Raw genomic sequence first — 57,671 nt, 5'->3', positions numbered from 1 at the left:
CGAGATGGACGAGAACAACGCCTACCTGGACATCCAGGCCGGCTCCGGCGGTACGGAAGCCCAGGACTGGGCCAACATGCTGCTGCGCATGTTCCTGCGCTGGGCCGAGCGCCGGGGGTTCAAGGCGGACATCGTCGAGCTGCAGGAAGGGGAAGTGGCCGGTATCAAGAGTGCCACCATCCACATCCAGGGCGAGTACGCGTACGGCTGGCTGCGGACGGAAACCGGCGTGCATCGCCTGGTGCGCAAGTCCCCGTTCGACTCCGGCAATCGCCGTCACACGTCGTTCTCCTCGGTCTTCGTATCGCCGGAAGTGGACGACAGCTTCGAGATCGAGATCAATCCGGCGGATCTGCGGGTCGACGTCTACCGCGCCTCCGGGGCCGGTGGTCAGCACGTTAACCGGACCGAGTCCGCGGTTCGTCTGACGCACTTGCCGACCAATACGGTGGTGGCCTGTCAGGCCGGCCGTTCCCAGCACCAGAACAAAGACCAGGCCATGAAACAGCTCAAGGCCAAACTGTTCGAGCTGGAAATGCAGAAGCGCAACGCCGAGAAGCAGAAGCAGGAAGACGCCAAGTCCGACATCGGCTGGGGCAGCCAGATTCGCTCCTACGTCCTCGACGACAGCCGGGTCAAGGACCTGCGCACCAAGGTGGAAACCAGCAACACCCAGGCCGTGCTGGACGGTGACATCGACAAATTCATCGAAGCCAGCCTGAAAATGGCCCTTTAAACTGCAAACCAACCGCGGTCCCGGCGGCGTCATCCGCCGGGCCTGAACACGCTAGCGAGAGATCATGACCGACCAGACCCCCAACGCCGTAACGCAGGACGACAACAAGCTCATTGCCGAGCGTCGTGCCAAGCTGGCCGAATTGCGCGAGCAGGGCAACGCCTTCCCCAACGATTTCCGACGTGACAGCACGGCGGCGGAATTGCAGAAGGCCTACGGCGATAAATCGAAGGAAGAGCTGGAAGAGCTGGGTCTGGAAGTGGCCATCGCAGGCCGCCTGATGCTTGATCGCAAGGCGTTCAAGGTGGTCCAGGATGTGAGTGGCCGGATTCAGGTCTACGCCTCCAAGGACGTGCAGAAGGACACCAAACACTGGGATCTGGGCGATGTCATCGGGGTTCGCGGCAAACTGTGCAAATCCGGCAAGGGCGATCTGTACGTGATGATGGATGAGTACAAGCTGCTCACCAAGTCCCTGCGCCCGCTGCCTGAAAAGCACAAGGGCCTGACCGACACCGAGATGCGCTATCGCCAGCGCTACGTCGACCTGATGGTCAACGAGGATTCGCGCCGCGTGTTCGAGGCCCGCTCGAAGATCATCAACAGCATCCGCAACTACTTCGCCGAGCGTGACTTCATCGAGGTGGAAACGCCGATGCTGCAGGCCATTCCCGGTGGTGCCACCGCGCGTCCGTTCATTACCCATCACAATGCGCTGGGCATGGATATGTACCTGCGCATTGCACCTGAACTCTATCTCAAGCGCCTGGTGGTGGGCGGTTTCGAGCGGGTGTTCGAGATCAATCGCAACTTCCGTAACGAGGGGCTCTCGACCCGGCACAACCCCGAGTTCACCATGCTGGAGTTCTACCAGGCGTACGCGGACTATAACGACCTGATGGATCACACCGAGGCCATGCTGCGGCAAGCGACTGAGAAAGTCCTCCAGACCACGACCGTCACCAACACCCGGCTGCTGGCCGACGGCGAGACCGAAACCGTGGAATACGATTTCGGCAAGCCTTTCGAGCGCCTGACCGTGTTCGATTCCATCCTGCGGTTTAATCCGGACATCAAGGCCGAAGACCTGGCGGATGCCGACGCGGCCCGGCGCATCGCGTCGGACATGGGTATTCCACTGAAGGAAGGTTGGGGGCTCGGCAAGGTCCAGATCGAGATCTTCGAGAAGACCGTCGAGCATCGCCTGATGCAGCCCACGTTCATCACCGAGTACCCGACGGAAGTGTCTCCACTGGCCCGCCGCAAGGATGCCAACCCGTTCGTCACCGAGCGTTTCGAGTTCTTCGTCGGTGGTCGCGAGATCGCCAACGGCTTCTCGGAGTTGAACGACGCCGAGGACCAGGCCGAGCGTTTCCGTGAACAGGTGGCGGAGAAAGAGGCTGGCGACGACGAAGCCATGTTCTACGACGAGGATTACGTCGCCGCCCTGGAATACGGCCTGCCGCCGACGGCGGGCGAAGGGATTGGCATCGACCGGCTGACCATGCTGCTGACCGATTCGCCGTCCATTCGGGACGTGATTCTGTTCCCGGCGATGCGTCCGGAAAAGGCCTGAGTCCATGCATCCGGCGGCCGAAGCCCTGCGGCAGCAGCTCAAGCCCGATCGCGGCTGGCTCGAACGTCTCGGTAACGAGTTCGAGCAGCCGTACCTGCAAACGCTGGCTGATTTCCTGGCCCAGGAAGAGCAGGCGGGCAAGACGCTGTTTCCAGCCCGTCAGCATTGTTTCAACGCACTGAATTCGACCCCTTTCGACAAGGTGTCGGTGGTCATTCTCGGGCAGGATCCCTATCACGGTCTGGGGCAGGCCCATGGTCTGTGCTTCAGTGTGCGACCGGGCGTCAAAACGCCGCCGTCACTGGTCAATATTTTCAAGGAAATCCAGGCGGAACTGGGCATCGATCCACCGGATCACGGCTGTTTGCAGCCCTGGGCCGATCAGGGGGTGTTGTTGCTCAATGCCGTACTGACCGTGGTGCAGGGCCAGGCGGGCGCCCATCAGGGCAAGGGCTGGGAGCACTTCACCGACCGCGTGATCGAGCACATCAATGCCGAGCGTGAAGGCGTGGTGTTTCTGCTTTGGGGCAGCTATGCCCAGAAGAAGGGGCGGATCATCGATCGGAACCGGCACCTCGTCCTGCAGGGGCCGCATCCGTCTCCACTGAGCGCGCATCGGGGCTTCTTTGGTTGCGGTCATTTCCGTCAGACCAACGAGTGGCTGGTGGAAAAGGGGCGGGCGCCCATCGACTGGGGCTTGCCCAATCAGGAAGAGCTGATCGCGCGATACAAAAAAGGCCGGTGAATCACCGGCCTTTTTTGCGTTTGGCGTCTGTACCCGTTTACTGGAGCAGCGCCATCGCCGCTTCCATTTCGGCGTTCAGGTCTTCTTCCTGGCTCATATCGATGTTCGGGTCCAGGCCCAGCCGCTCGAACGCGGGAATGGTGTTCCAGTCCAGCTCCGTGAACGGGTGCTCGGTGCCGGCGACCAGCTGCAGGTTGGCGATCATCACCAGATCGGCGTAATCGGCCTTGGGTACGACACGCTGGAAGTCGGTGAAATCGGCCGGGACGGTCTGGAGTTCCGTCGGGAAATCCCACTTCTTGAGAATGCGCTGGCCGATATCGGCGTGCAATTCTTCAATGACCTTGTCCAGCATGATGCTGCTGATCTGAACTTCGTTGTCTTCCACATAACGCAGGATCGGCAGCACGCCGATCAGGTGTACCAGGCCAGCCAGAGTCGCCTGGTCCGGCTTGAGGCGCGTGTAGTGCTGGGCCAGGACATGGCAGATGCCGGCCACTTCGGTACTGGTTTGCCAGGTGGCCCGCAGGCGCTTGTCGATCATGTCGGAAGTGGCCTGGAACATCTGTTCCATCGCCAGACCCATGGCCAGGTTGCTGGTGTAGGCCATGCCCAGACGGCTGACCGCCATGGTCAGGTTTTCGATCTGCCGGGAACCCCGGAACAGCGGGCTGTTGCAGACCCGGATCAGGCGGGCCGAGAGGGCGGTGTCGTTACTGATGACCTTGACCAGGTCCTGTATGGAAGAGTCCTCTGCCTCTGCGATTTCCCGGACCTGGAGGGCCACTTCGGGCAGGGTCGGCAGGACCAGCTTGTCGCTCTCGATCGCCGCGGTCAGATCGTCTTTAAGGGTTTCCGAAATCGTCGCCATAGTGAGATGTTCCATCCATCGGTGACTGGCATGAAAAACAGGGCTTAATGTGCAGTTATAGCAAATAAATCCAGCCGCAGCCGTCACAAAACGTATCTGCAAGGGCGACGCAACGGCCGGTTGTTGGTCCTCGGGTTTGCGTCAGGCCTTTTCCTGTTCCGGCACCGGGTAGGGCAGGTCCAGGCGTGAAACTTCGCCCTTCACCCCGTCAATTGTCCAGGGCTGCGCGTCCAGGGCGGCGTGCTTGATCACGGCGAGCGCTTCCTGCCGACCGTCGTCGAAGCTGACCACGTTGACCAGTTCGCCAACGGCCTTGTCACCGGCGATCACCGACATGCCCGGGTGCAAGATTTGGTCGGCAGAGACCGCCAGGCGGAACAGGCTCTTCTTGAGCTGCCCCAGGTAGTGCATGCGCGCGATAACTTCCTGGCCGGTGTAGCAGCCTTTCTTGAAGTGAATGCCATCGACGTGTTGCAGGTTCAGCATCTGGGGGACATAGGCCTCACTGCTGTCGCTGTCGAGTTCGGCCAGGCCGGCGCTGATCTCGGCAGCCGCCCAATCCGCCGGGGTGGCGGTCGGGGCCTCCGGCAGGCGGTCGCCACTGAGGCGCCAGAATTCGTAACGGGGGACGCCTTCGGTGGTGTCCTGAACCCGGATCAGTTTGCCGTCTTCCAGTGTCAGCGCGTCACCGGTCGTGTCGAGGGTATCGGCATCGGCCGACAGGCTACGTGCCGCCTCGAGGCCCCACAGGCCAAATACCCGGGCGCTGTCGAGACTGGTCATCTCCGTGCCGCGGAACAGCATCAGGAATTTTTTCAGTTGGCTGGTGATGCGCTCTTCAATGGCCTTGGGCAGACGCAACAGGATGGCGTCTTGCTCGCCGACCAGCAGTGATACGGCATAGGCCCGGCCTTTCGGGGTGCAGGCGGCCGCTCGGCGTGCGCGGGTTTCGGTGACCTCATCCATATGCTGGCTGAGCTGGCCGTGCAGGAATTTGCGGGGATCCTTGCCGCCCACCCGATAGAGCTGGACATTGTCCAGATTGGCAAACGCATGACTCGGGCGTTGGGCGGAAGCGACTTGCGGCGCGGCGGAATCGGACATGCGCTACTCCTGTCAGACCGGTTGATTCGAAGAGGGCGATGGACTGCCGGCAAAACGAAGCCACACTCGCAAACGCCGAAAGGCGTCCGGATCGACGTTCGTGCAGAACGGCAGATTCACCAGCAGGACTGTGTGTTCCTTCAAGGTGGAGGCCTCGGGCCGCAGTTTCAAGAGTGCAACACGGCTTGTTAATCGGCTGTTGGCAGCGACGGTGACGGGGATCTCTCCACCTTCGGCCGTGCGGACCGACAACTGCTGCCGTCTCAGGCTCAATCCCGTAACCGCCTGTTGGCTTTCCAGAAGGGCAAGACGCCGCACACTGCGCCAGCCAATCCCTGCGAACACCACCGATGCCATCAAGTGGCCGGCCGGCAGGCCGGTGGTCAGCGTCAGGGCAAGACCGGCGGGTAATGCCCAGCACAGTGCCAGCAGGGCTGCCAGCGGCAGGGAGCGTTGCAGCGGCAAGTCAATCCGGCTGTACACGATCCAGGATCATATCCACGATAACCTGCAGATCCGGGTCTTCCGGGCGTTCGCGCTGCATGAACCACTGGTAGATCTGGGTATCCTCGCAGTCGATCAGCTTCTGGTAGCGCGCCTTATCGGCTTGCGGGAGGTCTGGGTAGACCTGTTCCAGGAAAGGGATCAGCAGAACATCCAGCTCCAGCATGCCGCGTCGGCTGTGCCAGTAAAGACGCTTGAATTCGACATTACGATCCATACAAAACGACCTCAGGGTGAAAACAGGTTCCGGGCGCTAGGGCGCACGGGAACGAAAAGTGGTAGGCGTCAGGATAGTGTCCCGCGCTTCGTGCAGCACTCCGGGAAAATCGAGAGTGTAGTGCAGGCCGCGGCTTTCCCGGCGTTGCATGGCCGAACAGATGATCAGGTCGGACACAGTGACCAGGTTGCGCAGTTCCAGCAGGTCGTTGGAGACCCGGTAGTTGTTGTAGAACTCGCCGATCTCCCGGGACAGCAAATCGACCCGGTGCTTGGCCCGCTGCAGGCGCTTGGTGGTGCGCACGATGCCGACGTAGTCCCACATGAAATGACGCAGCTCATCCCAGTTGTGCGAGATCACGACGTCTTCATCCGAGTCGCGGACCTGGGACTCATCCCAGGCCGGTGCCTGCGGCGGATCGGGAATGTCGTTGTCCAGCCGGGCGATGTCTTCGGCGGCAGAACGGCCGTACACCAGGCATTCCAGCAGCGAGTTGCTGGCCATGCGATTGGCGCCGTGCAGGCCGGTAAAGGCGGCTTCGCCGACCACGTAGAGCTGGTTGACGTCGGTGCGTGCCCGGTGGTCGGTCATCACGCCGCCACACGTGTAGTGGGCCGCCGGTACCACCGGTATCGGCTCCCGGGTCATGTCGATCCCGAACGCCAGGCAGCGTTCGTAGATGGTCGGGAAGTGGGTCTTCACGAAATCAGCCGGCTTATGGCTGATGTCCAGGTAGAGATGATCGGCACCGATCCGCTTCATTTCATGGTCGATCGCCCGGGCCACGATGTCCCGCGGGGCCAGTTCGCCGCGCTCGTCGAAATGTTCCATGAAGCTGGATCCATCGGGCAGCAGCAGGCGGCCGCCCTCGCCACGCACCGCCTCGGTAATCAGGAACGACTTGGCGTGCGGGTGGTAAAGGCAGGTCGGGTGGAACTGGTTGAATTCCATGTTGGCCGTGCGGCAGCCGGCTCGCCAGGCCATGGCGATGCCGTCGCCGGAGGCCCCGTCGGGATTGCTGGTATAACGGTAGGCCTTGCTGGCGCCGCCGGTAGCGATCACCACAAAGCGTGCGCGGAACAACTCGACATGACTGTCGTCAAGATTGAGCACGTAGGCGCCCACACAGCGGTTACCGGGCAGGGACAGCTTACGATGGGTGATCAGGTCGACGGCGACCCGATTCTCCAGGATTTCCACGTTGGCACACTGGCGAACCCGGTCGCTGAGCGTGTGGGAAACGGCCTGACCGGTGGCATCGGCGGCATGGATAATACGGCGATGACTGTGACCGCCTTCACGGGTGAGGTGGTACTTCTGGTCGTCATCCCGTGTAAAATCAACACCCTTGTCGATCAGCCACTCGATGCTTTCGCGGCTGTGTTCGACCGTGAAGCGCACGGCGTCTTCATGGCACAGGCCGGCGCCGGCGTTCAGCGTGTCCCGGATGTGTGCCTCGACGCTGTCCTCTGAATCCAGGACGGCGGCGATACCGCCCTGGGCCCACAGCGTGGAGCCACTGGTCAGTTCGCCTTTGCTGATGACGGCGGCTTTCATATGGGCGGGCAGGTTGAGTGCGACACTCAAGCCGGCGGCACCACTGCCGATAATCAGCACATCATATTGGTGGGACTGTGGCATCTGTTCGGTATCGCGGGCCATAATGAGGGCGCTATTGAACTAAACTTTACGGCTGCTGTCTATTTGGCCACACGGGCTTACCTGCCACAAGTCAGGGTTGGCAGAGAGCCTTCAAGTCAAGTGCGAATGGGACTGCAGCATGACGTTATCCAGATTGCCAACTTCGGCCCTGCGGGACTGCCGTACGAGTTCGGGGGAGGGCACCCCGGAGAAAGCCACGGTAACCTCCCTGCCAGAGCGCCCGAATGCAGGCGGCCAAACGGCGAAGAAACCGGTGACAGAGAGCACGCCACAGTCTCCCTCTGAAAGTCAGACCGACAAACAGCTCATCCAGCGCGTCAAGCGGGGTGACCGGTCTGCGTTCGATCTTCTGGTGCTGAAGTACCAGTCCCGCGTGGCATCCATTATCAGCCGCTATACCAACGACTCCCAGGACATTCTGGATCTCACGCAGGAAACATTCGTCAAGGCCTACCGCGCGGTGGAACGCTTCCGCGGTGACAGCGCCTTCTATACCTGGCTTTACCGGATTGCGGTGAATACCGCCAAGAATTTCCTGGAATCCCGCGGGCGGCGCCCGCGTGGCAGCATGGAGGCCGAGGAAGCCGAACGGCTCGATTCCGGTGATTGGTTGCGCGATGTGGCCACCCCGGAGAAACTGATGCAGCGCGAGGAAATGTATGAAGCCATGCAGCGCGCGATCAGCGGTTTACCGGAAGAGTTGCGTTCGGCCCTGTTGTTGCGGGAATACGAGGGTCTGAGCTATGAAGACATCGCCCGGATCCTGGAATGCCCGATCGGAACGGTACGCTCGCGGATATTCAGAGCACGGGATGCCGTGGACCGCGAGCTGGCCCCGATGTTGAGTGCAGACTGAGTGTCTACAGAATTTAAAACGGTGTTGTTGATTTTGAGGTGCATGCGCAATGGATGATCGTCTGAGAGAGACGCTGTCAGCCATGATGGATGATCAGGCCGACGAACTGGCTGTGCATCGTCTGTTGTCTCGTGCCGGTGAACCGGAAATCCGGGAGCAGTGGCAGAGATGGCAGCAACTGCGCAATCTGATGCATGACGAGCGTCGTGACCTGGCCACGGTGGATGTCAGCAGCGCAGTTCGCGACGCTATCGATGCCAATGCCGAATTGCCTGAACGAGACGCCGATGCGAAGGCGACCAACCCGTCACGGCGCTCCCTGCGCTGGTCGGCGGTGGCCGCGGTGTCCATGGCCCTGCTGGTCGGCTTTGGCGCGGGGGCTCACTGGGGCATTTCCGATGAGACCGGTGCCGGTGCCCTGACAGCGGGTCTGGGTCTGGACGGCAATGACGACGATGACGCCCAGGATACGCCCCGCGTGCCTGAAATTGCCCTGCAGGGGTTGGATGACGAACAGCGGGAGCAAATGAGCCGCTATCTGCTTGAACACGCCCAGCATAACAGTGTGGGCATGGGGTACGGCTCGATGGGTTATGCCCGGGTGGCCAGCGTGTCGACCGGCCTGCGCTGATCCCATGGCCCATTCAGGAATCAACAGACGTCACACCTTCCTCACCCGGCTGGCCTGTGGTGTGAGTGCCTGGGTGCTTTCGGCTTCGGTCTGGGCCGGGGATATGCCCACCACCGCCGAAGGCTGGCTCGAACAGATGGGACCGGCGCTGAACACCACCAGCTACAAAGGGGTGTTCGTCTATAGTCGGGGGGATCAGGTCAGCTCCATGCGCATCGCCCACCGATTCAAGGATGGAGAGGTGCAGGAGCGCCTGGTGATCCAGGATGGCGACCAGGGCGAGATTATCCGCCGGGGTGGCCGCGTGTTCTGCATACTGCCTTCCCATGGCCGCATTCAACTGGATGCCATGCTGCCGTCCGGTCCCTTCTCCGAAGTCTTTTCCGACAAGATGGCGCCTGTCCGGCGCTGGTACGCGGCCAGGCTGCTTGACGACGATCGGGTGGCCGGACACAAGGCGGTGGTCGTCGCCCTTAATCCCAAGGACATTCATCGCTACCGCTATCGGCTGTGGCTCGAGAAAACCTCAGGACTGTTGGTCAAAAGCCAGGTGCTGAGCAACGACGACAAGGTGCTGGAGCGTTTCCAGTTCACCATGCTCGAGCTGACCAAGGACATTCCGGACAGTGAATTCCGTATCCCCTCGCAGGAGTCGACCCGCAAGCTGGCTGTCGGCGGGGCGCATCCGGCACCGCCTCCCTCTCCGCCACCGCCCATGCCAAACGTGACCTGGAAACTCAGCTGGCATCCGGAAGGGTTCCAGGCAACGCCGGCCCCGCATCCGCCAGGAGGGCAGGCAATCGCGTTCTCCGACGGACTGGCTTCCTTCTCGGTGTTCGTTGCACCCGTGGGGAACATGGATATGCCGACCGGTATTTCACGGATCGGCGCCACCACGATCTTCATGAGCAAGCTGATAGCAGGTGATCAACGTCATCTGGTGACGGTGGTTGGGGAAATTCCGCCGGAAACGGCTGTCAAAGTGGCTCAATCGATTCGGATTGAAAAGGAATCGGCACCGCAGGCGGAGGAAAAGTCGGCCGCCAAAGCGGACACCGCTGTGGTGCCCGGAGACGATCATGATTGAGGAAAGTGGGACCGTCGTTGCCGAGATTGACGACGCCGTCTGGGTGCAGACCATTCGCCAGAGTACTTGCGGCAGCTGCAGCGCCCGTAAAGGCTGCGGTCAGGGGGCGCTGGCCAGTATGACCGATGGCCGAGCCAATCAGGTTCGGGTGCACAACCCACTCGGCGCCCGCGTGGGTGACCAGGTCACGCTCGGTATCGAGGAATCGCAATTGTTGAAGGCGTCGCTGCTGGTATATGCCTGGCCCCTGGTGGCCCTGCTGCTGGGCGCCATGGTTGCGGCGGCTCTCTGGCCCGGCCAGGACGGGCCGGCCATTCTGGGGGGCGCCCTGGGATTGGCCGTCGGTTTTGGAGCGCTTCGAAAAAGTTCCCGTGATCGACGCAAGAACCCTGGGTTTGAACCGGTCCTGTTGCGTGTTGATCTGCATCATGTGGCGGTCGAGCCAGTCACTGTGCGGGATTCGGGCCCGTTGGGGGCGCCCTGACCGGGACCGGGCTCCGCATAACATTTCCTTAATTTGAAACGGCAGAGTCTGCCTAGAAAATAGACGTGTCCATTCTGTAAAACCCAACCAAATTCTGGAGTGAGGTATGCCCCAAAAGAACCTGAGAGTCTGGTTTGCGCCCATTCTGGCGTTCATGATGCTGCTGGCAAGCCGCGCCCATGCCGAGTTGCCTGATTTTACCGGGCTGGTGAAGGAGAACTCGTCGGCTGTGGTCAATATCAGCACGACGCAGAACCCCAAATCTCAGGCAGGGATGCCATTTGACCAGCGTCAGCTGGATCAGATGCCCGAATTCTTCCGCCGCTTCTTCGAAGGGCCCAATGGCCCGCAACAGCCCGGCCAACAGCAGCCGCTGCATTCCATGGGGTCCGGTTTCATTGTCTCCGAGGATGGCTACATCCTGACGAACAACCACGTGGTGGAAGGGGCCGACGAAATCATCGTGCGCCTGAGCGATCGTCGTGAACTCAATGCCAAGGTGATCGGCACGGACCCGCGCTCGGACATCGCCGTGCTGAAGATCAAGGCCGACCACTTGCCGGTGGTCAAGATGGGCCACTCCAGCGACCTGCAGCAGGGTGAGTGGGTTTTCGCGATCGGGTCGCCGTTCGGCTTCGATTACACCGTGACCGCGGGCATCGTCAGCGCCATCGGCCGTTCACTGCCTTCCGAGAACTATGTCCCGTTCATCCAGACGGATGTGGCCATCAATCCGGGTAACTCCGGCGGCCCGCTGTTTAACCTCGACGGTGAAGTGGTCGGCATCAACTCCCAGATTTATACCCGCTCTGGTGGCTTCATGGGTGTGTCCTTCTCGATTCCCATCGACGTGGCCATGAACGTATTCCATCAGATCAAGGACCAGGGCTTCGTTTCCCGTGGCTGGCTGGGCGTGCTGATCCAGGAGGTCAACCGGGATCTGGCCGAGTCGTTCGGCCTGAAGCGTCCACGCGGTGCGCTGGTGGCTGAAGTGCTGCCGGACTCGCCGGCGGAGGCTGCCGGTCTGCAACCGGGCGACATCATCCTGGAATACAACGGTGAGCCGATCAATCTGTCCTCCGATCTGCCACCGATGGTGGGGCGCACCAAGATCAACGAGTCGGCCGAGTTGACGGTGCTGCGCAACGGTGATGAAAAGGAGCTGGAAGTCACCATCGGCAAGCTGCCGGAAGACCGTCAGGCGAGCACCGGTGAGGAGCCGTCTCCCTCCGTGAGTAATGGCCCGCTGGGACTGTCCGTTGCCGACCTGACCGCCGACCAGCGTCAGCAGCTGGGTATCAAGGATGGTGTCCTGGTACAGAACGTTGGAACGGGTCCGGCTCTGGATGCGGGGATTCGTCCCGATGACGTGATCCGCAAGCTCAACAACGAGACCGTGAGCTCGGTGGACGACTTCCGCCGGATTGCCGGCGACCTGCCCAAGGGCAAGGCGATCCCGGTTCTGGTCATGCGCGAGGGGCAGTCGACGTTCCTCGTCATCAAGACCGAGAAGTAACCCTGTCGGCGCCGGCGTCCCGTCGGCGCTTTCTTCCTTTCCGTCATTTGAACCCGTCGTGGCACGATCCACGACGGGTTTTGCTATACTCCCCGGTTTAAAATTGATCAGGGCCCGGAGCCCCCCGACCCAGGGGCTGCGGGTGCATTTCTGACCGTGGGCGTCGTGCCCCGACTCAATGGATTGAAGTAATGGCGAAGGAAGTAACCCTGGGGCAACTGGCCCGACGCTCCTCTTCTCGCATAGCCTGGCTGGTCTTGCTGATTTCCCTGCTGTTGACCGCCGGTGCCTGGCAGTTTTCCATCCGTCTGGTCCAGGATCGGACCCAGGCGCGTTTTGAAAACCAGTCCATGCAGTTGAAGACGGCCATCGAGGAGCGGCTGCTCAACTATGAACAGGTGCTGGCCGGCAGTGCCGGCCTGTTTGCCGTCGCCGACCTGGTTGGGCATGACGACTGGCGCCTGTACGTCAACAAGCTGGACATCAACCGCTACTATCCGGGTATCCAGGGCATTGGCTACACCGCCCGGGTGGAAGGGGATGAAATCAAGGACTTCGTGCGCAGGATCCGGGACCAGGGGCTGCCGGATTACCTGATCAATCCCGCCGGTGTGCGCGCCGAGTATCACCCGATCGTGTTCCTGGAACCCAGTACCCAGCGCAACAAACGCGCCTACGGCTACGACGCGTTCGGTGATCCCACCCACCGCATTGCCATGGAAGAAGCCCGCGATACCGGTAAGGCCACCATGACCGGCAAGGTGGTCCTGGTGCAGGAGCAGGTGGACGACGAACAGGCCGGCTTCCTGATGTATTTCCCGGTCTACCAAGGCGACAAGGTGCCCAATATCCTGGAAGAGCGGCGCATGCGATTGCGCGGCTTCGTGTTCAGCGCCTTCCGCATGAACAACCTGATGGACGGGATCGTCGGCCTGATTGCGCCGTTCCTCGACGTGCGCATCTACGACAGCGACGTGCCGGTGAAGGAGGACCTGATGTACGCCTCCAACCTGGGCTCGCTGGACGACGACTACACCTTTGAGATGACCCAGAAGGTCGAGCACGGCGGGCGCACGTGGCTGCTGCAGACGCACACCACGCCGGCGTTTGATTTTCGCTCATCGGATCCGCGGCCGCTGATCGTGCTGGTAGCCGGCGTCATCATCAGTTTGTTGCTGTTCGCGTTCTCCCTGGCGATGATCCGTTCGCGACTATTGGCCCAGATCAACGCCGGTCGTTATCGGGCCATCACCGAGGGCGCCAGCAACATCACGCTGATTCTCGACCAGAAAGGGCAGACCCAGTACGTCAGCCCATCGTCCGAGACGATTCTCGGCTACGATCCGGGCAGCGTTCCCAACCTGCAGCTCGAAGACCAGGTGCATCCGGACGACTGGCCCCAGCTGCAGCATTGTTTCGATCAGGCGCTCACCGAGCCGGGCAAAGGGCTGCCGGTGGTGCATGCCCGTATCCGCGATGCCCAGGGTGAATGGCGTGACATGGAAGGCACCTACACCGCGATGACCGACGTACCCGGGGTCAACGGTGTGGTGGTCAGTCTGCGCGACCTGACTGAACTCAAGGCCGCCCAGACAGAGCTGCATCGCCTCGCGTTCTACGATCCGCTGACCGGGTTGGCCAACCGCCAGTTGTTCCGTGACCGTCTGGAGCACGTGATTCGCCGCTGTAAGCGCAGTGGCAATGCCGCCGCCCTGATGTTCCTGGACCTGGATGGCTTCAAACGGATCAACGACACCCTGGGCCACGATGTGGGCGATCACCTGTTGCAAACGGTGGCCGGCTGGCTCAGCGGCTGTGTGCGCGAGGAAGACTCGGTGGCCCGGTTGGGCGGCGACGAGTTTGTCGTATTGCTGTCGGAGGTGAGCGGTTCGGATGCGGCCCTGGCGGTGGCAGAAAGTATCCTGCGCCGGCTGTGCCAGCGGGTGCGTCTGGGTGAGCATGAGGTTGGCGTGACCGTGAGTATCGGTCTGGCCATGATCCCCGGTGACAGTGAAGACGCCACCTCGCTGATGAAGTACGCGGATCTGGCCATGTACCGGGCCAAGGAGCTGGGGCGCAACAACGTCCAGTTCTTCACCTCGGCGCTGAACATCCAGGCGGCCCGTCGCCTGCTGCAGCAGGAGGAGCTGAGCAACGCCCTGGATGCGGACCGCTTTGTGCTCCACTACCAGCCCAAGTTCGACCTGGAGAAGGATCACATCCTCGGCGTCGAAGCCTTCCTGCGCTGGCAACACCCGGATCGGGGGCTGGTGCCGGCCCAGCAGTTCATCAATCTGGCGGAAGAGTCGGGCCTGATTGTCCGTCTCGGTGAAATGGCGCTGCGCCAGGCCTGTATCCAGATCCAGGCGCTGGAGCGGGCCGGATTCGGTGAGCTGAAGATTTCCGTGAACCTGTCGTCGCGGCAGGTGACCGATCCCAACTTCCTCGATATGTTCCGGCGGGTCATCACCGAGACCGGTGTCAAACCGGAGCAGCTGGAACTCGAATTGCCGGCGGACCTGCTCAACGAAGAGCCGGACGTGGTGCATCCGCTGATGACGGCACTGCACGATATCGGCGTCTACCTGATTCTCGACAACTTCGGAGCCGGCAACTGCTCGCTGGCGGCGATGCAGCGCCTGCCGTTGCATGCGGTGAAGATCGACCAGGTCTTCATTCGCGACATTCCCTACAACGCCACCGCCACCGACGTCACCTCGGCCGTGATTGCGCTGGCTCACAAGCTGCACCTGGCGGTCATTGCCGAGGGCGTGGAAACGCCGCAGCAACTCGCCTTCCTGCGCGCCAACGGCTGCGCCCAGGGGCAGGGCAACCTGTTCAGCTACCCGCTGGATGAAGACGCCCTGATCGGATTCCTGGTGCGACAGCAGGAAAGAAACAGCTATTGAAAGGGGCGTCATGAGATCCTGTGACGACGGCGCCAAGTCCGGCGCCGTCGTTTTCACGGGCTCTTGTCGGGTCTGCATAAATCCTGATCGGCTTACATGGCAATAGCGCCGCTTAACCGGTAAAATCAGCCTTCCCAAATCTGCCGCCGGTCCAGCGCCGGCGCGCCGGACATTTTTCTGACGTGAGACACCCGATTCTGTGACTGACCTGAGCCACATCCGTAACTTTTCCATCATCGCCCATATCGATCACGGAAAATCCACGCTCGCTGACCGCTTTATCCAGGTCTGCGGCGGCCTGACCGACCGGGAAATGGCCGAACAGGTCCTGGACTCCATGGACCTGGAGCGTGAACGGGGGATCACCATCAAGGCGCAGAGTGTGACCCTGCGCTACAAGGCCCGGGACGGCATTGAATACGAACTCAACATGATCGACACCCCGGGCCACGTGGACTTTTCCTACGAGGTGTCCCGCTCGCTGTTTGCCTGCGAAGGCGCCTTGCTGGTGGTGGATGCCGGGCAGGGTGTCGAAGCCCAGTCCGTGGCCAACTGCTACACCGCCATCGAGCAGGGGCTGGAAGTGGTGCCGGTTCTCAACAAGATGGACCTGCCCCAGGCCGAGCCGGATCGCGTCGCCCAGGAGATCGAGGACATCATCGGCATCGAGGCCACCGAGGCGGTGCGCTGCAGCGCCAAGACCGGCCTGGGCGTCGAGGACGTGCTGGAAGAGCTGATCCGTCTGGTGCCGCCGCCCCAGGGGGATACGGAAGGCCCGTTGCAGGCGCTGATCATCGATTCCTGGTTCGACAACTACCTGGGCGTCGTCTCACTGGTTCGGGTACGCCAGGGCTCACTGCGCAAAGGCGACAAGATCCTGATCAAATCCACCGGCCGCGCCTGGCAGGTGGACAAGGTGGGGATTTTTACGCCCAAGCCCACCGATACCGGTGTGCTGGGTACCGGTGAGGTCGGCTTCGTGATCGCCGGCATCAAGGATATCAAGGGCGCCCCCGTGGGCGATACCATCACGCACCAGAATACGCCGGATACGGCCATGGTGCCGGGCTTCCAGAAGGTCAAGCCGCAGGTCTATGCCGGCCTGTTCCCGGTCAGTTCCGACGACTACGACGACTTCCGGGAAGCGCTGGACAAGCTGACCCTGAACGACGCGTCCCTCTTCTTCGAGCCGGAAAGCTCCGACGCCCTCGGTTTCGGTTTCCGTTGTGGTTTCCTGGGCATGCTGCACATGGAGATCATCCAGGAGCGGCTGGAACGGGAGTACGACCTGGACCTGATTACCACCGCGCCGACGGTGGTGTTCGAGGTCCTCACCAAGCAGAACGAAACGCTGTACGTCGACAACCCGTCGCGCCTGCCGGACATCGGCAGCATCGAGGAAATGCGCGAGCCGATTGTCGAGGCGAACATTCTGGTGCCGCAGGAGCACCTGGGTAACGTCATCGCCCTGTGCGAAGAAAAGCGCGGTGTGCAGAAGAACATGCTGTTCCTCGCCAGCCAGGTGCAGTTGACCTATGAGCTGCCGATGGGTGAAGTGGTTCTCGATTTCTTCGATCGGATCAAGTCCGCCAGTCGCGGTTTTGCCTCACTGGATTATCATTTCAAACGATTCCAGACCGCGGACCTGGTGCGCCTGGATATCCTGATCAACGGCGACCGGGTGGATGCGCTGGCGCTGATCGTCCATCGCAATCAGTCCCATCACCGTGGCCGGGCGGTCCTGGAAAAGATGAAGGAACTTATTCCGCGGCAGATGTTCGATATTGCCCTGCAGGCCGCAATCGGCAATCACGTCATCGCGCGTCAGACCGTCAAGGCACTGCGCAAGAACGTGACGGCGAAGTGCTACGGCGGTGACGTCAGCCGGAAGAAGAAGCTGTTGCAGAAACAGAAAGAAGGTAAAAAGCGCATGAAGCAGCTTGGTAATGTCGAGGTGCCCCAGGAAGCGTTTCTTGCCGTACTGCGCGTCGACAACTAGGACCCAAGCATGGATATCGATTTTCCCCTGATCCTCGTCACCCTGACGTTCGCCACCGGCCTGATCTGGCTGGCAGACCGGCTGTTCCTGCGGTCACGACGGGAGGCCCGTCTGTCAGAATCCTCCAGCGGCGGCACCGGCAGTGTCCCGCCCGGAGAACGCACCGGCGAGGAGCAGGAGGAGGCCAGCGAGCCCTACCTGGTCGAACTCAGCCGGTCCTTTTTCCCGGTCCTGGCGATCGTCCTGGTGCTGCGCTCCTTCCTGGTGGAGCCGTTCCAGATTCCCTCCGGTTCCATGTTGCCGACCCTGCAGGTGGGCGACTTCATCCTGGTCAACAAATTTGCCTACGGCTTGCGACTGCCAGTACTGAGAACCAAGATAGTACCGATCGGTGAGCCGGAGCGCGGGGACGTCATGGTCTTCAAATACCCCAAGGATGGCGAGACCAACTATATTAAACGGGTGATCGGCCTGCCGGGGGACAAGATCAGCTATCACGACAAGACCCTGGCGATTAACGGCAAGGTGATCGAATCCGATTTCGTCGCCAATCTGCCGCCGGTGGAGTTGCGTGAAGAGAACCTGGAAGGCGTGCATCACAACATTCTTCTCAACCACACCCGACGCGGGCTGGATGGGGAAGGGGACTGGGTCGTTCCCCAGGGGCACTACTTCATGATGGGGGACAACCGCGACAACAGTAACGACAGCCGGTACTGGGGCTTCGTTCCGGAAGATCTGGTGGTGGGCAAGGCCTTTGCCATCTGGATGCACCTGGAGTCCTGGATCCCGAGCTTTGATCGCGTCGGCCTGATCAAGTAGTCGGAATGCCCATGTTCGGCCATTCCGGAATCATGGAATAAAAAGAGAGAAATCAATGAAGACTCAACGTGGCGCTTCCACCCTGGGGATCCTCATCGCTGTCCTTTTTTTCGGCAGCCTGATCACCCTGGTGATCAAACTGGGGCCGATCTACCTGGACGACATTACCATTCAGGAGGCCATCGAGAGCCTGAATGACACCGACAACCTGGACAATCTGAGCGTCCGCGATGTCCAGACCCTGATCCGCAAGCGCCTGAGCGTCAACAACGTCGACGGGTTTGACGAGAAGCTCATCAAGGTCCACAAGGAAGATGGCAAGGTACACATCGACCTTGAGTACGAGGTGCGCACGGATCTGTTCCAGAATGTGGACGCCGTTGTCCACTTCAATCACGCCTACGAGATGACAGGTCAGTGAGGGTAAGCGAAATCGAATTGGGCCGCCTCCAGAAGCGTCTGGGTTACCAGTTCCGGGATCCGGAGCTGTTGACGCTGGCGCTGACCCACCGGAGCCATGGCAACCAGAATAACGAGCGCCTGGAATTCCTGGGTGACTCGATCGTGAATATGGTCATCGCCGAGCATCTGTACCGGCATTTCGAGAATGCCCGGGAAGGTCAACTCAGCCGTCTGCGCGCGCGCATGGTGAAAGGCGTGACGCTGGCGGAAATCGGCCGGGAATTCAGCCTTGGTGACTACCTGCGTATGGGCTCCGGGGAGCTCAAGAGCGGCGGTTTCCGGCGTGACTCGATCCTGGCGGATGCCGTGGAATCGGTGATCGGGGCCATGTATCTGGACAGCGATTTTCACACCTGCCGGGCGCGGGTGCTGGACTGGTTCAACGAGCGGCTGGAGCGACTCGACTTGCAGGATACCCAAAAGGATCCCAAGACGCGCCTGCAGGAATACCTGCAGTCCCGCCAGTATCCGCTGCCACGCTACGACGTCATTTCCATCGAAGGCGAGGCGCACGCCCAGACATTCCACGTGGAGTGCGCCTTACCGTCCCTGGACCGCAAGACCACCGGCGTCGGCGGCAGTCGTCGCGTCGCCGAACAGCAAGCCGCGCGCAACGCCCTGAAATCACTGGGTGTGGAGAATAATTGATGATCGACCCCACCCAACCCGACAACCCCGACAGCCGCTGTGGTTTTGTCGCCATCGTCGGCCGCCCCAATGTGGGCAAGTCCACGTTGCTCAACCATATCCTGGGCCAGAAGCTGAGCATCACCTCGCGCAAGCCCCAGACCACACGCCACCAGGTGCTGGGTATCCAGACCCGGGGTGACGTGCAGGCCATCTACGTCGATACGCCGGGCATGCACGAGGAAGAACCGCGGGCCCTGAATCGCTACATGAACCGCGCAGCGTCCTCGGCATTGAAGGATGTGGACGTCGTGGTGTTCGTGGTTGACCAGACCCACTGGACCACGGCGGACGACATGGTCCTCAAGAAGCTGGAAAACGTGAAGGCACCGGTGATCCTGGCCGTCAACAAGGTGGACAAGATCGAGAAGCGTGACGTCCTGCTGCCGCATCTGGCGGAGCTGGCCAAGAAATACGACTTTGCCGAGATCATTCCGCTGTCGGCTCTGCGTGAACAGAATCTGGAACCACTGGAAAAGGCCGTCGACCGCCTGTTGCCAGTCAGCATTCATTTCTATCCGGACGACCAGTTGACCGACCGCAGCCAGCGTTTCCTGGCCTCGGAAATCGTGCGCGAGAAAATTACCCGCCAACTGGGGGCCGAGTTGCCTTATTCGGTGGCTGTCGAGATTGAGGAATTCAAGCAGGACGGCAAGGTGCTGCACATCGCCGCGCTGATCCTGGTGGAGCGCGACGGCCAGAAGAAAATCCTCATCGGCGACAAGGGTGAGCGCATCCGTCGTATTGGCCAGGAAGCCCGCATCGATATGGAGAAGTTGTTCGACAGCAAAGTCATGCTGCGACTCTGGGTCAAGGTGAAGAAAGGTTGGGCCGACAGCGACCGGGCGCTCAAAAGCCTGGGCATGGATGACTTCTGAGGCGGCCGTTGGGCAACCATCCGGATGACGTCAGGAGACGACCTGAAGCATGACTGACAGGGTCGACCAGGAACCCGGCTATGTCCTGCATCGCCGGAACTACCGTGAAACCAGCCTGATGGTGGACCTGTTCTCCCTCAATCACGGTCGCCTGACGGTGGTGGCGCGCGGTGCCAACAGCCCGAAAAGCCCCCTCAAGGCCCAGTTGCAACCGTTTCAGCCCATGCTGCTGGCCTGGCAGGGACGCTCCGATCTTAAAACGCTGACCTCGGCCGAAAGCCGCATGGGTCCGGACCTGCGCCGGACCGAGCGGCTGTACTGTGGCCTCTATCTGAACGAATTGCTGCAGCGCCTGCTGCCCCCGGCAGAGCCCTTCCAGACCCTGTTCGCCCACTACATCGAAACCCTGGATGCCCTGGCTGAAACGGACGATTTCGAGCCCACCCTGCGGCGCTTCGAGTGGCGCCTGATCGAGGCGATGGGCTACGCCTTCGACTGGGCGATGACGATGGATACCGGCACGCCCGTGACGATCGGCGGTGACTACTACTATGATCCGGAGCAGGGACTGCAACGCGAGCCCGGCCCCGGCAGTCTGCTGCGGGGTTTGCGTGGCGAAGTGCTGCTGGAACTGGCGGATCACCGGCTGGAGTCTGTGGAAGCTCGGCGCACGGCCAAACGCGTGATACGGGTGCTGATCGATCATCTCTTGCAGGGGCGCCCGTTGCACAGCCGATCCCTGTTCACCCAATCGCGAGGAGACAAGCATGAATCCTAGAGTGTTGCTGGGCGTCAACGTGGACCACGTGGCGACGCTGCGCCAGGCCCGTGGAACCCGCTACCCGGATCCGGTCCAGGCTGCCCTGTTGGCGGAAGAAGCCGGTGCCGACGGAATTACCATTCATCCGCGGGAGGATCGGCGCCACATCCAGGATCGGGACGTGATGCTGATGCGGGACATGCTCAACAGCAAGATGAACCTGGAGATGGCGGTCACCGATGCCATGCTTGCGTTTGCCGAGCAGGTGCGTCCGCCGTGCGTGTGCCTGGTGCCGGAGAAGCGGGAGGAGCTGACCACCGAGGGCGGCCTGGACGTGGCCGGTCAGGAAGAGCGGGTGGCCCGGGCCTGCGAGCGGCTCGCGCGCATCGGCGCTGAAGTGTCCCTGTTTATCGACGCCGATCAGGACCAGATCGATGCCGCCGCGCGTTGCGGTGCCCCGGTCATCGAGATCCACACCGGCCACTACGCCGACGCGGAAACGCCCGAGGCCGTGGAAGCGGCCTTCAAACAGGTGGCCAATGGCGTTGCCTATGCCCGTTCACTGGGACTGATCGTCAATGCCGGTCACGGCCTGCACTATCACAATACCGAACGGGTGGCGGCGATCCCGGGCATCAATGAGTTGAACATTGGCCACAGCATTATTGCCCGGGCCCTGTTCACCGGGATGAAAGAGGCCGTACGGGACATGCGGGCCATCCTCGACAAGGCCGTCGAGTCGCGTTAACCGACGGGATGCTCGCCCGGTCAGGTCGGGTCGGCGGTGGCGCCGACCTGGCCGCGGAACATGCCCTGCCAGTCCGTCTCCTCGGACCAGATCAACAGGCGGTCGATGGCCGCCATCAGCGAACGGGTCAAGGGTTCGCGCTCGTCGCTGTCCCGTTTGATGGCCGTTTCCAGCGTCTCCGCGATACTGCGCAGTTCCGGTACCCCGCAGTAGCGGGTGGCGCCGTGCAGCTTGTGTACCCGCTCCAGCAATTCGGCGTTGTCGCCTTTCTCAAGCAGTTCCCGAATGCTGCTCTGGTCGAACGTCACCTGCTCCAACAGCATGCTGAACAACTCCTCGGCCAGATCCGCCTTGCCGGCGGCGAGTCGAATACTTTCTTCAATGTCTACGCAGGGCAGCTGTTTCTCCCGGCTGGACGGGCGGATGCTGCGCTGCTGGGTCTCGTGTCGCGAGGTCGTGGGCCGCTCGTCAACGATGCCTGGACCGCGGTAGCCGGTGTGCCGGTACAGGGTGTCCAGCAATTGCTGGTTGCTCACCGGCTTGGCCAGGTAGCCGTCGAAGCCCTGGCGCAGCAGGCGATCCTTCTCTTCCGACAGCGCGTGAGCGGTCAGGGCAATGATGGGCACCGGCGGCTGCCGGTCGTCCAGGTGGCGGATGCGGCCGGTGGTTTCCAGCCCGTCCATGCCCGGCATCTGCAGGTCCATGAAGATCAGATCGAAGCGGGTCTGGCGGGCCTTGCTCAGCGCCTCGAAGCCGCTGGTGGCGCCTTCCGCATGCACCTTGCAATCGGCCAGCAGCGTCAACACCAGCTTCAGGTTGGCGTCGTTGTCGTCCACGGCCAGCACGCGGGGCGTCTGGTCCGACGCGGGCGGCGGCAGCTCGGCCGGCCGATTGTCGGGCAACGCCTGATCCGGGGCGTGGGTGCCGTGAATCAGCATGAACAGCTCATCGTAGAGACGGTCACGGCATACCGGTTTGGACACATGCCCGCTGGAAACGCCCGCCAGATGGCCGTCCTGATCGTCCAAGGTGGGGGTCAGCAGCAGGGTGCGGCAGTCCCGCTCTACTTCCAGTGTGTGGAACATTTCCCGGTACTGGCTGGAGTGCAGGAGGTGACGGGTGACGCCGATCATGGCCACGGCGTAGCCGCGGTTTTCGTACTGGGCCTGTTCCACCTTCTCCAGCAGATCGCCGGGTGAGGTGGCTTCGTCGACGCTGATGCCCCAATCTCGCAGCAGGTGGGTCACTGACAGGGCGGTGGTTTTCTGCTGTTCGAGATAGATCACCCGTTCGCGTTGCAAGCCATCCCGCGGCGCAGGCGGCTCGGCATTGCGGGCCACTTCGGTGGCCAGGGTAAACCAGAACGTGGAGCCGCGGCCGAGTTCGCTGTCCAGCCCGATGTCGCCGCCCATTTCTTCCACCAGACGTTTGGAAATCACCAGTCCCAGCCCCGTTCCGCCATACTGGCGAGCGGTCGACGCGTCGGCCTGGCTGAAGGCGTTGAACAGGGATTGCTGCTGGGCCCGGGACAGCCCCACGCCGGAATCGGTGACGCTGAACCGCAGGACCACGCGGAAGCCTTCAGCGTCCTCCTCTTCCAGGCTGGCGCGCAGCACCACTTCGCCGGTCTGGGTGAACTTGATGGCGTTGTTGACCAGGTTGGTAATGACCTGCTTCACCCGCAGCGGGTCACCCATGACGGTGTCCGGCACGTCGCTGTAAATCAGCGGCACCAGGTCGAGGTTCTTGGCATGGGCGCCGGGAGCCAGCATTACCATGACTTCCTCGATGGTATCGCGCAGACCGAAGGGAATGCGGTCCAGCACGAGCTTGCCGGCCTCGATCTTGGAGAAGTCGAGGATGTCGTTGATGATGGTCAGCAGGATTTCCGAGGACTTGCGGATGGTGTTGAGGTGGTCCCGCTGCTGCTGGGTGGCCGGCGTCTTAAGCAGCAGTTCGGTGAAGCCGATGATCCCGTTCAGTGGCGTGCGGATTTCGTGGGACATGTTGGCCAGGAATTCGGACTTGATGCGGCTGGCCTCCAGCGCTTCCTTACGGGCCAGGTCCAGTTCGATATTCTGGATCTCGATGGTCTCCAGGGTTTCCCGCAGGTCCTCAGTGGCCTGGTCGATGTTCTGCTGCATTTCCGCCTGGGCTTCGCTCAGCTCCTGGGCCATGGCGTTGAGGCCGGACTCCAACTGCTCGAACTCCGGTCCGGCCCGGGTGTGGACGCGGGTCTTGAGGTCGCCTCCCTTGAGTTTGGCGACCGCCGAGTTCAACTCGAAAATAGGGTCAGTTACGTTGCGACTCATGCGCAGGGCAATCAGCACGTTCAGCGCGATCCCGCCAAGGATGAGCAGCAGACTGATCAGCAGGGCCTTGTAACGCTCGGCGTCGGTGCGGGTGTGGGACATTTCCACGGCGGCCCAGCCAATCGGCTCGACGGCGCTGGGGGCGGTCTTGCGGGACTCCATGTCGAGCATGCTGTCGATCATCAGGTCCTGCAGGAATACCGGGGCGATAAAGACAGAGCTGTTCTCGCCGGGCAGCGTCACGGTTTTCTTGTCGGTCAGCTTCTCATCACCAATTTCGTCGGACAGGCTGGGACCGGTGTGCAGCAGGCGTTTGCCCTTGGCGTTGAAAAAGGTGATGGAGCGAACATCCTGCTCTTCGAGCAGCGCATTGGAGAGGTTGTTCAGCAGGCTGCGGTTGCCGGTGAACATGCCGTATTCAGAGGCGGCGGCCAGTTGCCGGGACAGGGATTCGCCGCGGTCCCGCAGCAGGTGCTCGATGTTGCCGACCCAGCTCTGGGTGAAGAAGATCCCCAGAATCAGCGTGGTGAGGATGGTCGGCACCAGCGTGACAAAAATGACTTTCTTGCGAATACCCCAGCGTCGCATCGTGCGCTTCCTGATTCCGTCAGCAGGCCTTGTACCGGTTCGTCCATGAGCCTTCCGGAAGTACAAAGCGTCGTCCCTGATTCTTATTGGCACTTCGGCGTCGGGTAATTCGACCACCGGCAAGCCATACTCTCTTGATCGTGAACCCCGACAGAATCGGGAATCGCATCACCGGTCACCCGGCCAGGTAACAGAAAGCCATTTCGCCAGACCCGCTTAGAACCTGCGGTCATTTTAGTAGCGACAAGCTGTATTGGGATACCGGCTGCGATGCGCGTATGATGCGTCGTCAGAGTGTATCACAGCTTGCGGCGGCTGCCGGTGAACCGAACCGACAGTTTTTCCCACAAGTTATTGCTGTCAGGAGTCCGAAAATCCATGCATTTTCCCACCATTGAAGACTACGTCGGTCATACGCCCCTGGTGCGCCTGCAGCGCCTGCCGGGTGACACGTCCAATGTGATTCTGGCCAAGCTGGAAGGCAACAATCCCGCCGGTTCGGTCAAGGACCGGCCGGCCATCAGCATGATCCAGGAAGCCGAGCGCCGCGGCGACATCAAACCGGGCGATACCCTGATCGAGGCGACCAGTGGTAACACCGGTATTGCCCTGGCCATGGCGGCGGCCATCAAGGGCTACCGCATGGTGCTGATCATGCCGGCGAACATGAGTGAGGAGCGCCGGGCTTCCATGCGTGCCTATGGGGCGGAGATCGTCACCGTCAGCAAGGAAGAAGGCATGGAAGGGGCTCGCGACCTGGCGGCTCAGATGCAGCAGGAAGGCAAGGGGCTGGTGCTTGACCAGTTCGCCAACCAGGACAATCCGCTGGCGCACTACCGCACCACCGGGCCGGAAATCTGGGAGCAGACTCAGGGGCGGATCACCCACTTTGTCAGCTCCATGGGAACCACCGGCACCATTATGGGCGTTTCCCGCTACCTCAAGGAGCGCAATCCGGATATCAAGATCGTCGGGTTGCAACCCTCGGACGGTTCCTCCATTCCGGGTATCCGTCGCTGGCCCCAGGAATACCTGCCCAAAATCTACGATGCCGCCCGGGTCGATCAGGTGCTGGATGTCGATCAGAAAGACGCTGAAGACACCATGCGGGCGCTGGCCCGTGAAGAGGGGATCTTCTGCGGTGTCTCGTCCGGCGGGGCCATCGCTGCCGCGCTGCGCCTCTCGGAGCAGGTTGAGAATGCCGTTATCGTCGCCATTATCTGTGACCGGGGCGACCGGTACCTGTCCACCGGCGTTTTTCCCGGCGCCTGAAGTTGAATGAGGCGGGCCGAAACCGGCCCGCCAAGCCTGACCGGAATACCTGATGAGTAAACGACGTAGAAGAAAAGTCCTGCCTGCCGAACCGATCCACTGCCACATTGAAAAGCTGAGTCACGATGGCCGGGGGATTTGCCACCTCGACGGCAAGACCCAGTTCGTGGATGCCGCCCTGCCGGGCGAGTCGGTGATGGCCAAATACGTGAGCACGCGCCGCAGCTTCGATGAACTGCGGGCGCTGGAGGTGCTCGAGGCGTCGCCGGAACGCGAGACGCCGCCGTGCGAGTTCGCCGATCTGTGCGGCGGCTGCAGCCTCCAGCATATGGCGCCGGATGCCCAGATTGCGTTCAAGGAACAGACACTGAAAGAACACTTTGCCCATTTTGGGGGCATTGAGCCGGAAGAGTGGATCGCGCCGATGCGCTCGCAAGGACTGGGCTATCGTCGCAAGGCTCGCCTGGGCGTGCGCTTCGTGCCCAAGCGCGATGCGGTTCTGGTGGGCTTCCGGGAGAAGCGCAACAGCTTCCTGACCGATATCGACCGTTGTGTAGTGATGGACCCCCGCATCGGCGAGCGGATCAGTGACCTGCGTGAACTTTTCTACAGCATGGAGGCCTACCGTACCATCGCTCAGGTGGAAGTGGCCTGCGGTGACGATGTGGCCGCCATGGTTTTTCGTAACATGGAGACCCTGTCTGAAAGCGACACGGACAAACTGATCGCTTTCGGAAAGGCGCATGAATTGCATATCTATTTGCAGCCGAAAGGGCCCGATACGGTTCACCGGATCTGGCCGGAGAGCGCGGGGCGGGATGACGAGCGTCTGTCCTATCGACTGGATGATTTTGACGTCACCCTGCAGTTCCACCCGATGGACTTCACGCAGGTGAATGCCGAGATCAACCGCAGCATGGTGCGCCAGGCGCTGGACTGGCTGGCCCCGCAGGACGACGAGCGGGTCCTGGACCTGTTTTGCGGTCTGGGTAACTTTACGCTGCCATTGGCCCGCAAGGCGGGCCAGGTCGTCGGTGTGGAAGGTGACGATGCCATGGTAGTGCGCGGCCGGGAAAACGCCGAGCTGAACGGTCTGGACAACATCCGTTTTCACGGCGCCAACCTGCAGGGCGATTTTACCGGTGAGGCCTGGGCCGCCGAGGGGTTTGACAAGATCCTCATCGACCCGCCCCGGTCCGGTGCCCAGGAAGTCTGTGAATACCTCACGGCTTTCGGGGCCCGCCGCATTGTGTATGTATCTTGCAACCCGGCGACACTCGCCCGGGATGCCGGCGTGTTGGTGGACAAGGGCTATCGTCTGGTCAAGGCCGGGGTGATGGATATGTTCCCGCACACCACGCATGTTGAATCAATGGCCCTGTTCGAGCGCGTTTAACGCAGCCTCGACGCCAAATACAACAACACGGGGCCGGTGTTGCGAATGCCCTGGGAGGCTGCAGCAGGCGGTACAGGCGCCGCCAGGTAACCAGTCTTCCTGTTCGCGACAGTCATAAAGGGAAAGTGGACCGCTATGGTGAAGGTTCGAGAAGATTACGCCGTGACCACGGATGGTCAGGTGGACATCGAAGGTTGGGTCCGGCACATCCAGGCCCAGACCACCCTTGAGGATGTGGATCAGTTTCGTCGTGCCTGCGAGAAGGCCGCGCTCATCGATCTGCAGGCCGTTCGTGAAGACCGGCTGTGGGCGCCGGGTGCCAGCAGTTTTCGCACCGGCGTCGAGATGGCCCAGGTGCTGGCGGAACTGCACCTGGACCAGACGGCCCTGGTCGCCGCCATCCTGTATCGGGCGGTTCGTGAAGAGCGGGCGACCCTCGAGGAGATCCGCGAGGAATTCGGCGACGATGTCGCCCGTCTGATCGATGGTGTCCAGCAGATGGCTGCCATATCGTCCCTGCATCATCCGCTCAAGGGCAACGTGCTGGGCCAGAGCCAGGGGCAGTTGGACAACGTCCGCAAGATGCTTGTGACCATGATCGACGATGTCCGTGTGGCCCTGATCAAGCTGGCGGAACGGACCTGTGCCATTCGGGCGGTCAAGAGTGCGCCCCCGGAAAAGCGCATGCGCGTCGCCCGTGAAGTGTTCGACATCTACGCGCCGCTGGCTCACCGCCTGGGGATCGGTCACATCAAGTGGGAACTGGAAGACCTCTCGTTCCGCTACCTGCACGAATCCGCCTACAAGAAAATCGCCAAACTGTTGGATGAAAAGCGTCTGGACCGGGACCAGTACGTCAAGCGCGTCCTGGCGGACATCAAGCATGAGCTGGATCTCGCCGGCATTCAGGGCGAACTGTCGGGCCGGGCCAAGCACATCTACAGCATCTGGCGGAAAATGCGTCGCAAGGGCATCGACTTCAGCCAGGTCTACGACGTGCGCGCCTTCCGGATCCTGGTGCCTACGGTGCGCGATTGTTATTCCGCACTCGGCATCGTGCATAGCCTGTGGCGGCACATTCCCAACGAGTTCGACGACTACATCGCCAGCCCCAAGGAAAACGGGTATCAGTCCCTGCACACCGCGGTGATCGGGCCCGAGGGCAAGGTGATGGAAGTCCAGATCCGGACCCGCGCGATGCACGAGGAGGCGGAGTTGGGCGTGTGTGCCCACTGGCTTTACAAGGGCATGGACACCGGCAACAAGTCCACCGGCTACGAGGCCAAGATCAATTGGCTGCGCCAGGTGCTGGAATGGCAGGAGGATCTGGGCGACCTGTCGGGCCTGGTGGATCAGCTCAAGACCGACGTCACGCCGGACCGGGTCTACGTCTTCACGCCCGAGGGTCATGTGGTGGATCTGCCCCAGGGCGCGACGCCGGTGGACTTCGCCTACCGGGTGCATACCGAGGTGGGGCATGCGTGCCGCGGAGCCAAGGTGAACGGGCGCATCGTGCCGTTGACCTATCCGCTGAAGACCGGCGACCAGGTGTTCATCCTGACCTCCAACAACCCGGCACCCAGCCGCGACTGGCTGAACTCCAGCCTGGGCTACATCCAGACCTCGCGGGCGCGGGCCAAGGTGACCCACTGGTTCAAGGAACAGGATCGTGACCGCAACGTGGTTGACGGCCGGGCCATCCTCGAGGACGAATTCAAGCGCCTGTCGATCTACGAAGTCGATCTGACCCAGCTGGCGCAGAAGGTGAATTACCAGACGGCCGACGACATGTTTGCCGCCGTGGGTGCCGGCGACCTGCGCCCGACCCATGTGGCCAACATCGCCCAGCAACTGGTGGAGCCACGACGTCAGCAACTGGATCTCAAGCTCCAGGGCACCCGCCACCAGACCTACGATGCCGATTCGGACATCCAGATCCAGGGGGTGGGCAAGCTCAAGACCCAGGTGGCGAAGTGCTGCAAGCCACTGCCCGGCGACCCCATCGGCGGCTACATCACGGTGGGGCGGGGCGTGACCGTACACCGGCAGGATTGCCTGACCTTCCTGCACCTGCGCGAGTACGAACCGAACCGTATCATCGAGGTGAACTGGGGCGGTCGCCAGGAGGCGGTCTACCCGGTGGACATCGAGATCGAGGCCTACGACCGGTCCGGTCTGTTGCGGGACATCACCACCATCCTGGCCTCGTCCCGGACCAACGTGCTGGCGCTGAATACCCTGTCCAACAAGGACGACAATTCCGCCACCATGACCGTCACCGTCGAGATCGAGAGCCTGGAGCAGCTGGCCAAGCTGCTGGCCCAGATCCGCAACCTGCCCAACATCATGGGCGTTCGACGCAAGCGCAGCCAGTAACCGTGGAGTGAAGCATGTCCCGAACCTATGACATCGACGACCTCAAAACACTGATGGCGCGCCTGCGCGATCCGGAGATCGGCTGCCCGTGGGACTGCAAGCAGGACTTCCGCAGCATCGTGCCTCACACGCTGGAAGAAGCCCACGAAGTGGCCGACGCCATCGAGCGGGAAGACTATCCCCACCTGAAGGACGAGCTGGGTGACCTGCTGTTCCAGGTGATCTTCTATGGCCAGTTGGGGGCGGAAGCGGACCACTTCGATTTCGATGCCGTTGTCGATCACCTGGTGCGCAAGCTGATTCGCCGTCACCCACACGTCTTTCCCGAAGGCACGCTGGAAAGCCGTGTGGATCCGGCCAACCGGCCCACCGACGAGCAGATCAAGGCCAGCTGGGAGCGCATCAAGGCGGAAGAGCGGGCGGCCAAGCCCGAGCCGGTCTCTGAAACCAGCCGGCTGGACGGCATTGCCGGGTCGTTGCCGGCGATGGTGCGCGCCGAGAAGTTGCAGCGCCGGGCGGCCAGCCATGGTTTTGACTGGCCCGACATTGAACCGGTCTTCGACAAACTGCACGAGGAAATCGACGAGCTCAAGGAAGCCTGGGCTCATACGCGGCAGCACCCTGACGATCGTGATGCGCTGGAAGACGAGCTGGGGGACCTTTTATTCGTGTGCGTGAATCTGGCACGCTTCCTGAAGGTCAATCCGGAACAGGCGCTGAGACGCACCAATCGGAAATTCGATGCACGCTTTCGGGCCATCGAGCGGGAGCTTGCCTCACAAGGGCGCGAATTCGATGACCAGACACTCGAGCAACTGGATGCCATCTGGCAATCCGTAAAGGGTGTCGAAAAAGCCGCGAACGACAGCTGACGTGCCACCCGGTCTCACTGCTGAATACCGTTACGCAGAGCGTTGATTCGGAAGCAGACTAGGTACAATCCGTAACGATATCACGCAGTAAGCCGCACATCGTTCAGCTACACTTTCAGTACGCGTCACCGGTTATCCGCCGGGATTGCGACATCCGTTACGTCAGAGAGGCTTTGTCCTGACGCAACGCTCAAATAAGAAGTACACCGCAAGGGCACTCAAAAGGTTCCTGCGCGGTCTTGATCGAGCACTGAAGCGGGAGCGTTGAACCATGAAGATCAAGGATCTGGTGAAGTATTGGGATAAGCATGCACGTGGTCGCCTGAGCCGGGACACGTTTGAGGCTGCACTGTCTGAGCAGCATCAGGCACGCCTGGAAAAGCTGGCCGAGCTTTACCCGATGAAGTCGCCACAAGACCTGATCCGTGACCTGGTCTCTGCTGCGCTGGACGAGCTGGAAACCAGCTTCCCCTATGTCCAGGGCACCCGGGTTGTCGCCTTTGACGAGGATGGCTTTGAAATCTATGAGGACGAGGGCCTCACGCCAAGATTTGTCAGCCTGAGTCAGAAGCACATGCAGGATCTGAAGGCGCGGCAGCTCGAAACCGCCGCCTGAAGGCCTGAAAGACCAGTAACAAGCCAGCTCGGCGGCTGGCTCTCTCCCTTCGGGGTCGCCGGCCGGCGGCCCTGAGAAGCACGCGACTCTCTCGAATAAGTTCCCGAACGATGGACGCCCAGACACAGCGGGCTCGTCTCGATGCGTCGTCGTATACCGGGTGTGGGAAGGGGCGACCGGGGTGCGGGCACGCGCCCCGGGGTAAAAGCGGTCCTGTCTCTTATTTCTTCACGGATTCCAGCTTGCCTTTCAGCGGTGTTTGCCGGGTCAGGTCGTCCAGGGCGGCGCCGATCATGTCGTTCAGGATGTCGGTTTCGGTCCGGTCCGGGTACAGCTCCGCCAGGGCCGCGATACGGGCGGCGTCTTCCAGCGGAAGGCGCAGGGTATAGCTCTGGGGCCGTTCGTCTTCTTCTTTCTTGCCTTCCCAATGTGCGGGCAGGTCAGTCACTTTCATGGGTTGTCCTCACGTTTTTCGCGGCGATAGTACGCTTCCAATAAACACCTTTGAGGCTGTGATTTCAATCGAATGAATCATGGATGTATTTTAGCAGCCTGTGATGATGTGGCGGTAACAGGCTGTTATATTGAAATGCGATTTGCTTCACAGAGGGCTGGCCGGTGATGGGGTAGCCCGGAAACACGAGAGAGGGACGATAGCGCACCATGACCGAACTGCATCCAGATCTGAGGGAAAATGTCCGCATGCTGGGCGAGCTGCTGGGCGACAGTATTCGCAAATTTCCGGGCCAGGACTGCTTTGACCTGATTGAGGAAATTCGCGCCGCTGCCAAGGCCGACCGGCGCCAGGAAAGCGGTTCCGGCCAGCGGCTGGAAAAGCTGCTCAGCGATCTCAGTGACGATCAGATGCTACCGGTCACCCGCGCTTTCAGTCAGTTTCTCAACCTGGCGAACATCGCCGAGCAGTACCACGGTATACGCCGCAAGCAGGGTCACCACGCCGATATGATGGTGGAGTCCCTCGGCGATGTGTTCCAGCGTTTGCTGGAACAGGGCGTCGATCCGGACGAACTGCATCGCCGGGTCACCGAGCTCAGCATCGAATTCGTACTCACGGCGCACCCGACCGAAGTCACCCGTCGCACACTGATCCTCAAGTACGATGAAATCTCCAACTGCCTGGGGCAGCTCGATCACGACGACCTGCTGCCGGTCGAACGCAATGAAATCACCACCCGACTGCGACAGCTGATCTCCGAAGCCTGGAATACCGACGAAATCCGCTACCAGCGCCCGACCGCCGTGGACGAGGCCAAATGGGGCTTTGCCGTCATCGAGAACAGCCTGTGGGAGGCTCTGCCGCGCTTCCTGCGCAGCCTGGACCGCTCCCTGCGCGAGGCAACCGGTAAAGGCCTGCCCATCGATGCCGCACCGATCCGAATCGCCTCCTGGATGGGCGGCGACCGGGACGGCAACCCCAACGTGACCCACGAAGTGACCCGCGAAGTGTTCTGGCTGGGCCGCTGGATGGCCGCTGATCTCTACCTGCGGGACATCCAGACCCTGCGCGCCGAGCTGTCCATGTGGGAAGCGACAGATGAGCTGCGCGCGGAAGCTGGCGAGACCCGCGAACCCTACCGGGCAATCCTGGGCCAGCTGCGTGAGCGTCTGCTGAAGACCCGGGACTGGGCCGAAGCCTGCGTCAACGGCGAGCCGGCGGACGATAGCGATATCCTGTTCGGAAATGAGGAGCTGATCCGACCGCTGCAGCTGTGCTACGACTCGCTGGTGGCCTCCGGCCTGGACGAAATCGCCGATGGTCTGCTGCTGGATACACTGCGCCGCGTACACACCTTCGGCTTGCCGCTGGTGAAGCTGGACATCCGCCAGGAGGCCGGCCGCCATGCCGAGGCGGTGGCCGAGATCGTCAGCGAGCTGGGCCTCGGCGACTACAGCAACTGGGACGAGGCCCAGCGTCAGGAATTCCTGGTTCGGGAGCTGCAGAGCCGCCGGCCCCTGGTGCCGCGCCACTGGAATCCCTCGGACAATGTCCGGGAAGTGCTCGACACCTGCGGCGTGGTGGCCAAACAGACACCGGAATCCCTGGGCTCCTACGTGATTTCGATGGCCAGCCAGCCGTCGGACGTGCTCAGCGTTATCCTGCTGCTGCGGGAGTCCGGCATGCAGAATCCGATGCGCGTGGTGCCGTTGTTCGAAACCCTGGATGACCTGCGCGGCGCGCCGGCGACCATGACCGCGCTGTTCAGCGTTGACTGGTATCGCCAGTACTGTGCTGACCGCCAGGAAGTGATGATCGGCTATTCCGACTCCGCCAAGGATGCCGGCCAGATGATGGCCGCCTGGGCCCAGTATCAGGCTCAGGAAGCCCTGACCAACGTGGCTGCCGAATACGGCGTGCACCTGACCCTGTTCCACGGTCGTGGCGGTACCGTCGGTCGGGGTGGTGGTCCGGCCAATCGGGCGATCCTGTCGCAGCCGCCGGGCTCGGTAAACGGCAGTTTCCGGATCACCGAGCAGGGCGAGATGATCCGCTTCAAATTTGGTTTGCCCAAGCTGGCCGAGCAAAGCTTGACCCTGTACGGCACCGCCGTGATCGAAGCCACCCTGGCGCCGCCACCCGCCCCGGAAAAACCCTGGCGGGACATGATGGACTGGCTGACCGAACGATCGCTCCAGGCCTATCGCGAAGTGGTGCGTGAGAATCCGGATTTTGTGCCGTACTTCCGCCAGGCAACACCGGAGCAGGCGCTGGGCAAACTGGCGCTGGGCAGTCGTCCGGCGCGTCGCAAACCGACCGGCGGCGTGGAAAGTCTGCGGGCGATCCCCTGGATCTTCGCCTGGACCCAGATGCGCATGATGCTGCCCAGCTGGCTGGGCAGCGATGTGGCCCTGAAAGAGGCGGCCGAGGCCGGGCATGAGCCGATCCTGCGCGACATGATGGCTCGCTGGCCTTTCTTCAAGACCTACGTCGATATGCTGGAAATGGTGCTGGCCAAGGCCGACCTGCGCATTGCCAGCTATTATGAAGAAACGCTGGTGGAGCCGGCCTACAAGCCTCTGGGCCAGGATCTGCGGGAGCGCCTCGCCGGCTGTATCCGCCACGTGAAGGCACTCAAACAGCAGGATGAACTGCTGCTCGACGAGCCGGTGTTTGCCCACTCCCTGCGGGTACGCAACCCCTACACCGACCCGCTGCACTACCTGCAGGCTGAGCTGTTGCGCCGTGACCGGGAAGGTGAGGGACAGGGCAAAGTGCCCGAACAGGTCGAGAGGGCGCTCAAGGTCACCATGGCGGGGATCGCCGCGGGGATGCGGAACACCGGCTGACCGGTTGCAAAGACGAGCCGGGCCGTATCCCGAACCCATCGGTTTCGGTTACGCTTGGGTTATGTAGGTTTGTATGACAGGGGAAGTGGGCGTGCCGGCATCAGCCAAGCTGGAAATGTTCCTCAATCGCAAGGGTATCGATTACGAGACGGTCAACCACGACGAAATGCCGAGTTTCGATGTGGCCGTCTCCAGCGCGGGCCTGCCGCAGCACGAGGTGCTGCGGGCCACCCTGCTGATCGACCTCAATGGCGTGGTCATGGCGGTTCACAGCTACCAGACCGCGATCGACGTCGACGCCGTGTCACAAGTGACCGGCCGCCGCCTGCAACTGCTCACCGCCCGTCAGGCTGACCGGCTTTTCGCGGACTGCGAGCCCGGATTCCACCCACCGGTGGGTGCTGCCTATGACGTGCCGGTGGTTGTGGATGCGCCGGTGCTTGAGATGACGCATGCCTACCTGACGTCCGGCTCCAATAATAGCCTGCTGCGGCTGGATGGCCGGGCACTGCGTCTGGTTCTGGCCGGGGCCCGCAAGGCCCGCGTCAGTATCGTTGACGAGGCCCACGACCTAGGCGAGGGGCGCAATTCGGACATTACGCTGGACGAAGTCGCCCGGCGTCTGCAGAAGCTCTATCGCCTACCACCGATGCCGGCCCTGGCTCTGAAGATCCTGCGCCTGACCGCCAATCCCGAGGCCACCGCCAAGGAGCTGTCGGATCTGATCGAATACGACCCCAGCCTCTCGGCCCAGATCATGCGCTACGCCCGTTCGGCGCTGTTCAACTACCCGGGCCAGATCAATTCCGTGCAGGAAGCGGTCACCCGCGTGCTGGGCTTCGACCGGGTGGCGCACGTCGCCATGGGGATCGCTTCGGTGCGTGCCTTCGACGTGCCGCGTGACGGGATGTTGGGCACGGACGCCTTCTGGCGCCATTCCCTCTACTGCGCTCACCTGTGCCAGCAGATGGCCGCCTTCAAGGGCGTCGATAAGGGGCTGGCCTATTTGTGCGGCCTGCTGCACAACTTCGGGCTGCTGCTGGTGGGGCATCTGTTTCCGGCGGAATTCGACCAGCTCAATCGCCTGCGCGAGGCCAACCCGGAACAGAGTATGCGCACCCTGGAAATGCAGGTGTTCGGCGGCGACCAGGAATTCCTCACCGTGGGTCACGGGGCCATTGGCGGCATCTTGCACCGTCTCTGGCAACTGCCGGACGCGGTGGTCAAGACCGCCGGCATGCACCAGCACCTGGAGTACGAAGGGGATCACGCGGACCATGTTCACATGGTTCAGCTCGCTAACGGCTTACTCAAGGGGAAAGAGATCGGCGACGAGTTCAATCCCGACGACACCGTCGCGCTGGCCGATTCCCTGGGTTTCACCGACGCCGATGTGGCGATGTTCCTGTCCGCGACGGACGATGTGGCCCAGGAGCTGGATGAGCTTGCCCGTACGCTGGCGGCTTAGGGCAACCCGACGACCGCTCAGGCGCGCATCAGACGTCCCTGGTTTACCTGGGTAATGTTCGTACCTTAGTACCCTTTCTATAGCCGGCCCGAGTTCGTATAATGCCCGATCCTTTTACTGCGCGGGTGGACGAGCTGACGCTTGCGGCTGGCGATTCATGTCCGGTTTGCTCTCGGTTCGCGCAAAATGGTTCCCGTGGTGGCAGCAGATGGCCAGGGGCTCGGGTTGAGGCTGCGGCGGCCTGCAAGAACGGGACACCGTCGTCACGACCCATCTCAGATTCCGGATCGGTTCGCCATGAGCGGCCGGCGATAAAGAATAAAAGTGCCCGTCTGTCAGACACCCGAATGGGGGCAGGCGCGGTGTGCGATGTTTGATCGGTTGCAGGTTCATCCTCCCGATTCCGCACGACGATTTCATCGATAAACGGGAGCAATTCCACTATGAGAATCATTCTGTTGGGCGCGCCAGGCGCAGGTAAGGGTACCCAGGCCCAGTTCATTACCGAGAAGTTTGGTATCCCCCAGATTTCCACCGGCGACATGCTGCGGGCTGCCGTGAAGGCGGAATCCCCGCTGGGTCTGGAAGTGAAGGAAATCATGGCCAAGGGCGGTCTGGTGCCGGACGAGACCATTATCGCGCTCATCAAGGACCGGATCCAGGAAGAAGACTGCAAGAACGGCTTCCTGCTGGACGGCTTCCCGCGCACGATTCCCCAGGCTGAAGCGCTGAAGCAGGAAGGTGTGGTCATCGACTACGTGGTGGAAATTGCCGTCGACGACGAGGAAATCGTCAGCCGACTGTCTGGCCGTCGCGTGCACGAAGCCAGCGGCCGCATCTATCACGTCAAATACGATCCGCCCAAGGTTGAGGGCAAGGACGACGAGACGGGCGAACCGCTGATCCAGCGCAACGACGATTCCGAGGAAACCGTGCGCAATCGCCTGCGGATCTACCACGAGCAAACCGCGCCCCTGATCGGCTATTACCAGGACTGGGCCAAGCAGGACGCGGACGCAGCACCGACCTACGTTCGTGTGGACGGCATTGGCACCATGCCCGAAATCCGCGATCAGATCCTCAACAAACTGCAGTAAGGCGGCCGACCCGATCGGCTGTTAAAACCGGCGTTCGCATGAAACTACTGGCACTGGATACCACCGCAGAGGGCTGTTCCGCAGCCCTCTGGACAGACGGCACGCTGTTCGAGCGTGCCATCCGGTCGCCACGGGGCCATACCCAGCACCTGCTGCCGATGATCCGGGAGTTGGTGGAGGAAAGTGGTGTGGCCCTCGCGGCGCTGGACGCCCTGGCTTTTGGCCGTGGTCCGGGTTCCTTTACCGGGCTGCGCATCGCCACTGGTGTGGTGCAGGGCCTCGCCTTTGGGCTCGACCTGCCGGTCGTCCCCGTTTCCTCCCTTGCCGCTGTGGCCTCCCGGGCCCTGCGAACCGGCGTTGCAGGTGAGGGTGATGGCATCGCCGTCGCTTTCGATGCGCGCATGAGCGAGGTCTACTGGAGCTGTTATTGCATCCGTGAAGGTCGGGTACAATCCACCGCTCAGGAGCGGGTCTGCCCACCGGATCAAGTGGCGCTATCCGGTGACGTCAGCCGTTGGCTGGGTGCCGGTTCCGGCTGGAATCTCGTGGATCAGATGCCCGAACCTGTCAGAGCCGCAATGTTGGCGACCCATCCGGACTGGTATCCTCTGGCCGCGGACATCGCCACCCTGGCGGTGACTGACTGGCCCGACGGTCCGACCGTGCCTGCCGAGCAGGCGGCCCCGGTCTACGTTCGGGACGAAATAACCTGGAAGAAACTGCCGGGGCGATAGCGCGCCCTCAAAACGTCGGGCCACCCACGGTGCTGCTGGCCAGTATCCGAAGGTCTTTGCGCGTCTGATCCGTAGCTGAGCCCGGTGCTGTCCATCTCAAGCAGGAAGCCGTTTTCATGGAACTCTGGCATACGTTTGCCCTGGCCATCATCCAAGGCCTGACCGAATTTCTCCCCATCAGCAGCTCTGCCCATTTGATCCTTCCCTCGCAAGTGCTCGGCTGGAGCGACCAGGGCCTGGGGTTCGATGTGGCTGTCCATGTGGGGACGCTCCTCGCCGTGGTCTGGTATTTTCGCCAAGACGTTATGCGGCTCACCGGCGCCTGGTTCAGTGATACCGCCCACCGTCGACTGACCGAAGACAGTCGCCTGGCCTGGGCGATTATTGTCGCGACGATCCCCGCCGGTCTGGCCGGGATTGCGTTTGAGCACGTCATTGAGACCCAGTTGCGTTCTGCGCTGGTGATCGCCATCGCGACCATCGGGTTCGGTGTGGTGCTCTGGTGGGCGGATGTCGCCGGGAAACGCGAGAAAGGATTGCCCAGCCTGGGCTGGCGGGATGCGGTGCTGATCGGTCTGGCCCAGGCGCTGGCACTGATCCCGGGAACGTCGCGTTCGGGCATCACGATGACGGCGGCGTTGTTCCTGGGATACCAGCGTGATGCCGCTGCACGCTTCTCCTTTTTACTGTCGATTCCGCTGATCATTGCCGCGGGCCTGCTCAAGTCCATCGAACTGGCGCAGACCGGAACCGAGTCCCAATGGGCGGATGTCCTGATCGGGGCGGGCGTGTCGTTTGTCAGCGCCTTGCTGTGCATCCACCTGTTCCTGCGTTTCCTCGAAAAGCTCGGTTTCCTGCCCTACGTGATTTACCGTTTGTTACTGGGCGCTGTGTTGCTTTTGGTGGTATTGTGACCGAATCTGACTTGATGAGATTCTCAGGTACTATCAGTCTATGATTGGCGGGATCAATTCCAACGTCTACACGCCTTTACCGTCCGATCGCGCTGCCCAGCGGGAATCGGAGGTTCAGGCGCGTGACAACAACCGGAACAGCGTCGTCTCGGAGCAGTCGCCCCGACGCGATACGGTGGATCCGGAGCGGCTGGAACGACGAGTCCAGGCCCGGCAGGCGTCCGAAGACGCCAAGCTGGAGCAGTTTCGTGCCGACGACATTCCCGCGCGCAATGCCCGTGCACTCGACGTGTTCAACGGCGTGGCCAGCCAGCGTGATGACGGCGATGTCGAGCTGGCGGGCATTGATATTCACGTTTAAGCCATTGCGATGACCTCTTCCTCCCTGGCCGTCGCCTGCGGCGACAGCGCCTTCCTTGAGCGTGCCCACCAGCTGGCGCACGAGCTTTCATTACCCTGTCTTGAGTGTATCGACCCACGTCGTGTGAGTGACGTAGCGGTCCTGCTTTGGCTGGACGAAGCCGGGTTGGCGCTGCAGATGACGGGGCGCAAGGTGCCGGGCCCGGTGCGTGCCGAATTCGTCTCCGGCAAGGCCGGCTATCGCCGTGAGCACGGGGGTGGCGCGGGGCAGCTGGTGGCGAAGGCGGTGGGGCTGAAGCGGGCCAGCGAGCCGCTGCACGTACTGGATGCCACCGCCGGACTCGGTCAGGACGCCTATGTACTGGCGGGCCTGGGATGTGAGCTGACCCTGTTGGAGCGCTCACCGGTCATTCATGCCCTGTTGGCGGATGGCCTGGCACGGGCGGCAGACGATGAGCACGCGGCGCCGCTGGTCGCCCGCATGCAGCTGGAGGCGGGCAACAGCATCGACTGGATACAGACCCGGCCGGGTCCGCTGGCGGATGTGATCTACCTGGACCCCATGTTCCCGCACCGCGACAAGTCGGCCCTGGTCAAAAAGGAAATGGCGCTGTTCCGGCCCATTGTCGGCGATGACGACGATGCACCGGACTTATTGGCTGCGGCGCTGGACAAGGCGCGCTATCGGGTGGTGGTCAAGCGGCCGCGCAAGGCACCGACGATTGACGGACCGCCACCGACCACGCAGTTGGAAGGCAAGAGCAGCCGCTACGACATCTACGCCCTGAAAGCGCTGCCATAGCGGCTGCGGCCGTGCGTCAGGCGCCCAGCATCGTGACTTGCTGGATCGTCTGGCGCTTCTCCAGGTTCAGCACCAGCCGGGCGTCTTCCGCCACTTCATCCAGCCCTTCGGTATAGCAAAGCAAGTCGTTCTCGTCGGTGGTGAGAATCTCGTTGGTCTGCAGGTTGTTGATGAAGTTGCGGAACAGCATCTTGTCGAAGAACTCCGGTGCGTTCACGCCAAACAGGATCGACATGCGCTGGGCCATCAGGGTGCTTTGTTCCTCCAGCTCACTGGCCGAGATCCGGCCGGAGCCATACTTGCGCAGGATGGCGATGGAGATGTGGTAGCGCTCCAGCGTCTGGATGATGAAGCGGGACAGGGCACGCAACCGCAGTGCTGCCTCGGTACCATCCGCCGGCCGGCAGACGCGATCGCCGTCCAGGGTCAGCAGCTGGCGCTCGACCAGCACGTCGATCCAGTGTTCGATGACCGGGTCGACCGCCTCGTCCGAGTACTGCAGGAACAGCTCGGACTTGATGTAGGGATAGACCGAGCTGGCCAGGAACACCACGCGCTCGCGCTTGAGCGTGGAGAAGTTCTCGAACAGGCTGGCGATCAGGGCCGGCAGCGCGAACAGGTGCTGGATGTTGTTGCGGTAATAGGTCATCAGGATGGCGTTGTTGCCTTCCAGGGCGATGATGTCGCCCAGGTCCTGGCTGTAGCGGGTGATCAGGCCCATGTTTTCGCCGTAGGCAATCCAGTCTGTGCCGGTGCCTTCCGGGTAGGTCACATGCGGCGAGTAGGGGGCTGAACGGATCAGATCACAGAATTCGTCCATCAGCCGAACCAGCAGTCGCTCGTCCATCGCCAGGCGCTGCGCGGAAAGCAGCACCGTCGCCAGCATGCCGATCGGGTTCACGGCCACGGCGGCGTTGATGTGCTCGGCCACGCGATCCGACAGGACATCCACGGCCTGGTTCAGCCAGCGGGGGCGGTAGTCGGCGTCGTAGGCTTCTTCCTGCCACGCCGGATGCACGTCATCCAGCACCTGGCTGAGGCGGATCGGATCGCCGAAGTTCACCGCGACCTTGCCGAAAGAGTTGGTCAGTTTGCGGGCGGTCTTGGCCAGCGAGAAGATGCTTTCTTTTTGCTTCTTCTTGCCACGCAGTTCGCCCAGGTAGCTGCGACCCTCCATGACCTTTTCATAGCCGATGTAGACCGGCACGAAGACGATCGGTTTGCGATGGTCCCGCAGGTAGCTGCGCACCGTCATCGACAGCATGCCGGCGCGTGGCTGCAGCATTCGACCGGTCCGGCTGCGGCCACCTTCCACGAAATATTCCACCGAGTACCCGCGGGAGAACATGACGTGCATGTACTCGTTGAACACGGTGGCGTAGAGCGGGTTGTCCTTGAAGCTGCGGCGCATGAAAAAGGCGCCGCCGCGCCGCAGGATGGGGCCCACGATGGGCATGTTCAGGTTGATCCCGGCCGCAATGTGCGGCGGCATCAGGCCGTTGCGGTAAAGCACGTAGGACAGCAGCAGGTAGTCGATGTGCGAGCGGTGGCAGGGCACGTAGACCACGGCGTAATCCTTGGCGACGTCCTGGGCCACTTCGATGTTATTGACGGCCACCCCGTTGTAGATGCGGTTCCACAGCCAGGACAGCACCACCTCCAGGAAGCGGATGGTCACGATGGACATGCTGGCGGCGATCTCGTCGGCGTACTTCAGGGCCTTGGCGCGGACTTTTTCCGGCGGCAGGTCCTTGTCCCGGGCGGTTTCGCGGATGGCTTCCTTCACGGCCGGCGTCTTGACCAGTTCCGCCACCAGGGTACGGCGGTGGGACAGGTCCGGGCCCAGCACGGCCTGGCGGACCCGGCGGAAGTGGGTGCGCAGGATACGTGCGAGCTTGCGGGTGGCCCGCTCTTCATTATCGCGGAACTCGTTGACCACCTGCTGGATGGAAATCGGGCGGTTGAACTGGACGTAGGTGTTGCGGCCGTGGACCAGGATGATCAGGAATTTCTGCAGGCGGCCAGCAACGGACCAAGTGTCCGACAGCAGCAGTTTGAACAGGGATTTTTCCTTGTCGGGCGAGCGCCCCCAGAACAGGGTGACCGGCACGATCTGGATGTCCAGTGAGGGATCGTGCAGCGCCATGGCGGTGATCTGCTTGATGCGCGGCGTCAACGCCGGCGAGTGCCGGCGCCGGAACAGTCCGCCAGCACGCTGGTACAGAAAGAAGAACGAGCGACGCGGGCCTTTTTCGGCAGGGAACGGGGCCTGGGAAGAGGGCAGTTCGGCCCGCAGGATCTCCTGCTCCAGGACCAGCCGGCTCGACAGGGAGCTGTACTGCAGCACGTAACAGACCGGCTTATCCGGATCCAGACCCAGCTGTTCCCGGCTGGCACCCATGACGTTGGTGCGCACCCATAAAAACAGGATCTTTCGAAAAAGCGTAAAGAACAGGTCGCTAAGACCCGGGAAAAGTCGCATGCAGACTCCAGTACAACCGTTAAGTGGGCTAAGTTTACTTGCTCGTTCCTGCAGCGCAAAGCACCGACCTCAAACGGCGGCAAAATGTCCCGGCATGACCGACTCTGTGGTACCTTTGCGGGATTGTTTCATCGTGCAGCGAGAGAGAGTGGCGTATGGCAGGCTGGATTCCCGGCTGGTCGGAAACACCGCCCCGGGCGGGCGATGGCTTGGTTCTGGCTCGCGGGCAGTCCGTGATCCGTGCCGCGAATGGCTGGCTTCATGAGGCGACCGCACCGGAAGCGCCCCTGGCGGGTGAAGCGCCGGTGTTCCTCGGCCACCTGGATGGCCGGCGCGTGTTTGTGGCGCTGGCGGAGAAAACCGACGACGACCGCACCTGTGGCTTGCGTGAGGCTTTGTTCAGCGTCGACGAGGACCTGGCGTCCCTGCTCAGTACCGCCAGTCAGGTCTTGCAGTGGCAGCGGGATCACCGGTTCTGCGGTCGTTGCGGCAATCCGACCCGCATGCACGACCGGGAGCGGGCCAAATGGTGTGATTACTGCGCCATTCCCTTCTATCCCCGCCTGGCTCCTTGCGTGATCGTGCTCATTCGTGACGGTGAGCGTCTGTTCCTGGCGCGTTCGAGTCGGCACACCCATGGCTTCTACAGCCTGATTGCCGGCTTCATCGAGCCCGGAGAGAGCGCCGAGGAAGCGGTGCAGCGGGAAGTGATGGAGGAAACCGGCCTCAAGGTGACCAACATTCGATACCAGGCGTCCCAACCCTGGCCGTTTCCGCATCAATTGATGTTGGGTTACTTCGCCGATTACGACGGCGGCGATTTGCAGTTGCAGGCCGATGAGCTGGCCACCGCCGACTGGTTTGCACCGGATCAACTGCCACCGGTTCCGCCGGGCTATACCATCGCCGGTCGACTGATCGAACGGGCCCTCGCGGAGGGGTGCCGCCCGTCGTGAGTGCGCCCCACGTGCTGGTGTTCGACTCGGGCGTTGGCGGCCTGAGCATTGCGGCCTGCCTCCGCGCCCGCCTGCCCGGTGTACGCCTGTCCTATCTGGCCGATACGGCCGGGTTCCCTTACGGCGACCAGCCGGAAGCCACCGTCATTCGTCGGTGTGTCGAGCTGGTCGAGCGACTGATGACCGATGTGCCCGTTGACCTGATCGTCGTAGCCTGCAACACGGCCAGTACCGTGGTGCTACCGGCCCTTCGGGAGCGCCTGGGGATACCGGTTGTCGGTGTGGTACCGGCCATCAAGCCGGCGGCCGCGCTGACGCAGAATGGGCGTCTTGGCGTGCTGGCGACGCCGGCAACGGTGCGCCGGCCTTACACCGACGACCTGATCCTGCGCTTTGCCGCACATTGCGAGGTGACCCGGCTCGGGCATCCCGGTCTGGTGCGCTGGGCAGAAAACAAGGTGACGGGAGAGCCAGTGCCTCTGGAATCGTTGCACGAGGCGGTTAAACCGCTGGGCGATGCCGGTGTCGATACGGTGGTGCTGGGCTGCACGCACTATCCGCTGATCCGCGAGGAGCTGGCACAGGTGCTGCCGAACGTGCATCACTGGGTGGATTCGGGAGAGGCTATTGCCCGGCGCGTGGCGTTCCTCCTGGAGGAAGCCGGCATGGATACGGACGGCGTTCTTGATGAGGGCGAAGTAGGGCTGGCTGCCCGGTTTTCCGGGCCTGCGCCGGCGGCGCTCGATGCCTTCCTGCCCCGGCTTGGATTGCAGCCCGGCCCGGTCTGGGACCAGTGGCCGGGCCATTCAGAAACATCCTGACAGGCCGGGTTACACCACCCGGGTCAGCTTGAGCATTGCCAGGAATTCCAGCGTGGGCAGGACCCGCTGATGGCAGCAGTAGGTCTTGAACGATTCCCCGCGGAAACGCGACTTGGTGAACTCCAGTCCCTTGAAGTTGTAGAGGAAGTTCCCTTTGGCGTAGAGGCCGTGGAGGATCTTCTTCAGCAGTTTGGCTTCCTGGGGCTCGGCGGTCTTGTCCAGCGACAGCGGAATCAGGCCGAGATCCAGATAGGGAACGCCCTCGCTCTGGAACACCTCCATGGCATGGGCCATCAGGGTGTAGAACAGCCCCTGGCGGAATTCGGCGTTTGCCCGGGAAATATTCGGCACGTAGCTGATGATCCGGTTGTTCTGGTAGATCGGGTCGAAGTAGATGAACCCCACCGCCTTGCCGTCCTCGTAGGCGTAGAAATGGCGCTCGTTTTCCCGGTAGTCCATTTCCATCGGCCGGATCAGGAACCGGATCTCGTTGCTTTTCACCTTGCGGGTGCGAATCCAGGCCTCGGAAATCTCACGCGTGTGATCATCGCTGAAACGCTCCATGACGGTCACGCCGTTGCGTTGGGCCTGGTTCACGGCGGTCCGGATGATCTGCTTCTTCTTGCCCGAGAGCGACCATTTCTGCAGGTCAATTCGGGACTCGCTGCCAAACTGGGTGCCGTAGAGGCCATAGCGCCGGTGCAGGATGTCGACCACGGGTTTGGACACCTGGATGTAGCTGGCGTTGGGGTGCCGGGCGTGGAACTGCTCGATGATCAGCTCGAAGTGCTCCGGTGCCGCCACCGGATCCGACAGCACGAACGTCATGCCCCATTTGCGCATGTAGGCGATGTAGCCGACGCCCGGCAGGTCGAAGTAATCCATGTTGGGTTGCAGCGTGGAGAACGACTGGGAATGGGCGCCATGCTGCTTGAGGTAATCCACGCGCTGGGAGAAGGTCAGGCGGCCTTCTTCCTGTAGCCCGGCCAACCGGTCCAGGGAAAGGATCTGGTCAGTCATGTTGAGTGTCTCCCGAAAAACCACTGTTCTCACCGGCCCGATTGTTGTGTTGTTGGGGGCCGGCGTGTCCGTGTTGTTGTTATCAGGCCTGCTTCTGGCCCAGGATCGACCAGTAGCAGTTCATGTTCAGCAGCTTGAAGTGCTTCTTGTCGGTGATCTTCAGACCCAGCCGCTGCATGTGTTCCGGATAGTTGTAGATCTTGTGGAACGCGTTGTTGGCCAGCAGCCAGAAGGTAAAGACCGCGCCATACCAGTAGAGCTTCTTGAACAGTCGGGCGAGGGGATTGCCGGTGGGGTAGCTGAAGTCACCGACCACGACGCGACCATCGTCCCGGGCGAGGCTGATCAGGTGTTCGAGGACCGTCACCATCATGTCCTCGTCGAACACGTTGAGGAAGAAATTGGCGACAACCATGTCGTACTGGCCGGTCTCGTCAATCTTCATGATGTCGCTGTGTATGGTTTTGATGTTCAGTCCCGGTGCCTCTTTCTGCTGGGCTTCGGCAAACTTGCGCAGCATGGTGGCGGACAGATCGACCACCGTGACCTCGGCGCCGAGCTCGGCAGCGCGAATCGCATCCCGGCCGTGGCCAACGCCGGCGATAAGCACGCGAGTGCCCGGCTGGATGGTTTCAACGTCGAGCATGGCGGTTTTGCAACGGTGGATGCTCTTTCCGCTGTACAGGTTGCTGAGGAAGTCGTAGACGGGACCGATGTATTTATACTTGTCGCGCATTGTCGTCACTGCCTGTCCAAGTCAGAGGGAAACCGTCGTCCCGGCCAATCAGGTGGCTCTTGTTGTTCACATGTCGGGGCGAGCGGTGAATCTGTTTTGTTGTTGCTGTGGAAAGGTTAGAAAACTCCTCGATCGAGTTTTGTGCAGCACCCCTCATTTCACGATACAAAAGTTAACGTGAAACTACGCTTTGCAAACCAAATCAAGAATTTCTATTGGAATGTCTGACAATCCGTTTTTAGGGTCGCATTACGGCTGACAGGAAATGCCGGGGCTCAGTAGCGAATCGCCGGAATCGGTGCAAGACTGACAGGAATAAGGTCGGCGCGGATGCGCAGGAAGGGCAGCCCCTCACCGGCCGGTCGTTTCTACAGTCCGTAAGGGGCAGGGTGATAGGTATGTCCGATTGCCGGGCACGTCGGCGGGCAGGGCTCGCTGGTTGGGTTGCTTCAGGCTTGCTGCTCGCGGGGCAGATTCAGGCACAAACCCTCGTCAACTACCTGGTTGTCGAGGACAAGACCCGTCCATTCCAGATTGTCGAGAATGGCGAGAGTGACGGTGGCATCGTCTCGGATATTGTCGATGCGATCTTTGCCGGCTCGGACTATACCGTCAATCCCATGGTCTATCCGGTAAACCGCCTGCGCCAGGTCGTAGTGGATGATGAGGTGCATAACTGGATTGCCTACGACGCGGTACCCTGGAAGACGTTTGGCAATCGGGGGCTGTTTGTGGAGGAACCGATCCTCCGTACCCATCACGTGATGTTGACCTGCCGCCAGGAAATTCCCGACCACATTCTCGGTATGAGCGACCTGCAGGATCTGAGCGTCGTCACACTGCGCAATTTCAAATACCCGTCGCTGGATACGGCCGCCTCCCAGGGACTCCTCCGGCAAATTCCGATCGATCGTTACGAAGCCGGAATCAAGCTGGTGAGCCTGGGGCGGGCTGACGGTTTCGTGGAGATGGAAGCCCGGCTCCGGTACCACATCCGTTCGATGCCAGAGGCGGGCTCCGCCTGCCTGCGCTGGCTGGATTTCAGTGCGGTGATTCCGGACTTTCCGCTGTATCTGGTGATCGATATCAGCTGGCCGCCGGAATTCCGGGAATTCGTCCGGAAGAGGATTGTTGAGTTGCGCCAGTCCGGCGAACTGACGCAGATCCGGGCTCGCTACCTGAAATCAGACCACGGCCTGGATTGGCGCACGGGAGCTGAGTAACGTGTTGATTTCGCTGGCCGGTCGTGCCGGACCGTAGAAGAAGCCCTGCACCTGCTGACAACCCAAATTGCGCAAGTAGGCCAGTTGAATGTCGGTCTCCACGCCCTCCGCGACGATGTCCAGTCGCAGGCCATGGGCCATGGCAACGATGGCGTTGACGATGCAGGCGCCGTCCTCACCGCTGCGGATCCCCCGCACGAACGACTGGTCCACCTTGAGGGTGTGGATCGGCAGCCGGTGCAGGTAATTCAGTGAGGAATAGCCAGTACCGAAATCGTCGATGGCGATACGGATGCCATGCTCGGCCAATTCCTGGAGTTTGCGGCTGATCTGCTCCAGATCGTTCATGATCACGTTTTCGGTGATTTCAATTTCCAGATTCTCCGGAGGAAAGTTGATCGCCTTGAGCTGGGCGATCAGATTCTGCACGAAGCGGGGGTGGTCCACCTGTAGGGGCGAGAGGTTGACCGCCAGTCGCAGGTTGGCGTGTCCGTCGTCAATCCATCGCTTCATCTGTCGGCAGGCGATGTCCAGAACGCACTCGCTGAGCTCGGTGATCAGCTTGGTTTCTTCGGCCAGCGGCAGGAAGTCACGCGGGTAGAGCAGGCCGCGCTCGGGATGCTGCCAGCGCACTAACGCCTCCAGGCCAACCACTTCACCGGTATCGGAGGCGACCTGGGGCTGGTAGTGGACGCAGAGCTCGTTGTTGGTCAGGGCCTGGCGCAAATCCCGCTCCAGGCTCAGGCGGTTGGCGGTGTCGATGCTCATGGTTTCGCTGTAGAAGCGATAACCGTCCTTGCCGCCGGCTTTGACGTGGTACATGGCGATGTCGGCGCACTGGATCAGCTGATCCATGGTTTGGCCAGCATCCGGGAAGACGGCGATGCCCACGCTGACTCCGACAAACACTTCGTGCTCCCCGAGCTGGAACGGTTCCTTCAACACGCTGATCAGTTTGCGGGCGATTTTGCGGGCGTCGTTGTGGGTGGAAATGGCGGGCAGCAGCAGCGTGAACTCATCGCCGCCAAAGCGGGAGAGTGTGTCGCCCTTGCGCAGGCAACTTTCCAGGCGTTGGGTGACCGCCTGCAGCAGCCGATCGCCCATGGCGTGGCCCAGCGTGTCGTTGACCACTTTGAAGCGGTCCAGATCCAGGAACATCACCGCCAGCTTCTGGCGATTGCGCTGGGCCTGGGTGATGGCCAGCATCAGTCTGTCCTTGAACAGGGCCCGGTTGGGCAGGCGGGTGAGCAGATCGTGGTAGGCCTGGAAGTTGATGAAGGCTTCGGCTTCCTTACGCTCGGTAATGTCCCGGGCCGATCCATAGATGCATGGATCACTGGTGTGAGAACGTCGGATCTCGTGGGGCAGGAACTGGCCGCTGTCGTCGCCGATCGGGAAGGCGGTGATCTCGAAATAGCGGTTGGCCTTGCGGCTGCCGCGGGTTTTCAGACGAATCTCGAAGGTGCGGGGGTTTTCCGCGCTGATGGCCGGATCCTGCAGGGCATAGGTGCCGCGGGCCACGTCCTGCTCGTCGATCAGGTGCCGGAAATGGCGTCCGATCAGTTCCGCCGGTCGGTAACCCAGCAGGGCCTCGATCTTGCGATTGACGAAGCAGACCCGCCCTTCGCGGTCCAGCATAAAGACGATATCGGGCGACGTGTTGACGATGTACCGGTGCAGTTCCTCGGATTTTTCCAGGCGCATCTGCACGTTGCGGTGGGCCCAGGCCAGGGCCTGTTTTTGCAGCACGTTGCCGACGGTGGCCAGCAGTTCCTCGGGATCGAACGGCTTCTTGATGTAATCTTCAGCCCCGCGGCGCAGCGCCCGGCTGACGGCAGTAAAGGAAGACTCGCCGCTGACGACAATTACCGGCGTCTCTATTTTCCGGTCCTGGATGAACTGCATGACCTGGTGGCCGTCCACCTCCGGCATGCGCAGGTCCAGCATCACCAGTTGGAAGGTCTCCCGGGTGAGCAGTTCGCAGGCGGCGCGTCCGCCCAGTGCAGGCACGGCAATGAACCCCTGTTCCTCGAGCAGGTCCACCAGACTACGCAATAATCTGGGCTCGTCATCCACAACAAGGATGCGCGCCTCCATGGTACTGGTCTCTTGCAGTCGGTCCGACATCATGGCCTAAGCCCGTCCTGTTGGGGCAACCGGAAGCGTTTCGTATTAATGCCTTGATACTTCATTGGCTTCCCGGTCGTATTTTCCAGAGTCTGTCGCTGCAGGCAACAAGAGACGGAAGCTGGTGCCTTGGTCACTTGTCTTGCAACTGATGATTCCTTCCATATCATCCATGAGTTGTTTGACGATACTCAGCCCCAGGCCACTGTGGGCCGGACCTTTGGTGGAACGCACCGGTTTGAACAGGTGGTTCCTGACGGATTCGGGAATTCCCTCGCCCGAATCTTCGATCAGCAGTTCTACCCACTGGCGACCATCCTGCCAGACCGGTGCCGCCGTCTGCAGGCGCAGCTCGCCACCATCGTCCATCGCCTCGACGGCGTTACGCACCAGGTTTATGATCAACTGACGTACCGGCCCGCGTGTGGCACGGATGGCAGTGTGGGCGTTGGTCAGTACCGGCTTGCAGTCGATGTGCCCCGGCGCAAACAGAGCGTCCTCGAAGAGTTCGCAGAGCAGGGTCAGCTCGGTGTTCAGCTCCAATGCCGAGTCATAGTCGTTGGTGCTCGGGGTTTCGGTTTCGCTGATGCGGTCCAGCAGCGCAACCGCCCGGTCCATTTCTTCCCGCACGATGTGCAGGTCCGGTTGTATGCTCTCGCCGCCGTCCAGGGATGCCAGTTTACCCTGTAATTGATAAATGTACTGGCGCACGATCGTTAGCGGATTGCTGATCTCGTGCACGCGCTTGCGCAGCTCGATGCGGTGGGACAGCTGCTCCAGCGTTTCATCACCGTGGGCCGGATTCTCCCGCTCCAACGTGTCGGCCAACTCGGCCACGCGCCGGGCAAAGAGATCGAGCAGGACTTCGCTGTCCTCGGCGTCGCCGGCGGCGTCCAGACCAATCACATAAATCCCGTGGCAGCGGCTGTCGCCATGGACAGCGACGCACATCATGGACGGGCAGTCGAGCAGGTCGAGCAGTTGCTGGTCCAGGATGGTTCGATGATCCTCTGCCAGCACGTCCGTTTCATAGAGTGTCGCTACCCGGGCAACCAGGCTGCGCGGGTTGTCCAGCGGGACTTCGATGTGCGGTGGCCGGCTGCGAGTGGCGGCCAGCAGGCGCAGAACCCCTTCATGCTCCTGGAAGGCGAGGCCCGGTCGGCCGGTGAGCGTGACCAGGTTGCGCAGGGCCGTGGCCAACAGTTCGGTATCGGTGGACTGGGCCGGTAGCGTTTGCAGGGCCTGATCCACCAGTGCCGAACGGACCACCTGGTTAAACAGGCGGCGGTGGGCGGATTCGCCATCAAACGGGCCATCCAGCGGTATCTCCAGACTTTGGGCTACCGAGGACACCTCCCGCTCGATGCGGGTGCAGATTTCCCGGGTGAGGGCGCTGGTGAGGCCGAAGATGGTCTGGGCGGCCTCGATGCCACTGGTATCGGACAGGGCCAGGCGCGTGGAGAGATTGATCAGTTTCACCAGATGGCTGGCGTCGCGGATCTCCCGGGCCGGTACCTGCTGGTAGCGGATAGCGTCGGTGGCCATCTGGCCCAGGCCCCAGTGTTCGGCCAATCTCGCGCCAATCTCGATCTGGTTGTCGAGCAGGGCCTGATGGTTGTCGCCAGCCGGCTGACGCAGGGCGATCAGCTCGCCGACGTTGTGCAGCACGCCCACCATGAAGGCTTCTTCGTTATCCGGGTAGCCGGTCAGTCGGCCAAGGGCCCGGGCGGTGAGGGCGGTGGTCAGGGAATGGCGCCAGAAATCCCGCAGTTGCTGCCAGCGGTCGGTGCCCAGGTCAAACAGCAATTGGCGCAGGGAGGCGGTAATGATCAGTGCCTGGATCTGGTTAATACCCAGGCGCAGTAAGGCCTGCTCGATGGAATTGATTTCGCCCGGCCGGCCGTACAGTGCCGAATTGGCGAGCGCCAGCACCCGGGCACACAGGGCTGTGTCGGCGCTGATGATGCGTCCGATTTCACGGTAATCCGCCTCGCCACGACAGGCTTCCAATGCACGCAGGACCACCTGCGGCAGGCTGGGTAGCTCACCGTCGGCCGGTAATTCGATATGAGCCCGGGTCATAAGTTATGACGCTTTATACATTATATCGTTATTGACGATGGAGCTTAGCTGTTTCATATGGAATATCAACGGTAAGTTGTACACATTTTGACCCAATTCAACTTGTGTTGCTTGTAAAATCGCGTAAATCCTGAGCTTTTTTAGTCACCTTGTGCGGTGAAAGCCTGTCCCATCTGTGCGGCTGGCCTGTACAATTCAGACATCAACTTCCCGGATCGGCCGCACCAGGGCCGGCTTACCGTTGGCAAGATGGATTGTCGATCCATGGCTGGACACACGGAATCCCCTACAGCGTCCCCGCGCATCCTCGCCGTTACTGGCGGTAAAGGTGGCGTGGGCAAAACGTCCGTCGCGCTGAACCTGGCCCTGGTTCTGGCGCGTCAGGGTAACCGTGTGCTGTTGCTGGACGGTGACACGGACCTCGCCAATGTCACCATTATGTTGGGGCAATATCCGGGCCAGACTCTGGAGCATGTCCTCGCCGGCGAGTGCACGTTGGAGGAGGCCATATTCGAGGCGCCGTTCGGGCTGCATATTCTGCCCGGGGCGTCCGGCGTGGAACGGTGCATCGGTATCGCGCCGTCCGATCGTCTGTCGATCTTTCGTGGTCTGGCGTCGCTCGAGAAACGCTACGATTACATCCTGATCGACACGGCTGCGGGGCTGCAGGCCAACGTCATGCACATGATCGCCAGTGCTTCGCTGGCGTGCGTGGTGGTGACGCCCGATCCCACGTCGCTCACCGACGCCTTTTCGCTGCTCAAGGTTCTCAAACGGCGCGGTTACCGGCGCACGCCCAGTATCCTCATTAATATGGCGCGGGGCGCCAGCCAGGCCCAGTCGATCTTCCAACGTTTCTACGCGGCGGCCCAGCGCCACCTGGATATCTCCCCACATTATCTGGGGGCCATTTGGCGGGACGAGACGCTGCGACACGCGGTGGCCACCCAGCGCCCGGTGGCGACCCTGGCGGAATCCGACCCGTCCTGTCGTCAGTTCCGCGTGCTGGCGGATATGGTCAAGGTGCGTTTCGAGCAGATCGAGCCGCGCCGGGCCGGTTTTGCCGCCTACTGGAACCGGCTGGCCGAGCGTCGTAATCCGGCGCCGGCAAAAGCGACAGCATCGCCCGCACCGGCCCAGCCGGCGGATGTGCCGACCCGCTGGCGTGAGTGGACCCGGGAACTGGATGAGTTGCTCAACGCCTCGGACACATCGCCGATCCAGCGTTATGAAGCCCTGACCAGTTGCTTTGCCCAGTTCGGGCGCACGATGAACGAAGACACCATCGAAATCATCCAGACCGGCCTGGCGTCGATGGCGTGGGAGCGCCTTCCGGACAGCCAGCGGGCGCACTTTGCCGCCCACCTGCGCCACCTGGCGGGAGAGATCGATCCCCATCCGGCCGCTCCGGCTGCCGATGCCTCACGGGCCCGTCAGGAACCCCGCTACGATGAGGTCCGCTTCGGCAGTCAGGATGCGCTTTTGCGGGCCCTGAAGGATCAGCCGAGTGACGTGTCCCTCGACGCCTGGCTGGACTCGATTGCCTCGTCAGACCGACGAAAGAAGTAACTCGCCTTTCTTTATTACCAATCGGTTTCAGCAGTCGCCCAAGATTGCCGACCTTTCACTGACGCTAATTCACATTTCTAGTAACGTGTTCCAACCTGATGCAGTTTCTTGCTTCAGGTCACCAATTTGTCACGGCGTGCACCGTAAAATGGCCTTAAAGGCCAATAGCGTTGACTGAATGGATGCGGGTGTCCCGGCGTATGTGTTTGTTGCCTGAAAATCCTTTCCCCCGATTCAGCAACTTAGGAAGTATGGCGGTTATCTGTGCATTGATTTCAGGGTTTTGGCCTGGTTGATGCATTCCTCAAGTTATTCATCAGACACTGGCTTGTGATATCGAGAAGGAGTTTCGTCATGCCGTACACCGTTGAAAACAGCGGTTCGAATGTTCTGAAGGCACTGAAAGGGAAGCATGTGCTGATTACCGGAACAACCGGTTTTCTGGGGAAGGTGGTCCTGGAGAAATTGATCCGTGCCGTACCGGATATTGGGGGCATTCACCTCCTGATCCGTGGCAACCGCCGACACCCGGATGCGGAGGATCGTTTCGTCAACGAGATTGCCTGTTCCTCTGTTTTTGAGCGTCTGAAAATGGACGATCAGGATGCCTTCGAACTGTTCCTCGAGCAGAAGGTACATTGTGTCACCGGCGAGGTGACCGAGCCCCACTTCGGGCTGTCGGAAAGCCGCTTCCAGGAGCTGGCCGGCCGCCTGGACGCGGTCATCAATTCCGCGGCCAGCGTCAACTTCCGGGAGGAGCTGGACAAGGCCCTCCAGATCAACGCCCTGTGCCTGAACAACATCATCGATCTGTCCCGTGCCGGCGGTGAGTTGCCCGTGGTTCAGGTATCGACCTGTTACGTCAATGGCATGAATCCGGGGTTGGCCCGCGAAGCGACGGTCAGCCCGGCCCACGGCGGCATCAGCCGGGACAGCGACGGCGTCTACGAGGTGGACGAACTGATCCACCTGCTGCAGGACAAGATCGCCGACGTAAAGGCCCGGTATTCCGGCCAGGTGCTGGAAAAGAAACTGGTGGAGCTGGGCATCCGCGAAGCCAACCATTATGGCTGGAGCGATACCTACACCTTCACCAAGTGGATGGGGGAACAGATCCTCGCCCGCGGTTTGAAAGCGTCCTCGCTGACCGTCCTGCGCCCCTCCATTATTGAGAGCGCCCTGGAAGAGCCGGCGCCGGGCTGGATTGAAGGCGTGAAGGTGGCCGATGCGATCATCCTCGCCTACGCTCGTGAGAAAGTGGCTTTGTTCCCGGGAAAACGCAGCGGCATCATTGATGTGATTCCCGCAGACCTGGTGGGCAACAGCATTATCCTGTCGCTGGCAGAGAGCCTGAGTGCCCCGACAGCGCACCGGATCTACCAGTGCTGCAGTGGTTCGGGCAATCCCATCAACCTGGGCGAATTCATCGACCACTTGATGGCTGAGGCCAAAGAAAACTACGCCACCTATGACAAGCTGTTCTATCGGCAGCCACGGAAACCCTTCATTGCCGTCAATCGTCGTCTGTTCGACACCGTGATGAGCGGTGCGCGCCTGCCGCTGAAGGTGTTCAACCAGGCGTTGAAGCTGGCAGGCAGCGAGCGTGAGCTCAAGGCCCTGCGCAACATCGACACGACGCTGTCGCTGGCCACCATTTTCGGTTTCTACACGGCACCGGATTACGTGTTCGACAACGTGCAGCTGCTGGAACTGGCCGATCGAATGGGGGAGCTGGATCGCAATCTGTTCCCGGTGGATGCCCGTCGCATCGACTGGCCGACCTACCTGCGCAAGATCCACCTGGCGGGTCTGAACAAGTACGCGCTGAGCGAGCGCAAACTCTACCGGCTCAAGACCCGCAAGCAGCGCAAGGCCGCCTGAGCCCTCCGCCGCGTCTTCTTTCAATCCCGGCCTCGCGCCGGGGTTTTTTGTTGCCTGCCGGTTGCCTGGCAAACGGGGCCTTTTGCGGTCCGGGTTTTGTCGTCCCGCCCCCTCAGGAACTATGCTTTGTTGGTGTGTCCAGATCCGTATCAGGTGGCTCAGGTAACCCTTTGGGCCGCCTACAAAGTTTTGTCTTAATAGTACGTTAGTCTAATTCAACCAGTGAGAGGCACCGTGTTGAACTAACGGAAAATGGAGAGGGTCTGCGCAACGCTGCCCGATAGGCCGCCTACACGGCCTGCCGATCTCAGGACCGGGGCAACCAAACCCAGCGCCCGGTCAGTGCCTCGCGCAGGCGCCTTGATGGTTCCGACGATTCCAATAACGATAAATCCGATCCATAAGTAAGGGGAGCACGATGACAGAACAACACAAATCTGTGTATCCAGTGAGCGATGCGTTCAAGAAGCGCACCCTCATTGATCGAGCCAAATACGACAAGATGTACGAACAGTCGGTCAAGGACCCGGAGGCTTTCTGGGGCGATCACGGCAAGCGAATCGACTGGATCAGGCCCTACACCAAGGTCAAGAACACCACCTACGATTACGACAACCTGTCCATCAAATGGTTTGAAGACGGCGAGCTCAACGCCAGTGCCAACTGCCTGGATCGTCACCTGGAAAAGCGGGGCGACCAGACGGCCATTATCTTTGAAGGCGACGAGCCCTCGGTGTCCCGACACGTCACCTACCGCGAACTGCACGCCGAGACCTGCAAGTTTGCCAACGTCCTGAAGACGCTGGGCGTCAGTAAAGGCGACGTGGTCACCATCTACATGCCGATGATCGTGGAAACCGCCGTGGCCATGCTGGCCTGTGCGCGGATTGGCGCCATCCACTCGGTGGTCTTTGGCGGCTTCTCGCCGGAGGCGCTGGGGGCCCGCATCCAGAACGGTCAGTCGCGTTTCGTGATTACGGCGGATGAAGGCGTACGCGGCGGCCGGACCATTCCGCTCAAGAAGAACGTCGACAAGGCGCTGCAGAGCGACAAGGTGCCGGACGTCGAGCGTGTGGTCGTGGTGACCCGCACCGGCGCTGACGTGCCCTGGGATGAATCCCGGGACGCGCGTTACGAAGACCTGATGAAGAGCGCCTCCGCGGATTGCCCGCCGGAGCCGATGAACGCGGAAGATCCGCTGTTCATGCTGTACACCTCCGGTTCCACCGGTGCACCCAAGGGTGTTCTGCACACCACCGGCGGCTACATGGTGTATGCATCGATCACCCACCAGTACGTTTTCGACTACCACGAGGGCGACGTCTACTGGTGTACCGCAGACTTCGGCTGGATCACCGGCCACAGCTACATCCTCTACGGCCCGCTGGCCAATGGTGCGATTACCGTACTGTTCGAAGGGGTGCCGAACTACCCGGATGCGTCGCGCCTGGGGCAGGTGGTCGACAAGCACAAGGTCAATGTGCTCTATACCGCGCCGACGGCCATCCGCGCCTTGATGGCCCAGGGCGACGATTGCATGGCCAACACCACCCGCGAGAGTCTGACGCTGCTCGGGTCGGTGGGTGAGCCGATCAATCCGGAAGCCTGGGAGTGGTACTACCGGTTCATCGGCAACTCCAAGTGTCCGATTGTGGATACCTGGTGGCAGACCGAGACCGGCGGCATCCTGATTTCGCCACTGCCGGGCGCGATTGACCTGAAGCCGGGCTCGGCCACGCTGCCGTTCTTCGGCGTGCAGCCGGCGGTTGTCGACAACGACGGCAACATCCTGGAAGGCGCCACCGAAGGCAACCTGGTGATGCTCGACAGCTGGCCGGGGCAGATGCGCACCATCTACGGTGATCACGAACGCTTCAAGCAGACTTACTTCAGCACCTACAAAGGCCGCTATTTCACGGGTGACGGTGTACGCCGCGACGAAGACGGCTACTACTGGATCACCGGTCGTGTGGATGACGTGCTCAACGTCTCCGGTCACCGTCTGGGCACGGCGGAAGTGGAAAGCGCGCTGGTGTCTCACGATAAGGTGGCAGAAGCCGCGGTGGTCGGTTACCCGCACGAGATCAAGGGGCAGGGCATCTATGTCTATGTCACCCTGGTCCAGGGGCAGGAGCCTTCTGACGAGCTGCGCAAGGAGCTGGTCCAGTGGGTGCGCAAGGAGATCGGCCCCATTGCATCACCGGACGTGATCCAGTGGGCGCCGGGTCTGCCGAAGACCCGCTCCGGCAAGATCATGCGCCGCATCCTGCGCAAGATCGCCGCCAACGAGCACGATCAGCTGGGCGATACGTCCACCCTGGCCGACCCGGGTGTGGTGGACGAGCTGATCGAACATCGCGAGTTCAAGTAAACGGACTTGCCCGGTCGCCATCTGACAGTCGTCGGCGACCGTGATTTGTTTCGGGCCAGCAGGCGTTTCCAGCGTCTGCTGGCTTTTGTCTATCCGGGGAATTGGTCAGAGTGTTCCCTGCGCGTGCTATCATTCACTCAACGCACGGGAACGGCACCCATCATGTCCGTTTCCGCCAAGACGTCATGAAGGAGGCCAAACGCCCGATGGTTCAGCAGATAATTATTGCCGATGATCACCCGCTCTTCCGGGCGGCTCTGCGCCAGGCCGTATCCGAGGCCGTGCCGGATGCCCAGATGGTGGAGGTCGACAGTATCAAGACGTTGCAGGCCGCGGTCGAGGAGCATCCCGACGCTGACCTGGTGCTGCTGGACCTGAATATGCCGGGCGCACACGGCTTTTCCGGTCTTGTATTCATGCGCGGTCAGTATCCCGGATTGCCGGTGGTGGTCGTCTCCGGTTCTGAAGAATTGCAGGTGATGCGTCGCTCCATCGATTATGGTGCCTCCGGCTTTATCCCCAAATCCGCACCGCTGCCGGAAATCACCGGCGCGATTCGCGATGTGCTGGATGGCGAAGTGTGGTTGCCGGCCGGTGTCGCGGAAAAGCTGGAGCGGATGCAGGCGGACGTCACCGACTTCTCCGACAAGTTGGCTTCCCTCACACCGCAGCAGTTCCGGGTGCTGGGGATGCTGGCCGAAGGCTTGCTGAACAAGCAGATCGCTTACGATCTGGATGTGTCCGAGGCGACGGTCAAGGCCCACATCACGGCCGTGTTCCGCAAGCTGGGCGTTCGCAACCGGACGCAGGCCGTTATTGCCATCCAGCAGATGGAAATTGATCCTTCCGATACCTCGCTTTCCGGCAGCTGATTAGCCGCCTGATTTCGCAAAAGCCGCTCCTCGCCGAGCGGCTTTTTTGTGCGCCCGGCACGGGCGCACTCCTGGAGGTGCAAGTCCTCCCGTGAGCTGGCCACAGCGAGCGAAGTGAAGCGCAACTGCGGAAGGGCGACTGACCGTGGGGAGGAAGCGTGGAG

47 protein-coding genes (1 of these 47 running past the window's edge) are annotated in these 57,671 nt (G+C 61.5%); 35 read left to right on the top strand and 12 right to left on the bottom strand.

Annotated features, from left to right (window positions below):
* The 3 genes from prfB to ung form a co-directional block, all read left to right on the top strand.
* Nucleotides 1-736, top strand: a protein-coding gene (gene prfB / locus EB809_RS16000) for a peptide chain release factor 2 (protein ID WP_123635837.1); it begins 360 nt to the left of the window's first position. Within the gene, nt 1-736 belong to an annotated coding region that runs on past the window's edge; the region does not span the whole gene.
* A gap of 64 nt (nt 737-800) precedes the next feature.
* Nucleotides 801-2,312 (top strand): lysine--tRNA ligase, encoded by a 1,512-nt coding sequence (lysS, locus tag EB809_RS15995; RefSeq protein ID WP_123635836.1) that lies wholly within the window; start codon nt 801-803, stop codon nt 2,310-2,312.
* Nucleotides 2,313-2,316: 4 nt separating this feature from the next.
* A complete protein-coding gene (ung, locus tag EB809_RS15990; protein WP_123635835.1) occupies nt 2,317-3,057 on the top strand; it encodes a uracil-DNA glycosylase in 741 nt (246 codons plus the stop codon).
* Between the two features lie 37 nt (nt 3,058-3,094).
* Here the strand turns inward: ung and EB809_RS15985 are convergent, their stop codons facing one another.
* The 5 genes from EB809_RS15985 to nadB all read right to left on the bottom strand — a co-directional run bounded on the left by EB809_RS15985 (nt 3,095) and on the right by nadB (nt 7,394).
* Complete coding sequence (locus EB809_RS15985) at nt 3,095-3,928, bottom strand: HDOD domain-containing protein (protein ID WP_123635834.1); 834 nt, start codon at nt 3,926-3,928, stop codon at nt 3,095-3,097.
* 141 nt (nt 3,929-4,069) lie between these two features.
* Nucleotides 4,070-5,032, bottom strand: a complete 963-nt coding sequence (locus EB809_RS15980; RefSeq protein ID WP_123635833.1) for a YgfZ/GcvT domain-containing protein — start codon at nt 5,030-5,032, stop codon at nt 4,070-4,072.
* Nucleotides 5,033-5,044: 12 nt separating this feature from the next.
* Nucleotides 5,045-5,497: a hypothetical protein gene (locus EB809_RS15975; protein ID WP_123635832.1), complete on the bottom strand. Its 453-nt coding sequence runs from the start codon at nt 5,495-5,497 to the stop codon at nt 5,045-5,047.
* Nucleotide 5,498: 1 nt separating this feature from the next.
* A complete protein-coding gene (locus EB809_RS15970; RefSeq protein ID WP_123635831.1) occupies nt 5,499-5,753 on the bottom strand; it encodes a succinate dehydrogenase assembly factor 2 in 255 nt (84 codons plus the stop codon).
* A gap of 36 nt (nt 5,754-5,789) precedes the next feature.
* Nucleotides 5,790-7,394: an L-aspartate oxidase gene (gene nadB, locus EB809_RS15965; RefSeq protein ID WP_190294933.1), complete on the bottom strand. Its 1,605-nt coding sequence runs from the start codon at nt 7,392-7,394 to the stop codon at nt 5,790-5,792.
* A gap of 139 nt (nt 7,395-7,533) precedes the next feature.
* On the opposite strand from nadB, the gene rpoE reads away from it, so the two are divergent.
* The 13 genes from rpoE to pdxJ all read left to right on the top strand — a co-directional run bounded on the left by rpoE (nt 7,534) and on the right by pdxJ (nt 21,254).
* Nucleotides 7,534-8,271, top strand: coding sequence for an RNA polymerase sigma factor RpoE (gene rpoE, locus EB809_RS15960; RefSeq protein WP_223808001.1), 738 nt, complete (start codon nt 7,534-7,536; stop codon nt 8,269-8,271).
* Nucleotides 8,272-8,320: 49 nt separating this feature from the next.
* Entirely contained in the window at nt 8,321-8,902 is a 582-nt protein-coding gene (locus tag EB809_RS15955; RefSeq protein WP_123635829.1) for a sigma-E factor negative regulatory protein, read from the top strand.
* A gap of 4 nt (nt 8,903-8,906) precedes the next feature.
* Nucleotides 8,907-9,989: a MucB/RseB C-terminal domain-containing protein gene (locus tag EB809_RS15950; RefSeq protein WP_223808000.1), complete on the top strand. Its 1,083-nt coding sequence runs from the start codon at nt 8,907-8,909 to the stop codon at nt 9,987-9,989.
* A complete protein-coding gene (locus tag EB809_RS15945; protein WP_123635828.1) occupies nt 9,982-10,473 on the top strand; it encodes a SoxR reducing system RseC family protein in 492 nt (163 codons plus the stop codon). Before EB809_RS15950 ends, EB809_RS15945 begins: the two co-directional genes overlap by 8 nt.
* 106 nt (nt 10,474-10,579) lie before the next feature.
* The gene (locus EB809_RS15940; protein WP_123635827.1) at nt 10,580-11,989 is read left to right on the top strand and encodes a DegQ family serine endoprotease; all 1,410 of its coding nucleotides are present in this window, start codon (nt 10,580-10,582) and stop codon (nt 11,987-11,989) included.
* A 191-nt stretch (nt 11,990-12,180) separates the two neighbouring features.
* Entirely contained in the window at nt 12,181-14,898 is a 2,718-nt protein-coding gene (locus tag EB809_RS15935; RefSeq protein WP_123635826.1) for an EAL domain-containing protein, read from the top strand.
* 199 nt (nt 14,899-15,097) lie between these two features.
* Nucleotides 15,098-16,897 carry a translation elongation factor 4 gene (gene lepA, locus EB809_RS15930; protein WP_123635825.1) on the top strand — a complete coding sequence of 600 codons (1,800 nt, stop codon included), beginning with the start codon at nt 15,098-15,100 and terminating at the stop codon, nt 16,895-16,897.
* A gap of 9 nt (nt 16,898-16,906) precedes the next feature.
* The gene (gene lepB / locus EB809_RS15925; protein WP_123635824.1) at nt 16,907-17,719 is read left to right on the top strand and encodes a signal peptidase I; all 813 of its coding nucleotides are present in this window, start codon (nt 16,907-16,909) and stop codon (nt 17,717-17,719) included.
* A gap of 55 nt (nt 17,720-17,774) precedes the next feature.
* Complete coding sequence (locus EB809_RS15920) at nt 17,775-18,140, top strand: DUF4845 domain-containing protein (RefSeq protein WP_123635823.1); 366 nt, start codon at nt 17,775-17,777, stop codon at nt 18,138-18,140.
* Nucleotides 18,137-18,829 carry a ribonuclease III gene (gene rnc / locus EB809_RS15915; protein WP_123635822.1) on the top strand — a complete coding sequence of 231 codons (693 nt, stop codon included), beginning with the start codon at nt 18,137-18,139 and terminating at the stop codon, nt 18,827-18,829. Before EB809_RS15920 ends, rnc begins: the two co-directional genes overlap by 4 nt.
* Nucleotides 18,829-19,746 (top strand): GTPase Era, encoded by a 918-nt coding sequence (gene era, locus EB809_RS15910; RefSeq protein WP_123635821.1) that lies wholly within the window; start codon nt 18,829-18,831, stop codon nt 19,744-19,746. The genes rnc and era overlap by 1 nt, the downstream gene beginning before the upstream one ends.
* A gap of 49 nt (nt 19,747-19,795) precedes the next feature.
* Nucleotides 19,796-20,524: a DNA repair protein RecO gene (gene recO / locus EB809_RS15905; RefSeq protein ID WP_123635820.1), complete on the top strand. Its 729-nt coding sequence runs from the start codon at nt 19,796-19,798 to the stop codon at nt 20,522-20,524.
* Nucleotides 20,514-21,254 (top strand): pyridoxine 5'-phosphate synthase, encoded by a 741-nt coding sequence (gene pdxJ / locus EB809_RS15900; RefSeq protein ID WP_123635819.1) that lies wholly within the window; start codon nt 20,514-20,516, stop codon nt 21,252-21,254. The genes recO and pdxJ overlap by 11 nt, the downstream gene beginning before the upstream one ends.
* Before the next feature lie 20 nt (nt 21,255-21,274).
* Here the strand turns inward: pdxJ and EB809_RS15895 are convergent, their stop codons facing one another.
* The gene (locus EB809_RS15895; RefSeq protein ID WP_123635818.1) at nt 21,275-24,154 is read right to left on the bottom strand and encodes a response regulator; all 2,880 of its coding nucleotides are present in this window, start codon (nt 24,152-24,154) and stop codon (nt 21,275-21,277) included.
* A 378-nt stretch (nt 24,155-24,532) separates the two neighbouring features.
* On the opposite strand from EB809_RS15895, the gene cysM reads away from it, so the two are divergent.
* The 5 genes from cysM (at nt 24,533) to EB809_RS15870 (ending at nt 30,686) form a co-directional block, all read left to right on the top strand.
* Nucleotides 24,533-25,426, top strand: a complete 894-nt coding sequence (cysM, locus tag EB809_RS15890) for a cysteine synthase CysM (RefSeq protein WP_123635817.1) — start codon at nt 24,533-24,535, stop codon at nt 25,424-25,426.
* Nucleotides 25,427-25,478: 52 nt separating this feature from the next.
* A complete protein-coding gene (gene rlmD, locus EB809_RS15885; RefSeq protein WP_123635816.1) occupies nt 25,479-26,822 on the top strand; it encodes a 23S rRNA (uracil(1939)-C(5))-methyltransferase RlmD in 1,344 nt (447 codons plus the stop codon).
* Nucleotides 26,823-26,957: 135 nt separating this feature from the next.
* A complete protein-coding gene (gene relA, locus EB809_RS15880; protein ID WP_123635815.1) occupies nt 26,958-29,198 on the top strand; it encodes a GTP diphosphokinase in 2,241 nt (746 codons plus the stop codon).
* A gap of 14 nt (nt 29,199-29,212) precedes the next feature.
* On the top strand, nt 29,213-30,070 hold the full coding sequence (mazG, locus tag EB809_RS15875) for a nucleoside triphosphate pyrophosphohydrolase (RefSeq protein ID WP_123635814.1): 858 nt from the start codon (nt 29,213-29,215) through the stop codon (nt 30,068-30,070).
* Nucleotides 30,071-30,341: 271 nt separating this feature from the next.
* Entirely contained in the window at nt 30,342-30,686 is a 345-nt protein-coding gene (locus EB809_RS15870; protein ID WP_123635813.1) for a pilin assembly protein, read from the top strand.
* A gap of 220 nt (nt 30,687-30,906) precedes the next feature.
* Here EB809_RS15870 and EB809_RS15865 read toward each other — a convergent pair whose 3' ends face one another.
* Nucleotides 30,907-31,140 (bottom strand): hypothetical protein, encoded by a 234-nt coding sequence (locus EB809_RS15865; RefSeq protein ID WP_123635812.1) that lies wholly within the window; start codon nt 31,138-31,140, stop codon nt 30,907-30,909.
* Between the two features lie 209 nt (nt 31,141-31,349).
* Here EB809_RS15865 and ppc point away from each other — a divergent pair, with 209 nt between their 5' ends.
* The 7 genes from ppc to EB809_RS15830 all read left to right on the top strand — a co-directional run bounded on the left by ppc (nt 31,350) and on the right by EB809_RS15830 (nt 39,367).
* A complete protein-coding gene (ppc, locus tag EB809_RS15860; protein WP_123635811.1) occupies nt 31,350-33,992 on the top strand; it encodes a phosphoenolpyruvate carboxylase in 2,643 nt (880 codons plus the stop codon).
* A gap of 91 nt (nt 33,993-34,083) precedes the next feature.
* Nucleotides 34,084-35,460 (top strand): aminoacyl-tRNA deacylase and HDOD domain-containing protein, encoded by a 1,377-nt coding sequence (locus EB809_RS15855; RefSeq protein WP_123635857.1) that lies wholly within the window; start codon nt 34,084-34,086, stop codon nt 35,458-35,460.
* A 443-nt stretch (nt 35,461-35,903) separates the two neighbouring features.
* Nucleotides 35,904-36,557, top strand: coding sequence for an adenylate kinase (gene adk, locus EB809_RS15850; protein WP_123635810.1), 654 nt, complete (start codon nt 35,904-35,906; stop codon nt 36,555-36,557).
* Between the two features lie 38 nt (nt 36,558-36,595).
* On the top strand, nt 36,596-37,291 hold the full coding sequence (gene tsaB / locus EB809_RS15845) for a tRNA (adenosine(37)-N6)-threonylcarbamoyltransferase complex dimerization subunit type 1 TsaB (RefSeq protein WP_123635809.1): 696 nt from the start codon (nt 36,596-36,598) through the stop codon (nt 37,289-37,291).
* A gap of 116 nt (nt 37,292-37,407) precedes the next feature.
* On the top strand, nt 37,408-38,205 hold the full coding sequence (locus EB809_RS15840; RefSeq protein WP_123635808.1) for an undecaprenyl-diphosphate phosphatase: 798 nt from the start codon (nt 37,408-37,410) through the stop codon (nt 38,203-38,205).
* A 40-nt stretch (nt 38,206-38,245) separates the two neighbouring features.
* Complete coding sequence (locus EB809_RS15835; RefSeq protein ID WP_123635807.1) at nt 38,246-38,566, top strand: UDP pyrophosphate phosphatase; 321 nt, start codon at nt 38,246-38,248, stop codon at nt 38,564-38,566.
* A 9-nt stretch (nt 38,567-38,575) separates the two neighbouring features.
* Nucleotides 38,576-39,367 carry a class I SAM-dependent methyltransferase gene (locus EB809_RS15830; protein WP_123635806.1) on the top strand — a complete coding sequence of 264 codons (792 nt, stop codon included), beginning with the start codon at nt 38,576-38,578 and terminating at the stop codon, nt 39,365-39,367.
* A 16-nt stretch (nt 39,368-39,383) separates the two neighbouring features.
* Here EB809_RS15830 and plsB read toward each other — a convergent pair whose 3' ends face one another.
* Nucleotides 39,384-41,849: a glycerol-3-phosphate 1-O-acyltransferase PlsB gene (gene plsB, locus EB809_RS15825; protein WP_123635805.1), complete on the bottom strand. Its 2,466-nt coding sequence runs from the start codon at nt 41,847-41,849 to the stop codon at nt 39,384-39,386.
* Between the two features lie 155 nt (nt 41,850-42,004).
* On the opposite strand from plsB, the gene nudC reads away from it, so the two are divergent.
* Nucleotides 42,005-42,805, top strand: coding sequence for an NAD(+) diphosphatase (gene nudC, locus EB809_RS15820; RefSeq protein ID WP_123635804.1), 801 nt, complete (start codon nt 42,005-42,007; stop codon nt 42,803-42,805).
* On the top strand, nt 42,802-43,626 hold the full coding sequence (murI, locus tag EB809_RS15815) for a glutamate racemase (protein WP_123635803.1): 825 nt from the start codon (nt 42,802-42,804) through the stop codon (nt 43,624-43,626). Before nudC ends, murI begins: the two co-directional genes overlap by 4 nt.
* 9 nt (nt 43,627-43,635) lie before the next feature.
* Here the strand turns inward: murI and EB809_RS15810 are convergent, their stop codons facing one another.
* Nucleotides 43,636-44,646, bottom strand: coding sequence for a DUF2156 domain-containing protein (locus EB809_RS15810; RefSeq protein WP_123635802.1), 1,011 nt, complete (start codon nt 44,644-44,646; stop codon nt 43,636-43,638).
* An 82-nt stretch (nt 44,647-44,728) separates the two neighbouring features.
* Nucleotides 44,729-45,382 carry a class I SAM-dependent methyltransferase gene (locus EB809_RS15805; RefSeq protein WP_123635801.1) on the bottom strand — a complete coding sequence of 218 codons (654 nt, stop codon included), beginning with the start codon at nt 45,380-45,382 and terminating at the stop codon, nt 44,729-44,731.
* A 398-nt stretch (nt 45,383-45,780) separates the two neighbouring features.
* Between EB809_RS15805 and EB809_RS15800 the strand changes: the two genes are divergently transcribed.
* Nucleotides 45,781-46,605 (top strand): substrate-binding periplasmic protein, encoded by an 825-nt coding sequence (locus EB809_RS15800; RefSeq protein ID WP_123635800.1) that lies wholly within the window; start codon nt 45,781-45,783, stop codon nt 46,603-46,605.
* Here the strand turns inward: EB809_RS15800 and EB809_RS15795 are convergent.
* Complete coding sequence (locus tag EB809_RS15795) at nt 46,567-48,735, bottom strand: putative bifunctional diguanylate cyclase/phosphodiesterase (protein ID WP_123635799.1); 2,169 nt, start codon at nt 48,733-48,735, stop codon at nt 46,567-46,569. The genes EB809_RS15800 and EB809_RS15795 overlap by 39 nt on opposite strands.
* Before the next feature lie 42 nt (nt 48,736-48,777).
* Entirely contained in the window at nt 48,778-50,814 is a 2,037-nt protein-coding gene (locus EB809_RS15790) for an HDOD domain-containing protein (protein WP_190294932.1), read from the bottom strand.
* 264 nt (nt 50,815-51,078) lie between these two features.
* Between EB809_RS15790 and EB809_RS15785 the strand changes: the two genes are divergently transcribed.
* From EB809_RS15785 to EB809_RS15770, 4 genes are all read left to right on the top strand, one after another.
* A complete protein-coding gene (locus EB809_RS15785) occupies nt 51,079-52,383 on the top strand; it encodes a MinD/ParA family protein (protein ID WP_123635798.1) in 1,305 nt (434 codons plus the stop codon).
* Nucleotides 52,384-52,737: 354 nt separating this feature from the next.
* Nucleotides 52,738-54,264, top strand: a complete 1,527-nt coding sequence (locus EB809_RS15780; protein ID WP_123635797.1) for a fatty acyl-CoA reductase — start codon at nt 52,738-52,740, stop codon at nt 54,262-54,264.
* 418 nt (nt 54,265-54,682) lie between these two features.
* The gene (gene acs, locus EB809_RS15775) at nt 54,683-56,635 is read left to right on the top strand and encodes an acetate--CoA ligase (protein ID WP_123635796.1); all 1,953 of its coding nucleotides are present in this window, start codon (nt 54,683-54,685) and stop codon (nt 56,633-56,635) included.
* Nucleotides 56,636-56,841: 206 nt separating this feature from the next.
* Complete coding sequence (locus EB809_RS15770) at nt 56,842-57,507, top strand: response regulator transcription factor (protein WP_123635795.1); 666 nt, start codon at nt 56,842-56,844, stop codon at nt 57,505-57,507.
* The last annotated feature ends 164 nt before the right edge of the window (nt 57,508-57,671 follow it).

This window comes from Marinobacter sp. R17 (assembly GCF_003789045.1).
GTDB classification, from domain to species: Bacteria; Pseudomonadota; Gammaproteobacteria; order Pseudomonadales; family Oleiphilaceae; genus Marinobacter_A; species Marinobacter_A mangrovi.
The sequence above is the reverse complement of the archived record's forward strand: the minus strand, read 5'-3'. Positions and strand labels throughout refer to the sequence as shown.

What these genes read in the sequence shown, in the direction of transcription:
- lysS (WP_123635836.1), top strand. Translation starts at nt 801, where the DNA reads ATGACCGACCAGACCCCCAACGCCGTAACGCAGGACGACAACAAGCTC.
- ung (WP_123635835.1), top strand. Translation starts at nt 2,317, where the DNA reads ATGCATCCGGCGGCCGAAGCCCTGCGGCAGCAGCTCAAGCCCGATCGC.
- EB809_RS15985 (WP_123635834.1), bottom strand. Translation starts at nt 3,928, where the DNA reads ATGGCGACGATTTCGGAAACCCTTAAAGACGATCTGACCGCGGCGATC.
- EB809_RS15980 (WP_123635833.1), bottom strand. Translation starts at nt 5,032, where the DNA reads ATGTCCGATTCCGCCGCGCCGCAAGTCGCTTCCGCCCAACGCCCGAGT.
- EB809_RS15970 (WP_123635831.1), bottom strand. Translation starts at nt 5,753, where the DNA reads ATGGATCGTAATGTCGAATTCAAGCGTCTTTACTGGCACAGCCGACGC.
- nadB (WP_190294933.1), bottom strand. Translation starts at nt 7,394, where the DNA reads ATGCCACAGTCCCACCAATATGATGTGCTGATTATCGGCAGTGGTGCC.
- rpoE (WP_223808001.1), top strand. Translation starts at nt 7,534, where the DNA reads ATGACGTTATCCAGATTGCCAACTTCGGCCCTGCGGGACTGCCGTACG.
- EB809_RS15955 (WP_123635829.1), top strand. Translation starts at nt 8,321, where the DNA reads ATGGATGATCGTCTGAGAGAGACGCTGTCAGCCATGATGGATGATCAG.
- EB809_RS15950 (WP_223808000.1), top strand. Translation starts at nt 8,907, where the DNA reads ATGGCCCATTCAGGAATCAACAGACGTCACACCTTCCTCACCCGGCTG.
- EB809_RS15945 (WP_123635828.1), top strand. Translation starts at nt 9,982, where the DNA reads ATGATTGAGGAAAGTGGGACCGTCGTTGCCGAGATTGACGACGCCGTC.
- EB809_RS15940 (WP_123635827.1), top strand. Translation starts at nt 10,580, where the DNA reads ATGCCCCAAAAGAACCTGAGAGTCTGGTTTGCGCCCATTCTGGCGTTC.
- EB809_RS15935 (WP_123635826.1), top strand. Translation starts at nt 12,181, where the DNA reads ATGGCGAAGGAAGTAACCCTGGGGCAACTGGCCCGACGCTCCTCTTCT.
- lepB (WP_123635824.1), top strand. Translation starts at nt 16,907, where the DNA reads ATGGATATCGATTTTCCCCTGATCCTCGTCACCCTGACGTTCGCCACC.
- EB809_RS15920 (WP_123635823.1), top strand. Translation starts at nt 17,775, where the DNA reads ATGAAGACTCAACGTGGCGCTTCCACCCTGGGGATCCTCATCGCTGTC.
- era (WP_123635821.1), top strand. Translation starts at nt 18,829, where the DNA reads ATGATCGACCCCACCCAACCCGACAACCCCGACAGCCGCTGTGGTTTT.
- recO (WP_123635820.1), top strand. Translation starts at nt 19,796, where the DNA reads ATGACTGACAGGGTCGACCAGGAACCCGGCTATGTCCTGCATCGCCGG.
- pdxJ (WP_123635819.1), top strand. Translation starts at nt 20,514, where the DNA reads ATGAATCCTAGAGTGTTGCTGGGCGTCAACGTGGACCACGTGGCGACG.
- EB809_RS15895 (WP_123635818.1), bottom strand. Translation starts at nt 24,154, where the DNA reads ATGCGACGCTGGGGTATTCGCAAGAAAGTCATTTTTGTCACGCTGGTG.
- cysM (WP_123635817.1), top strand. Translation starts at nt 24,533, where the DNA reads ATGCATTTTCCCACCATTGAAGACTACGTCGGTCATACGCCCCTGGTG.
- rlmD (WP_123635816.1), top strand. Translation starts at nt 25,479, where the DNA reads ATGAGTAAACGACGTAGAAGAAAAGTCCTGCCTGCCGAACCGATCCAC.
- relA (WP_123635815.1), top strand. Translation starts at nt 26,958, where the DNA reads ATGGTGAAGGTTCGAGAAGATTACGCCGTGACCACGGATGGTCAGGTG.
- mazG (WP_123635814.1), top strand. Translation starts at nt 29,213, where the DNA reads ATGTCCCGAACCTATGACATCGACGACCTCAAAACACTGATGGCGCGC.
- EB809_RS15870 (WP_123635813.1), top strand. Translation starts at nt 30,342, where the DNA reads ATGAAGATCAAGGATCTGGTGAAGTATTGGGATAAGCATGCACGTGGT.
- EB809_RS15865 (WP_123635812.1), bottom strand. Translation starts at nt 31,140, where the DNA reads ATGAAAGTGACTGACCTGCCCGCACATTGGGAAGGCAAGAAAGAAGAA.
- ppc (WP_123635811.1), top strand. Translation starts at nt 31,350, where the DNA reads ATGACCGAACTGCATCCAGATCTGAGGGAAAATGTCCGCATGCTGGGC.
- adk (WP_123635810.1), top strand. Translation starts at nt 35,904, where the DNA reads ATGAGAATCATTCTGTTGGGCGCGCCAGGCGCAGGTAAGGGTACCCAG.
- tsaB (WP_123635809.1), top strand. Translation starts at nt 36,596, where the DNA reads ATGAAACTACTGGCACTGGATACCACCGCAGAGGGCTGTTCCGCAGCC.
- EB809_RS15840 (WP_123635808.1), top strand. Translation starts at nt 37,408, where the DNA reads ATGGAACTCTGGCATACGTTTGCCCTGGCCATCATCCAAGGCCTGACC.
- EB809_RS15835 (WP_123635807.1), top strand. Translation starts at nt 38,246, where the DNA reads ATGATTGGCGGGATCAATTCCAACGTCTACACGCCTTTACCGTCCGAT.
- EB809_RS15830 (WP_123635806.1), top strand. Translation starts at nt 38,576, where the DNA reads ATGACCTCTTCCTCCCTGGCCGTCGCCTGCGGCGACAGCGCCTTCCTT.
- plsB (WP_123635805.1), bottom strand. Translation starts at nt 41,849, where the DNA reads ATGCGACTTTTCCCGGGTCTTAGCGACCTGTTCTTTACGCTTTTTCGA.
- nudC (WP_123635804.1), top strand. Translation starts at nt 42,005, where the DNA reads ATGGCAGGCTGGATTCCCGGCTGGTCGGAAACACCGCCCCGGGCGGGC.
- EB809_RS15810 (WP_123635802.1), bottom strand. Translation starts at nt 44,646, where the DNA reads ATGACTGACCAGATCCTTTCCCTGGACCGGTTGGCCGGGCTACAGGAA.
- EB809_RS15805 (WP_123635801.1), bottom strand. Translation starts at nt 45,382, where the DNA reads ATGCGCGACAAGTATAAATACATCGGTCCCGTCTACGACTTCCTCAGC.
- EB809_RS15800 (WP_123635800.1), top strand. Translation starts at nt 45,781, where the DNA reads ATGTCCGATTGCCGGGCACGTCGGCGGGCAGGGCTCGCTGGTTGGGTT.
- EB809_RS15795 (WP_123635799.1), bottom strand. Translation starts at nt 48,735, where the DNA reads ATGATGTCGGACCGACTGCAAGAGACCAGTACCATGGAGGCGCGCATC.
- EB809_RS15790 (WP_190294932.1), bottom strand. Translation starts at nt 50,814, where the DNA reads ATGACCCGGGCTCATATCGAATTACCGGCCGACGGTGAGCTACCCAGC.
- EB809_RS15785 (WP_123635798.1), top strand. Translation starts at nt 51,079, where the DNA reads ATGGCTGGACACACGGAATCCCCTACAGCGTCCCCGCGCATCCTCGCC.
- EB809_RS15780 (WP_123635797.1), top strand. Translation starts at nt 52,738, where the DNA reads ATGCCGTACACCGTTGAAAACAGCGGTTCGAATGTTCTGAAGGCACTG.
- acs (WP_123635796.1), top strand. Translation starts at nt 54,683, where the DNA reads ATGACAGAACAACACAAATCTGTGTATCCAGTGAGCGATGCGTTCAAG.
- EB809_RS15770 (WP_123635795.1), top strand. Translation starts at nt 56,842, where the DNA reads ATGGTTCAGCAGATAATTATTGCCGATGATCACCCGCTCTTCCGGGCG.